Here is a 57671-nt window from a genome sequence, read left to right as displayed (position 1 = left end):
GGAAACGACGATGAAAGCCGTCCGAATTCACGAATATGGCGACGCCTCCGTCCTTCGCCTCGACGACGTCGAATCCCCCGCTCTCGGCCCTCGCGACGTGCGCATCCGCGTGTGCGCCACGTCGGTAAACCCTGTCGATTGGAAAATCCGCAGCGGCGGCCAGCGAAACATCATCCCGCTCGAGCTGCCTTGGATCCTCGGGCTCGACGTCTCCGGTGTCGTCGTCGAAGTCGGCCCGAAGGTGACCCGCTTCCAAAAAGGCGACGAAGTATGGTCGTCCCCGACGCACAGGCGGCCAGGAACGTACGCCGAAGAAGTTTGCATCGACGAATCCGAGGTGGCGCTCAAACCGAAAACAGCGAGCCACGACGAAGCTGCGTCCTTGCCCCTCGTCGCGCTCACCGCGTACCAATGCCTCGTCGAAGCGGGTCAGCTAAAACCCGGACAAACCGTGCTCATCCACGCCGGGGCCGGCGGCGTCGGCAGCGTCGCCATTCAAATTGCCAAGCATCTCGGCGCACGCGTCATCACCACGTGCAGCGCGCGCAATGCTGAATTCGTCAAGCAGCTCGGGGCCGACGAAGTCGTCGATTACACGAAGACCCGCGTGGAGGACGCCGTCTCCAATGTCGACCTCATCCTCGATTCGCTCGGCGAGCCTGCATTCGATTCCAATATGAAAATCGTGCGCCGAGGCGGGCGCATTGCGAACATCACCGTCAACGTCCCCGGGCACGTCGAACGTCACGGCCCGACGCTCGGTCTCTTCACGCTCGCAGGATCGTTTCTTTGGATGCACCTCGCGCCGCTATTCAAAAACTTCGTCATCTTGAAACACGTCATCAAACGTTGTGACGGACGAATGCTCCAGGAAATCGCCGATCTCGTCGACGAGGGTGCCATCAAACCGACCATCGACAAGGTTTTTCCGCTCGCAGACGTACAAGAAGCACACCGGTACAGCGAATCCAACCGCGCTCGAGGAAAGATCGTGTTGCACGTAGCGGATGCGTAACCTTCAATGACGCACGCGTCGCCGCCATTTCGTAAATAGCAGCCCTAGAGCTCCCATGATCGCAAAAGGCGCATCGCCCTGCGACGTTTCCGCAACCGCACATGCGCACCCACGCGCGCCCGGTAAAACCTTGCCCGTAGGTGGGGCATTCGCTGATTTGCTCGTGCCAAGGCTCGATGCGTCGCCAATCGCCCCCGAACTGCCGAACACGCCAAAGCTCGCCCAATAATATGGGTGTGCCATGGCAGGAACTTTCAGCATCGACATCTGCACGCTGCGTAGCGCGCCCGATCGCGCCTCACCGCGCAAAATGCGTGCATAATAGTGCACCATCATGTTTTGCGTTTCCTCGTCCGCGACTTTCCACAAGCTCGCCACGAGACTTTCCGCACCTGCAATGAACAGCGCCCGTCGCAATCCATAAATACCCTCGCCCTGCAAAACGTCCCCTATTCCCGTTTCACACGCAGACAAAACCACCAGCTTCGTTCCGTTCAAATCCAGCGAGCTTGCTTCGAGCGCCGTCAGAATGCCGTCTTCGCCCCCTCCACCGCTCTTCGAATTCGCTCCGGCAAGCGCAATGCCCGACCGCAAGAGGGGATCGTCTGGAAGCCAATCCGACGTGGCATCGAGCTCGAGTCCCCGTTCACCCTCGTCTGCCGTGCGCGTCGCATTTGCCCCGAGCGTCAGGAAAAACCCGTGCGTTGCCACGTGCAATATCTTCGGTGCACGCACCTTTTTGATTGCGCCTTCGGTTGCGTCGACATCCGTGAGCACGGTCGCATTCGGCATGAGCGTCGACAATTGCCGCGCCTCCGCCGCCGTCGCCGGGAGCGGCTCGAAATACGCCTTGTCCAGCCCACGTGCAGCGCCACCTTCCTCGAGCAGCGCCAGCGCACTTTCACCCTGCTTTCGCAAACCAAACGCGGGATTTGCCAAAACAACGGCGCTTCCACTTTGAACGTTCGTCTGCCTTGCCAATCGCACCAAATCCCGCCCGCTCGTGAGGTACGTGATCTCGAAGTTCTCCACGAGATATCGACCATGCTCGTCGATGAGCGCTGCAAAAGGGATCAATGACAATGCGCCGTCCGCAGAAATGAGCATCCGTGTTTTACCACCCAAGAGCGGACGAACCTTGCGCATCACCCTTTCGTCGAGATCCCGAGCAATCTTTCCATGACCTTGACTGTTCGGGTTCGACAGCTCCTTCCGAAACGCATATGCAGCTCGTTCGATGGGCCCACTTTCACCGAGATCGACAAAAGCAATTTTTCCTGCACCATCGAGCACATACGCGGCAATTCGCGGCGGGCCGAGTCGAGCCGCTCGTTCGCGTTCTGCCGCATTGCGCGGCACGTACACCGAAAGCTCGACGAGCGCCATTCCCTCGGGCAAGGCAGCTTGTACACGCTCGATCGTCACCGGAATTCGTTCCGTGCGAAAAACATCGCTTTGACCCCCAAGCTTTTCTTCGAGCGCCCGCGCCTTTTCTTCTCGCTTCGCCAATTCCCTGCGAAATTCGTCGACCGGCGCGCCCGCAGGCCCACGCATCGCCAGGCGCGCCGCGTCCGCACGGGCCGCTCGAACCGCGCCGAAGAGCGTTTCATCGGCCTGCGTAGGCCGCTTGCGAAACTCCGACCACGTCCCCGCCATCACATCGAGCACTCGGCCTTTGCGCCGAAGAATCGTCGTGAGTGCCAAACTTTTCGCTTTTTCATCGAGTGGCGCAACCGTGGCGTGAAGGCTCGTGACGAAATCCGTACCAACTCGAAGCGATTCGACGAACGCACGCTTTTGGGCGTCCGACCCACCGGCAATGATCAGCGCCGCTTGCCTTTCCCGAATGTCCGCCGCTCGTTCGGACAAACGCACCGCGAGCTCCACTTTGTCCGCCGCCGAATGAAGCGCCGCCATACCTTCGAGCACCACGGCAACCTTTTCGTGATCCGGGCCGAACGTTTTTTCAAAAATGGTGATGGCCCGCTTGTACGATGCCTCGGCCTGCTCGACTCGACCTTGACGCCGCGCCAAGTCCGCCAGGTCCACGAGCGACGCGCCCACGTGCGGATGTTCCGGGCCAAACGCTTGCTCACGCATGACGAGCGCCTCTTCATAAAGCTTTTTTGCGGCTGCTGCGTCCCCGCGTGCTTCCCGAATGCGCCCCAGAATCGCCCGCGATTCGGCCTTTACCGGATGCGTTGGAGCGAGCGCCTCGTCACGAATCGAAAGCGCCCGCTGAGCAAAAGCGTCGGCTCGTTCCAGGCGCCCCGCTTTGCGATGCAAATCGGCAAGCTCTGCCGCGGCATCCGCGAGCGTCTTGTCCTTGGGACCATACATTCTCTCGACGAGCTCCATCTCGGTCATCAAGAGTTTTTCCGCTCGAACCAGGTCGCCTTTTCGCAATGACAAACGCCCGCGCATTCCACCCACCGCGACCGACGCTGCGTCCGCTCCTTTTGCTCGCTTTGCCACGAGTTTGTCCAGGATGCTTTGCGAATGGTCGAGCATTGGTTCGGCGCGATCATACGCGCCCGTACGAACATCCAATGCCCCTCGCATCGCCAGCATCAGGGCATACCGCATGCTGTCCTCGCCCTCGATCTTCGCAGACGCCAAAAGTTCGTCGAGAAAAACCCTCGCGTCTTCGTATTCCTCGAGCGCGACGAGCGTCGACGCGACCTTCTGCATGTGCTCGGTTGCATGCTGCCGTCCCATCGCTTTCACGCGCACTTCGAGAGCCCGCATGAGCACAGGCGCGGCGCGCGTGTACAAGCCCTGCTCGTGATAAAGTTTTCCCAGCGCGAGCAGCGGTGCATCGAGCCCCCGTTGGCGCTCTTCGGCCTCGACAATCTTGATCGCGCGAAGCAGTGCCGATTCGGCGTCTTGGTAACGGTGAAGCGCCGCGTATGACGCTGCCATGAGCTGCAGCGAGCTCGTTGCATGATCGCCATCTTTGCCGCCATCGACTTCTCGAGCGATGCCGACAGCACGCTGAAACATGTTCACCGCACGTTCATGCATCCCCGCTTTGCTCAACGCGCGTGCCAGATATTCGACGCTGACCTGAAGCTCGAAGCCCTTGATGCCGCGTTTCTCATCATTGGCAAGCGCACGTTCGTAGGGAGGAACAGCGCGGGCGTGATTACCTGCTTCTTCGTGCACTTCTGCGATGAATCGCAACGACACGGTCACGTAAACGCTACCCGGCGCCGCTTTTTCGTGTATCGCAAGCGCTCGCTCTGCGAGCGACAACGCTTCGTCGAACTTCTTCTCGCGCAGCTTGGCCCTTGCCTCGACCGTCAGCTTGTGCGCTTCGGCAAGCGCCGTTTGATCCGGCGTCGCCACGACGTTCGGCTTTGGCTGCGCCGCCGCATCGGAAAGGGCCACGAGAGAACCGAGCGCAAAAACGAAGGCCGCCGTGATGAAGTTCAACCTGCGCATGTCACACCAACGCGACGCCGCACTTTTATCGCATCATCCGAAACGATACATTATACGGCATGCAACACATTTACCGCTCCTTCGCGATCGCATCCACAACGTTCGTCCTGACCATGGGTTGTTCGTCGAGCTCGGGGGACTCGTCTCAGAGCAGCAGCAGCGGCGGCGAAAATGTCGACGAGACACTCGACTTCGTCGTTGGCGGGGATCGTCCCGTCACCGTTCACGTTCCACCGGGACTCGACCCCGCCAAACCCGCGCCGCTCGTGATTTTGCTCCACGGATTTGGCGCGTCTGGGTTTGTCCAGGAGCTCGTTTTTCGCCTCGAACCCGAATCCGACGCTCGAGGTTTCTTGTATGCGCATCCCGACGGTACGGTGGATGCGGACGGCAAACGTTTTTGGAATGCCACGGATGCTTGCTGCGATTTCGGAAATACGATGGTCGACGATGCCGCGTATCTCGCGGGCCTCGTGAAAGAGATTGGCGAGCATCACGCGGTGGATCCGAAACGAGTATTTTTTACGGGACATTCGAATGGTGGATTCATGTCGCATCGCCTGGCGTGCGACAAACCCGACATCATCGCCGCAGTCGCGAGTTTGGCGGGGTCGACGTATCTCGATCCGGCGAAATGCACGGCGGCGGAGCCGGTCAGCGTGCTGCAGATTCACGGCACGAAAGATGATTCGGTTTTGTACGAAGGCGAAGCGCAGGGGGGCGTGGGTTATCCGAGCGCGATGGAGACGACTGCCATTTGGGCAGCAAAGAATGGTTGCGACGCGGTGCCACAAGAAGCGGCGCCCATTGACATCGACGCGGTGCTCGATGGTGCCGAAACGCTGGTCACGCGGCATGCCAATTGCAAACCGGGCGGGGCTGCCGAATTGTGGACGATGCAGAATGCCACGCACATCCCTGGTATGGGCCCGAATTTCGCTCCAACGCTCGTCGATTGGTTATTTGCACACGCGAAACCGTGACAAGCGCCCGTCAAGTCTCGACGACGGCCGCAAAGACCGCCTTCGTAAAGTCGGCGTATTTCATGCGGACGAGTCCGCCGCCTTCAGCGAGCGGTTCGCGGGGCGGATTGCCCTCCCCATCGTCGTTGCCCCAAGGATTGCGCAAAACGACATAGACCGCTCGCCCATCGGAACCCCGCTCGATCCATTCAATGGACAGCCAATGAAAGGATGAAAATTGAAGAATCACCGGGACCCGATCACCACGAATCGCCTCGGCCACGACGATCTCCGCCATTTCGTCGCGCGGGCGAGACATCGTCGAAACGCTCGTACGCTTTTCGCCAAGGACATCCTCGTACACGCTGGCAAAGCCCCAAATGGGCATCTGGCTGCTTCCTTGTAGCGCCGCCATGAAGGATTCGTCGTCTTTCGGGTTGTCGTAATCGAAGAGCCAGCTCATCAGCGTGGCATGGTTCATGATCGTCGATTGAAACAACCGATCGATGTCGATCCTCGCGGTGTCGTCGCGCGGAATCGCCGTGCGCGGCAGCGTGATCGTCCGACCCGAGCGAAGCTTCGCTTGTCCGGAAAAACTGGTAATGCCATCCACCACACGCACGAATTCGCTCGCATCGTGGCGCAAGAGCAGATACTCGATGACGCCCGCGCCGCACGTTCCGCGCCCATAACCTTGTTGGATTCGGAGCGGATTGTCGACGTGGCGCACGACCTGGCGCACGAGCAGATCCGAATCTATGCCGCCTTGCAATAACAATTCCGGATGACGCTTCGTCGTCGCGAAAGCATTCAAATTGGGTAGCAATTTGCCCGCATGTAGGCGCCCTGCAGCGAATAACCTTTCGAGCGCAAACGTAGCGGATGCGTCCTCGCCAATCACACGCCTTATTCTATCGAGCATCGCTTGGCGATCCGAAGCGAGCGGCGTACCTGGGGGAACCAAAGGCGTTCCGAGACCGAATGGGGGCGGCGAATCTGGATCGTCCGCTGCCGCGTGCCCGACGGAAGGTAAGGCCGCGCCATCGATGAAATAGGCTGCATCCGTAGGCAAATTTGGCCGAGGATTCGCGCGCGGTGCGGGTCGCGCTGCAGGCGTGCCAGGGTTCGCCCCGACGGCCCGCGCAATGGCATCGTGCAAATTGTTTTTTCGTGTTTCGACGAGGATCCGGTCCATCGCAGAAAGCGTCACCGCATCCAGTATTTCGGATTCCGGCAATCCTGTGGACTTTTGCCACGCGACGAGCGCAGATCGCGTTTTCGGCCCGAAATCGCCGTCCGGCTTGATCTTCACGCCGAGCGCCACGAGCGCCTTCTGCATGGCGAGCACGCTGCTACTTTTCGTTCCTTCTTGAATGGTGGTTTCGCCCCGCGCCACCGCGGCAAGCATCGCATCGTCCTCGAATTCCGGCGATAGTAGTTCGTTACTCATGCACGCTTTTCCTTGCAGGTTGGGGCTTTTTCACGACATCGGCTCCGGGCTCTCGCATTCGAGTGCAAGCGCGGCACCCATGCATACGTGCACGCGAGAGAGGGGTTCTCGTTCGACAAACCTGGCCAATGCCTCCATACCGAGGACGAACTGATTCAGCACTCGAAAGCGGAGCGCGCTCAGCGACCGATTCGCAATACGCTTCAGGTTTTCCTCGACATCGTATTCGGGGCCGTACACGAAACGTAGCGTGCTCGGCGTTCGACATTCGAGCGCCGGCAGGACCATTCCGACACGCGATGTTGGTGAATGCTCGAAAGGTTTGACCACGATGCCGTAGGTGCCCTTGGCCGCGCATGCCTCCCACATTGCGATGGCCGCTCGTTCACTCGCTGCGTCGCCAAGCGTCACATCGATGCTCGCTGCCTTTGCGAAGAGCGTATCGTCCGCTTCCACGAAACGCGCAATGAGCGCTGCGTGATGCGGGTACGCTCGCGATAGCCAAGGCGTTTCGTCGCTTGCAAGAATTTGGAGCGGGACGATCCGCAGGCCGCCCGAGCGATCGCTGCGCAGCTTTGCCGCTCTGTGATGCTCGGACAAACGCTCGTGTCGATTTTGCAATCGCTCTCGAAGCGATCCAACGTCGATCCCCCTCGCCTCGGCGCTGGAAAGAGCATGCATGGTAGCGTCGTAACCCGCAAGGTCGATGGGCGCGGCTGGACGTTCGTTTGCGTTCAAAACATCTGCTTCGAATACGACGAATGGGCCATGGTCATCGAAGATCCTTGCCCGCTCAAGAGCGCTGCGAATACGTTCGACGAATTGCTCTTCGGCATTTCGATTGTCAAAAAATGGTCGACCCGTCCGCGTATGAACGATTCCTGCTCGACCATCGCTGGTTACGAACACGGATCGGGCTGCATTCGAATCGCGACAAACCGCAATGACAACGCGCACGCTTTCGTGTTTTTCTTGACAGACGACATGGGAAAACCCCTTGTGCATATAATATGCAAACGCTTCTTCGGGGTGTTCGAGCGTCCCGGGCCGCGTGCTCGCATCGACCGGAGACGTGACGGGTGGCACGTAGACGAGCCATCGAGGGTCGACGCAATACCGACTGAACCATTCGACGACGGCGGCGACATGTTCCTCGGGAACGGCCACATTGTAACGAAAACGCGTCTTGATGACGCCCGAAGTGCGTAATGCATCGAGATCGGGCAAGTCAATCGGCGTGGTCTCACCTGCCTGGCCGGCTTGGCTCAGGCGCGCGACGAGCGGTTTGCGCGGTTCGAAATAACGTTTCGCCGCGTGCACGCTCACCAGCTCGCGTTCAGGATATCGCAGGGCTGTCAGAGCCCCACCAAAAACGCAACCCGTATCGATACAAATGGTGTTGTTGACCCATTCCGCCACGAGCGTTGGCGTATGGCCATACACGATACACGCCCGTCCGCGGTATCCCGTTGCCCAATCGTGACGTACGGGCAAACCATAATCATCCGTTTCACCGGTCGTATCGCCATAAAGACCAAATTCACGCGCGGCGCTCGAAGATCGCCCCTGCATTCCTTCTTTGATGCCCGCATGCACCACACAGAGCCGCCCATCATCGAGCACGTAATGCCCGACGAGCCTATCGATGAAACACGCGACGTCATCACGAAACGCAGGTGTCGTCCGCTCGAATTCCGCGAGCGTCTCGGCAAGACCATGCGTAATCGATACCGTACGACCACGAAGTTTTCTGAGGAGCTTGACCTCGTGATTGCCCGGCACGCAGAGTGCCGCCCCGTCGTCCACCATCGACATGCCAATGCGAAGACAATCGACGATGCGCGGACCTCGGTCGATGAGATCGCCCAAAAATATCACGCGCCGCCCCGCCGGGGGCGTCACGCGCACGCCCCAGTGCAATGCATCGTCCCACGTGATTCGATACCCGAGCATTTCGAGCAGCGCTTCGAGCTCGTCGGCGCAGCCATGCACGTCGCCAATGATGTCGAACGGCCCGCGATCGTCCCGTTTGTCAGTCCAAAGCCGATGGCGCGATACGACCGCCTCGTTTACGGCTTCGGGAGTCGAAAGGACGTGCACCTCGCGAATGCCCTCACGTGCGTACGTTTCGACGACCTTGCGCACCGCTTCCGTCGCTCGCTTCACTTCGTACGGGGAAACCAAACAATCGCTGCGAGCCGCATTTCGCTCGATGCATATTCGTTCGTCGATCTGGAGCGCAATGGCTACGGCAAACAAATGGTGTTTTCGCGCCAAGGAAACGAGCGATCTGCGCGTCTCGACATTCGTATTGTCCGCATCGACGACGACCAATTTGCCCGCGTCGAGGCGGCTCTCGATGATCGTATAAAAAAGCGTCATCGCCGCTGCATTGGGCGTATGCCCCGCAAGGTCGTCTCCGGCACGCTTGCGACATTCCTCGAGCGATACGACTTCGGAAGGATCGAAAAAGCGCCGCGCAAACGTCGACTTGCCTGACCCCCGCGCGCCGAGCAAAAAGACGAGGCTCGGGTCGGGTAAACCCATCGTCCGATCCGATACGTCGAGGTTCATCGGGAAAACACCGCCATTGCCGCACCCGAGTTTGCCGATCCGACCCGCGACAAACCCAATCGATAACCTCGACCGGAAGACACACTGCGTGCCCAAGCATCGAATTTGTCAACGCTCCAATCGTGCCGAGCTTCGCTCGAAGCATCACCTCCGGCGGCATTCATCATCACGACCACCGTCGACGGCTGCGCATCGTCGAATACCACTTTTTCGACGTCGGCCAAACGGTTCGGATATACAAACTGGATCATATCGACAAGCACGGCTGCATCAAAACCTCGAAGCCGACTGTCCTTGTAATAGAGCGATCCGTGAAGCAACTCGAGCCGCTCGGACTTCTTGCCGGCACGGCGATCGAGCTTCATTCGGGCCGCTGCCGCATCGAGCATACGAGACGAAACATCGAGCCCGACGATACGCGTGAGCGCCTTTTCGCGCACCAGGCGCAACAAAAGCTTGCCATCGCCACAGGCGAGATCGACGACCGAATGCACCGACGCCAACCGGAGCTGCGCGACAATCGCATCGATGCGAGCATCATCGAGGAGCGACGCCACGTCACTCGTGTCGACGTTCGTTGGAGCTCCATTCGAATCTGCTGCCCATAGCCGAGCGAGAGCAGCGTAGGGCCCCGAAAGACGGCGCGAGCCATACGCATGCATGATCCGCTCCGCTGCCGGATGCCCTCGCAGGGCCCCCTCGGCATGCATGAAGAGCGTTTGGATTTCACCATCGAGGACGCGATCACCGACGCTTGCATCGAGCACCGGCGCGAGCACGAAGAGGTGCGACAATACTTCGAACAGCGTACACCGTTTCGTCAGATGTGCGTCATGACGAACCGCGTCGGTCTCTTCGGATAGCGCATGTTCCGAACACGCGACATCGTAACCGAGCGGCGCGAAGAACGCGCGAACGTCGTCGGTCCCGCGGCGCACGGTGAATGACGACACGCGTGCGACGACCGGTAGAATCGATGTAACGAGGTCCGGTCGTTTCGGGCATCGCGCGGCAAGAGCATAACGGAAGACGTGAGCGATGGCGAGGCTCAGGGCTGCACCGTTTGCCATTGCAAACCCCGCGCGCGATCCGCCGGGCGACCCATCGACCGCGTCGACGTCGAGGACGAGCGCTGCTGTCACTGCATCCGGCGAAACCTCCGGAAAAAACACGTGTGCCATGCCGAATGGCAACTTCACCGTGTGGAGTTTGTCCGGACACTTGTCGAGCAAGACTTCGAGATCCGAAGCTTCTGGTCCGGTGACGCGAAGCGTGAGCAGCATGCAGGACGAGCGAGCCTATCAAACGCGAGCAGAGTGGTCACTCCGAACTCGATCACGCACGAGCTTCGCAACATCCCTTCGTTCGCAGGGCATATTCGCCGAAGGCGGATGTGAGAACGATCTTGGTGTAAGCAGCAACCATGTCTTCCGTTATGCTCGAACCATGAATCCACGAGCGCGTTCACTTTTGATCTTGTTCACGTTCGTACTTTTGCTCGCGAGCAACGCTGGGGGCTGCGGGGGATCGGCATACAAGTCGGCGGCTGAAGCGCCTGGTTCTGCTGAATCGGCGGGGATGTCGCCGATGATGGATCCCGCATCAGCCTACGAGGAATCGCGTGGGATGCCGGCCCCACCTCCAGGCGCAGCGCCCATCGAAGCCGCAAAAACCGAAGCGAAGGAAGACGCAGGCGACAAGGACGGCAAAGCAGCCGACGACAAACCCGCAGCGTCCAAACCTGCAACGACGTGGAAGCGATCGCAACTTGCGGCGCATTCGATCAAGGTCGAGGTAGGTGACAACGAATCGCTGCCCGTGCGTTCGATGCAGGCCAAGGTGATGCTCGATGGATTCATGGCGCGTGTCGTGCTGGACTTCGTCGTGAAAAACAATGGCCCTCGGCAATACGAAGGCACGTTGAAGCTGCGTTTGCCGACGGGTTCGTCCCCGTACTACTTCGCCTTTGGACAAGACGCCGTGGCCATCGCAGGCGATGCGGTGCCCGCGTTTTTCCCGACCGAACGGGTGCGCACGATGGGCGCCGATCCCATCCAGATCCGCAACGATCGGCAGGCGCTGTGGCAAGGCGTGAAAGAAGCGCGCATGGTGCCGAAAGAAAAAGCAGCTCTCGCCTATACGAGCACCGTTCGTCGCCAAGTGGATCCCGCGCTGCTCGAATGGTCCGGCCCGAGCATTTTCAATGCGCGCGTATTTCCGCTCGTCCCCAACAAGAACCACCGCATCGTGCTCGGTTACGACGTTCCGCTCACGCGAATCGGCGACGACCTCGAATACACGTTCGATTTACCGGACAACGTTGCAAGCAAAGCCATCGACATCGCGGTGACGACCCCGCAGGGCGCGTCGGTCGATGCGACGCCTGCGGCAAAACCTTTCCAGGACACGACGCGGAAGTATTACCGATTCGACGATCCGGCCGCGAAAACCATTGCGATTCGCGTGAAGAAGCCCGCACCAGCGTACGTCGTCGGAACGGATGCTCCCACGGGTTCCTATTTCGCAGCCGACGTGACGCCGCAGATTCCTGCGTCTACCGCCGCCAAAGGGCGCGACACGGCGCTTTTCCTCGTCGATACGTCATTGTCATCGAATCCAGACCGATTCAACGTCTGGCTCGAGCTGCTCGGTTCGGTGCTGGAAAACAACCAGGACACGATCAAACAATTCAACGTCCTGTTTTTCAACATCGAGCAAAGCTTTTACAAGCCGTCGTTCGTGCCAAACGATGCGACCAACCGCCAAGGAGTGCGCGCTTTTGCCAATACACTGGCCCTCGAAGGCGCAACCGACGTGGGCGCCGCGCTCGTGCGAGCCACGAAAGCGCCGACGAGCGCTTCGAGCTATGATGTGTTTTTGCTCAGCGATGGATCGGCGACGTGGGGCGAATCCGACGCATTTACAATGGTTCGGCGCCTCGAAAAAACGCCCGTGGGATCCATTTACGCGTACAATACGGGGCTCGCCGGAACCGATACCGACGCGCTTTCGCTGCTCACACGAGAAACCGGCGGCGCTCTGTTCTCCGTCACTGGCAGCTCCGAAGTCAAGCAGGCATCGACGGCGCATCGCAATCGACCGCTACGCCTGGTCTCGGCCACCGTCACCGACGGGTCGGATGTTCTCTTCGCCGGGCGTCCGCGGTTCATCTATCCCGGACAAACGCTACGTGTCGTAGGTCGCGGCGCTCCGGCCAAGGACGCAGCGCTCGAATTGAAGCTCGACGCCGGGGCCGGAGAACAGACCGTCAAGGTTCCACTTGGACAACCCATTTCGTCGCCGCTCGCGATCCGCGCGTACGGACAAGTCGCGACGGCGCAGATCGAAGAGCTCGCGCCGGTGACGGAAGCGATGTCGAAGGCGTATTCGATTCACTTCCGCGTGCCCGGAAAAACCGCCTCGCTGCTCATGCTCGAAAGCGAAGCCGACTATCAACGTTTCGGCATCGTCCCCGAAGACTTTGCCAAGACAATCAAATCGGCATTCGCTTCACGTGTCGTCGAAGATTCGCTCTCCCTCGCGGCCGCATCGATTGGCAACCCCAAAGCCTCGTTTCTGCGATGGTTCGATGCTTTGCCGACGATGACGAACGTGAGTTTTTCCCCGCCACCGGCTTTCCGCCAAGCGCTCGAACGAATGCCCGAGCAAAGCTTCCGCGTGGATGCCGCGCCGCTCGAGATCAAGCAGCGGGACAAAAAATCGCTGCCCAAAGCCATTCTCGACGAGCTCGCGAGCCACAAGCTCGATTACGATCGCATTTCGGCCGAAGCCGACCGGCGGCGAGCCAATGCGAGTGCTGCCGATGCCTTGAAAGCATTGAGCTCGCTCGTCGAGGAAAACCCGGGAGACACCGTGCTCGCTCGTGACGTGGGCATCAGCGCGATGAGTTATGGGCTTTCGGCGGATGCGTTTCACCTGTTCCGGCGCGTAGCCACTTCGCGGCCCTACGAACCGCAAACGTATCGAGCGATGGGTCAAGCGCTCACGCGGCTCGGCCAAGCCGACCTGGCGATTGCGTACTTCGAGGTGGCGCTGGCGGGCCGCTGGGATGCCCGATTCGGCGATTTCCGCAAAATCGTGGCCGTCGAATACTTCGACCTGCTCCAGCGCGTCATTTCGGGAAGTCTCAAATCGAGCATTGCCGATTTCGCCAAACAGCGCTTGCCGCAAATCGCGCGGGAAGTGCAAATCGATACCGCGGACATCGTGGTGATGATCACGTGGAATACCGACGGCACGGACGTCGACCTTCACGTGACCGAACCCGGAGGCGAGACGTGTTTTTACGGCCATCGCAATACGCGCATGGGCGGGCGCCTGACGCAGGACGTGACGCAAGGATATGGCCCGGAGATGTACGTCTTGAAGAATGCGCAAAGCGGCCAATACCTCGTGCAAGCCAAATACTTCGCGTCGGATCGCAATCGAGCTTCGACGCGCACGAAGGTCAGTGTCATCGTCATCGAAGATTACGGCACGCAGGCCCAGCGCATGAGCGAACGCGTCGTCACATTGGCGTACGACAAGGACATGCACGACTTGTTCAAGATCGGGCGCAAAGCTTCGACCGGCCCCAAGCCGAAACCCGTCCTGCAAATGGCCGTGCCTTGACGCTCGATTGACGCTTGTACAATCCGCTCAATCCGGCAACACTGCTAGGATGAGCTCGACCACCACGACACTCGCAATCCTCACCACGACACTCTTCAGCGCATGCATGGCCTGTTCGTCGAATCCGACGAACAATGGTCAAACCACATCATCGGGCAGCTCGAGCTCGGGTGGTGGCGGAGGTGCTGGCGGCGACGCGGGCGCCGGAGGTAATGGAGGCTCGGGAGGCAGCGCTGGGCAAGGAGGCGCGGGCGGTCAAGGTGGAGGGGCGAGCTTGTATCAGCCCAAGCCGGGGACGTCGTGGCAATGGCAACTTTCGGGACTACCGATCGATACCTCGTTCGACGTCGAAGTTTACGACGTGGATCTCGTCGAGACGAAGCCTGCGGAAATGGATGCATTGCATGCGGCAGGGCGCAAGGTGATTTGTTACTTCAGCGCGGGAAGCTGGGAATCGTATCGGCCCGACGCGGGCGACTTTCCCGAGGCCGTCAAGGGGAGCCCACTGGATCCGCCTTTTGCCGACGAATTGTGGCTCGACATTCGCTCGACCGCCGTACGCGACATCATGAAAAAGCGCCTCGACTTGGCCGTGACCAAGAAGTGCGATGCCGTCGAGCCGGACAACGTCGATGGTTTTTCCAACGACAATGGGTTTGGCCTCACGGCCGCCGACCAACTCGACTTCAACAAATTCATTGCGAACGAGGCGCACGCGCGTGGTTTGTCCGTGGGGCTCAAGAACGACGTCGAACAACTCGCAGACTTGGTTGATTTTTTCGATTGGGCGCTCAACGAGGAATGTTTTACGTACAAGGAGTGTGACGCGTATGGCCCCACGTTCATCCAAGCGGGCAAAGCCGTGTTTCACGCCGAATACGTCAATCCAAGCAAATTGTCCGAGGTTTGTGCCGTCACGAAGCCTCTGATGATCAGCACGATCATCAAGAACATCGATCTCGATGCATTCCGACTTCCATGCCCGTAATGATCGGGATCACGGGGGAAGTTTGGCGAGGAACGCGTCGTCGCTACCATTGCTGGACATCGAACCCGATCCAAAGTTGATGGATCCCGAGAATTCTCCCGCGACGAAGACGTTGTTCATGCCGTCGGTCGTGATGGCGCGGCTGTCCTGATCCGCTGAGTTGCCGAATCTGCGGCTCCAAACGTGAGCACCATTCGAACCTGACAACTTGAAGACGACCACGTCGCTCGATCCAAACATACCCACATTGCTGATCGGCCCACCACCGAAGTCAACGACACCTTCCGTTGCACACGTGATGGCCAAATCTCCGTTTTTGTCCCGGACCATACCGCCGGCCGAATCCTCTTCGGGACCGCCGAACGTCTTGGTGTACAGGTGCGCTCCGGTGGCGTCGAGCTTGGCCACGAAAATATCGTAGTCACCGGCGGACGCTTGTTGTCCACCGCCGAAATTGACGAATTCATCGAAATCGCCAAAGAGGTAATAGTTGCCCGCGGCGTCCACCGCTACCGAATATGGGAACTGATCGCCCAAAGCGGGGAAACCTTTGCTGAACAAATGGTTGCCCATCGGATCCAGTTTGGCAAGGAACGTATCCAAGCTCCCTCCGTCTGTAATGACTCCACCGCCAAAATCCACAGTTTCGTCAAAATATCCAGTAAAAACAATATTGGTCGCGCCGTCCGTCGCGATTGCGGTGCCTTCGTCGTCGCCAAGACCCCCGAACGTCATGGCTCCAATGGGCGTTCCACCCTCATCCATTTTCAGCACGTATCCATCGAGCATGTCGACCGCCATGAACTGGGAACCACCAGCATCGATCTCCGTCGCAAATCCACCGGTAACCACGACGTTTCCGTCGACATCCACGGCAATCGCATTACCGTGTTGATTACCCATTCCACCTTGCGTCCCGACCCATACGACAGCGCCCGTCGCATCGAGCTTGAGCACGAATGCATCTTCGACGTCGACCGCGGTCACCATCATCGCATCGAACGATACGGTGCCGCTGAAAGAGCCGGTCACGTAAATATTGCCCGCGGGGTCGGTGGCAACTGCATTGCCAGAATCGTACATGGATCCGCCAAACCGCTTGCTCCATAGCGTATTTCCATCGCCATCGAATTTTGCGACGAACATGTCGTACCCGCCGGCGCTCGTGAGCACACCATTGCCAAAGTCAGCCACATTCACCATGCGACCGGTGGCAATCACGTTACCCATGGCATCGGTGGCCAGCGACAGAATGCGCTGATCGCCGCTTCCACCAGCTCGGCGGCTCCATACGCTGCAATGATCGTTCAATGCGCCGTTGCAATCGTCGTCCGTGGCATTGCTGCATTCTTCGACGATGGGCACGACTTCACCGAGACACGGGCCGTAACTCATCCCGTCGGCCTGACAGAGCGTCGCGCCGATTTTGCAAACGCCAACATTCTCGGTCCCCGGAGCCCCCGTATAACAAGCCTTTGCCGTATCCGGCACGCAAAGTGGGCCACCTCCGCCGCCGCCCATTCCTCCAGCTCCGCCCATTCCTCCAGCCATTCCGCTCGAGCTCGATGCTTCCCCGCCCGCGCCGCTGCTGCTCGAACTCGACGAGCTGGTCGCGCTGGACGAACCATCCACCAATCTCGGGTCGTACGATTCCCAATCGTGGCTACATGACGCCACGGCTCCGATCCCGACGAGGGCGAGCGGGATCGCGATGCTCGGCACGTAACGTTTGAAGAAGGAACCGGTGCAAGTCTCTTGGTTGCGCAGCATGGGCAGCGTTAGACTATCATCCTACCCCTTTCTACGTGCAATCATCCTCGTGGCTGCTGTACCTTTGCATCAACGTTGGCACCAATGACGCTACGCGCTGGGCGCTATGAACTGCTCGATACGATTGCCTCCGGTGGCATGGCCACCGTGCACCTCGGTCGCGCCGTAGGTGCGGGAGGTTTCGAGCGTCTGGTCGCGATCAAGACGATGCATCCGCATCTGTCGAACGAGCCGGAGTTCGTCTCGATGTTCCTGGACGAAGCGCGTCTGGCCGCGCGCATTCGGCATCCGAACGTCGTTGGAACGATCGACATTCAACAGGACGAGCTCGGTCTGCTCCTCGTGATGGAGTACATCGAGGGGCCGAGCATGGGCCAAGTCGTCAAGTCGCTTGGCAAGCAGAAAAAGACGCTGCCGCAAGACATCGCGGTGCGCATCATGCTCGATGTGCTCGCGGGGTTGCACGCTGCGCACGAGCTTTGCGGCCCCGCCGGCGAGCCGCTCAACGTCGTGCATCGTGACGTTTCACCTCAAAATATTCTCGTCGGCGTCGACGGCATCGCGCGCATCATGGACTTCGGCGTCGCTCGCGCGGAGGCGCGTATCGCCACGACGCGTGGAGGCGATGCGAAGGGCAAAGTCTCCTATATGGCGCCCGAGCAAGCGCGCATGGCGGACTTGGATCGGCGTGCCGACGTGTTCGCTGCGGGCATCGTGTTCTGGGAATTTTTGACGGGGCGCCGGTTGTTTCGAGGTGACAACGACTTGGCGATCATGAATCAGCTCTTCAACAGCGACTACAAGCGTCCGCGCGACGTGGTCGAATCCATTCCGCAAGAGCTGTCCGATGTCGTCATGCGCGCGCTCGCGCGCGAGCGTGACGAGCGATTCCCGACGACGGCTGCATTTGCAGATGCCGTCGACAGCGCGGCTCGAGCGGCTGGCGTCGTCGTTGCCACCCCGCGCGCCGTCGGCGCGTTCGTGCGCGAGCTGCAGATCCACAAAGCCCCGACGGATTTGCCTTCGGGTTTGCGATCTCTGCCAGCAGCCCCGTCGATTCAATCCAGCCCCAACGTCGCCGCAGCGAGCACGTCTTCAGGCAACACCCCGGCCACCAAAGTGGTCCAAGAAAGCACCGTCACCGCGTCTGGCAGCGGGTTTGCCGCAACGCCTCCGACGTCTCAACGACCAGCCCCGACAAACCGCAAGCTACTCTATGCAGGGGCAGCCGCCACGCTCGTGCTCAGCGCGATCGGAGGGTTTGTCGTTGCGGCAATGTCGTCGAATGACAAACCATCCGCTCCCGTGGTGAGCGCATCGGCCGAAACTCGCGAGCCAGCCGCAACGAGTGCTTCAGCGCAGCCTCCGCACGATGCAGCGCCCGTGGCAAGCGCCGCGGCGGCCCCTTCCGCGGCGCCTTCGGCTGCGACTTCGGCGGCGCAGACGGCGACTTCGACGCCTCGTACCCCGACGGTCAAAACGGGTATTACCAAGCCCCCCTCCCCCGCTCCATCCCCCAAGACGTTCATTCCGAAAGAACTTTGAGTTTGCATGATGATCGGCTCTCGGTTCGCCCATTCACGCAAGGTTCTCGTGGCGCTCGTTTTTTCGGGCGCGTCGCTGGGGCTCGTGCCTTCGGCCTTTGCGGGACCAACTGCAAAGCCAACCGCAGCGGCCAAGGATCCCGTCGTGGAGCTTTTCCAGACGGCGCACAAATTGTTCAGTGAAAAGAAGTATGACGCGGCATTGCTTTTGTTTCGCAAAGCCTACGAGGACACGCAGAGCCCCAATGCGCACTTGATGATTGGCAAGTGTTTTCTCGCGCAGGGCAAGTTGCCGGAGGCGTACGACGAATTTGCAACGACGCTTCGTGAAGCGGCGGCTCGCGCCGAAACCGAGCCCAAGTATGCCGAGACGCGCGATGCAGCGGCGTCCGAAGTCGCGCAGCTCGAGCCGAAGATTGGCAAGGTCGTGGTGACCTTGGTGGATGCTCCGGCCGGCGCACGAGTGCTTCTCGGCGGCGTGGAGGTTCCCGCGGACAAATTGGGGGCTCCGATTGCCGTATTACCGGGCACGGTGGACGTCGTGGCGGAGGGTTTGTCGCAGGGAGCGGACAAGCGGCAGGAGCAAATCAAAGCTGGCGAGACGAAGGTCGTGGTATTCGGGGCCAAACCTCAAAGCGCCACGGGCACGCCGCCATCCGGAACGGAAAAACCCGTCTCAGGTGCCGATGCTATGACCGGCGGTGGATTGCGCAAAGCGGGATTTGCCGTCCTGGGGCTGGGCGTCGTTGGAATGGGCATGTTTGCCATTGGCGGCATTCAAGGTAACGCCAAGTTCGCGCAGCTCGAACAGGAATGCGGCGGCACGCGCTGTACGGACCCCAAATACGCCGACATCGTCGAGAGCGGTAAAACGATGGATCTCGTCGCCAACATCGGGCTCGGCGTGGGAATTGCCGGAATCGTTGCCGGCACGGTGATGGTTTTGGTTGGCGGGCCGAAAGCAAAGCCGAAGACGACGGATGCGTCGTTATTCGTTTCGCCGGGCCAAACGGTGCTGCAAGTGCGGCATGTGTTTTGATTGAGCTCGGGTTCGCCGACAATGAATGTCGATGCGCGTCCCGCTGGCGGGCGCTCGACGGGCAAACGAGCGTCGACCGGTGGGGAATTGGTGCAAATTGAGCGGGCATTCGAGTGAACCGTCCATGGCCGGAACTTCGCGTGGGTGGAGAAACCCGTGGTAGGTTATGGCGGGCAGACGCTGCCGTCGTCACTGGCGGTGGACATGTTACCGGGGAAAAAACATGATTGAGATCCAAGTCGTTGCGAAATTCGCCATCAAGGACGGCAACCTCGACGAATTCAAACGTGTCGCCAACGAAGCGATGGCCATCGTACGGGAAAAAGAAGCGGGGACACTGGCATATGATTGGTACTTCGACGACGAAAACACGACGTGCGTCGTCATCCAGCGATATTCGAGTCCCGCGGCATTGCTTCATCACATCCGTCATGTGAGTGGACATCTTGCCGAGCTCTCGAAGCTCGCCAGCAGATCCATCGAAGTTTACGGCATCATACCGCCCGAGCTCGCCGAGATCATTGCTCCATTTGGAGCCAAAATCTTCGTGCCGCAGCTTTGGTTGGAGAGACAAGCGGTTTGATGAGAGGTAAAAATCGCGGGGTCTGGGGACAGGACAGTCGGCCCGTGTTTTGGCCCAATGCCAAAGCACTCCGAACGTGACGAAACCCACATCGACCCTCGGCAAATCAGACCCACCACAGGGTCCGCCCAGGGTCGAGGCTCGGCCAGTGGGATGCATGGTGTGCCTTGCTGGGGGTCGAGGCTCAGCCCATGGGATGCTGGGTCACTCGTCGGCGGGGTCGACCCTCGCACAAAGACATGGATCATCTGCCGACATGCGCATCGAGGGGGACGCGAGCGGATGGAGGATCCGGTTCACTGGGGGTTGAGGCCGACGGAAGGTGGGGCAAGATGTGATTTCGTGGGGGTCGAGGGTCAGGGCGATGTGGTGTCGGGCGTCACAGGCAATTCTTCGCCGGTGTCGGGATTGACGTCCGTGGGTGTGCGGCGACCTTTGAAGGACGCGCCAATGGCGGCGTTTTGCTGAAGAATGGGCCCGAGCCATTGCAGGCGGGCAGCGATGGCGTCGGCCGAACGACCGTGACGCTTTCCCAGGATGATGGCGACGGTTTCGAGCAATAGGCCCTGGCCTTCGGCGCGGGCAGCGCGAATACGTCCCCAATCGAGCAGCGATGGCGGCGGCGCTTCGAGTGCTTTTCGGTAATCCGCAGCGAGATTCGCCAGACGTGTGGCATGCCGTTGCAGGCTCAATTCTTGAACCGCCGGCGCAAGCTCATCCGAGAACGAGCGGACGATGGCGCCCACGGCTTCGAGCTCTTCGACATAGGGCAATGTCGTAATGGCATGGACACCGGTGGGGAAAACCTTTTTCAGAAAATCGGCAACTGCCGTATGAATGGGGTCGCTCTCGGGGGCGCCGGCGGCTTGGGCGACGACGTGGTCACGAATGGCGCCAAGGGTGCGGTCGACGAGGACGTCGATGCGTTGGGCTTCGGGATTGGAATCGCTCGACGTGGATTCGCCGGCCCAGCGTCGTTCGAGGGCTTGGGCGGCGACGTCGTGGGCAATGGCCTGGTCGCAATGTTTGACGAGCTTGTCGTAACCATCCTGTTCGGCGCGAGCGCGCACCAATCGATGGGCAAACAAGCGTCGACCGGTGGGGAATTGGTACAGATTGAGCAGACTTTCGAGTGAGCCGTCCATGGCCGGAACCTCGCAAAGGTGGAGTTGATGGGAGTAGAGGCGTTCTTGGGGTGGAAGGCAAGAGGAAAGTGGGGGAAGGACGTAAAAAAGCACGCTTGCGGTGCACAAGCAGATGGCGGTATCGGCGGTCGTCGAAGTGCGTGTTTGCTGGCGCAAATGCATGTCCGGGTTTAAGAATCAAGGAAAAACGCACGGCGAGCTCGCGGTCTGCAGAGCGGCGATCCGACGGGTGCGGAGGAGTTGGGACACACGCCGCGCACAGGCGTGGCTTGGCACCGCTGGGCAGCTCGTGGACTCGACTGCCCGAGCCAACCCTGTCCGACCCAATGCCCCAACAACCAACCTGCCTCAGTCCTAATAAATCCTATTGTCTCCAAGCTGCACAGGCTGTTACCGTGTTCAGGCAGTAGTCAGCCGGGCACGGCACAAGGACGCACATGGACGACAGATGGCTCTCAGTTGACGAAATCGCCGAGTACCTCGGAGTGAGCAAGGACACCGTCTACACGTGGGTCACCTCGAAGGGCATGCCGGGCCACAAGGTCGGTCGCTTCTGGAAGTTCAAGCGCGAGGACGTCGACGCTTGGGTCCGGGACGGCGGCGCTGCCTCATCTTCCGACGAGCTTGGTGTGAAGGATCGAAATGGCTAGGCCCAAGAAATCAGTAGCAGCAAAGACCGAGGCGGTGACGGAGACCGAAATGAACGGCACGTCGACCGATGAGGCGAGTGCCATCGAGGATGGCAAGATCCTCGACTACATCACGGGCAAGCCGGTCGCCGAGAACGACAAGGAGCGCGTTCGCCAGCGCATCGCTCGTGCGCTCTTCCACGAGTACGGCATCAACGTCGACGACATGGAGCCCGACTTCAAAGTGCGGGTCGAGGAGTCCGGCAAGGCGTCGAACAAGAAGATCGACATCGCCATCTTCGAGCCGAGCGCCGAGCACACGGCCGCCAACGTGCGTCGCCTCGTCGTTTGCCAGAAGGAGCTGAAGCTCGGCGACAAGGGCGCGTATAAGATGCGCGACCACAACCAGGCCGCGAAGGACCTCGAGCTGCTCAAGGACGCGATGGCCGCTTGCGAGAACTGCAAGTACGGCCTGTGGACCAACGGCCTCGAGTTCTTCTTCTTCCAGGTCAAGCGCACCAAGTTCGACGTCAAGTTCATCCCCATCGGCGACTGGCCGCTGGCCGACGACTCGATCGGCACGCGGGACGTCGCCTCGCACGCCAAGCTCCGTCGCGCCGACCCGGAGATGCTGCGCACCGCCTTCCGACGCTGCCACAACTTCATTCACGGCAACGAGGGCATGCCGAAGGACGCCGCGTTCTGGCAGTTCCTCTACCTCATCTTCGCCAAGATGCATGACGAGCGGCAGCCGAACGACGCGCGCCGCTTCTGGGCTGGTCGCTTCGAGAAGAACGGCCAACTCATCGACGAACAGTTCGACGCCGAGGGCCAGAAGGCCATCCGTAAGCGCATCCTCCCGCTCTTCGACGAGGTGAAGAAGAAGTACTCGACGGTCTTCCGGGGCAACGAGGAGATCACGCTCTCGGATCGCGCGCTGGCCTTCATGGTCTCGGAGCTGGCGAAGTACGACTTCGGGCGCACCGACGTCGACGCCAAGGGCGCCGCTTACCAGGAGATCGTCGGCACCAACCTGCGCGGCGATCGCGGCCAGTACTTCACGCCGCGCGGCCCAATCAAGCTCGTCGTGTCGATGCTCGACCCGAAGCCAAACGAGCGCGTACTCGACCCCGCATGCGGCACTGGAGGCTTCCTCACGGCGACGCTCGCGCACCTCGCGCAAGTTCCAGGCCGAGAAAGGCATCGAGCCCGGCGCGGAGTCGACGCAGGAGTTCATCTCCATCCAGGAGCGTCTCGCCGAGTTCGTGAAGAAGAACCTGTTCGGTGCCGACTTCGATCCGTTCCTCGTGCGCGCAGCGCAGATGAACGCGGTGATGGCGAGCAACGCCGAAGCGCACCTCTTCAACATCAACTCGCTCGAATTCCCGAAGGGGCACCTGCCCGGGCTCGCCGAGGCCGAGAAGGTCGCGAAGCTCGGCACGATGGACGTGGTGATGACGAACCCGCCCTTCGGCTCGGAGATCCCCATCACCGATCCGAACATCCTGCGGAACTTCGACCTCGCGCATATCTGGGAGCGCACCGAGGACGGCGGCTTTAGAAACACCGGGCGGCTGCAAGGAAGCGTCGCACCTGAGGTCTTGTTCATCGAGCGCTGCGTCGATTGGCTCAAGCCCGGTGGCCGCATGGGCATCGTTCTGCCCGACGGAATCCTGGGCAACCCGGGCGACGAGTACATCCGTTGGTGGATCCTCCGGCACACGTGGGTGCTAGCAAGCATCGATCTGCCCGTCGAGGTCTTCATCGTAGAGGCCAACGTCAACATCCTCACGAGCCTCCTGTTCTTGAAGAAGAAGACGGAGCAGGAGCTGAAGGCGTCGGACCTCGGCAGCACCAAGGACTACCCGGTGTTCATGGCCGTCGCCGAGAAGGTCGGCTTCGATCGGCGTGGCAACACGCTCTACAAGCGCAGCCCAGATGGTGAGGAAATCCTCGAAGACGTCAAAGAGGTCGAGCGCATCCGCGTGAACGGTTCGTTCAAGGAGCGCGTGCTCCACCGCAAGAAGAAGGTCGTGGACAGCGATCTTCCCATCACTCTCGAAAATGGTCGCGTCATCGAGGGGCCGATTGCGGACGCATACAGAGAGTTCCGCAAGAAGAGCAAGGAGCCGGGCGCGTGATCACGCATATCGACGCCACCAACTATCGATGCTTCGAGAAGCTCTCGATCCCTACGCGCGAGCTCGTCGTCGTCGCCGGCGCGAACGGCTCGGGCAAGACCACGCTCCTCGACATCCCGGTTCTGCTCGGCGACCTCTTGCGGAGTCGGAGCATTTCGAGCGCGTTCATGGACCCGATCCTGAGCCGTGGCCCTCGCGCCTCCACGCTCAGCGAGCTGTGCTTCCGGCACAACGGCCAGAGCTTCTCGCTGGGCATCGAGGCGCGGCTGCCCGACGCGGTGCGCGAGGCGGTGCGCAAGCGCTCGACGCCGGCGGTGCAGAAGGACGCCTCGAAGCACCCGACGCACATCCGCTACGAACTGCGGCTCCGGGTGAACGAGCACCAGATGGCGGTGCAGAACGAGTACCTGTTCCTGTTCACGCACTCCGACGAGTACGAGGCGGATCGACTGCCGTTGCAGGGCGAGAATGCTCGGCAGAAAGGTTGGCATTTCGTCATCAAGCGTGAGGATGGTCGGGACACTAGGTTCCGTCCCGAGAGGTTCGACCTGCGCCACGTCGACGGTCGCAGTCGCCGGAAGAGGCCGAACTGGAAGAAGAGCGCTCGGCACGAATCGACGAGTCGCTGCCCGCGCTCCTGCGCATCCAAGTCGAGAATAGAGACGAGTTCCCCGCGAGCACCTGGCTGCTCAACCTTTTGCTCGACGGAGTCGTGTTCTTCGACCCGACGTGGAGCAAGCTGCGCGCGCCAAGCCAGCCCGGCCTCAAGCGGAAGCCGCTTCTCAGCTCCGGCGAGAACCTGCCGTGGCTCGCGCTGCGCTTGCAGGAAGAAGATCCCGAGCGCTTCGCGCTGTGGGTCTCCCACGTCCGCACCGCCCTCCCGCAGATCACCGCCATCGCCGTGCGCGAGCGCGAAGAAGACCACCATGCCTACTTCCGCGTGACCTATGAGGCGGGCTTCGAGGTCACGTCGTCGGGGCTCTCGGAGGGCACGCTGCGCATCCTCGCGCTCACGTTGCTCGCGTACATCGAAGACGCGCCGCGCCTGCTCGTGGTGGAGGAGCCCGAGAACAGTATCCACCCGCAGGCGATCGCGACGGTGCTCGACTCGCTGCGCTCGCTCTACGACAGCCAGGTCTGGGTCTCGACGCACTCTCCGGTGGTGCTCGCGTCGACCAAGCTGCCCGAGCTGCTCATCACGCGCCTCGCGCGGAGCGGCGCGGCCTCGGTCGTGCCTGGCGACCAGCACCCGCGCCTCGTCGATTGGAAGGGCGCGATCGACCTCGGCACCTTGTTCGCAACGGGGGTGTTCGAGTGAACGACCTCCTCTTCTTCGTCGCCGACAAGAACATGCGAGAGGCCGTCGGCGGGCTGCTGGAGCGCGACCAGATCCACCGCATCGTCGGCTGCCGCGCGTTTGCCTTCGACGCGCGTCGAGACATCAAGGTCGCCGAGGGCCAGAACGATCCCGGACTCTTCACACGCGCCAATGAGCTGCTGCGCCCGCTCGCAGCCGAGTACGCACACGCAGTTGTCATCGTCGACGAAGAGTGGAACGGCAGCCCTGGCGCCGACGAGATCGAGCAGAAGCTGCGCGCGCATCTCGACGACGCGGGTTGGACGGCGGAGACCAGCCTCGGGCTTGTCGTGCGCCCCGAAGCCGACGTGTGGCTCTGGTCGGACTCGCCGCATTCTGCGCAGGCGCTCGGCTGGACGTCGTGGGACGTGCTGCGGCCGAGGCTCGAGCGGGAGGGCCTGCTCGCTGCGGGCAAGACGAAGCCCGCGCGCCCGAAGGAAGCAGCGGAGTGGGCGCTGCACAACAGCCCAGGCAAGAAGGTCCCGCGCTCGTCGGCGCTCTACCGGCAGATCTCGTCGCAGGTGTCGGTGCAGCGCTGCGAGGACGACGCCCTCATCCGGCTCTTGAACGCGCTCCGCTCGTGGTTCCCCGTGGAGGGCGCATGAAGACGAAGTCTGTCCCCAGTTCGTGGCTGGAGCGCGATGGCCGTCGCCTCGACTGCAACCCGTACATGTCGGGCGCGCTGGAAGCGCGTGTTGCGATCGACTCAGCTTAACAAGGAAGTGCCACTCCAAGACGTTTGCCTCGATGGCCGCAAGGGACTCGTCAACGCGGGCCGCATTAAGCGGCAGTGGGTCGAAAGATCCCAACGTGGGCTCCGATTTCTCGTCGAGTACCGATATTCTCAGGTCTGACCTCTCGGGCCTTCCCCTCATCAGTAAGCAAGCCGCACGTGCAAACCCGAAGCTGCGGATCAAATCCGGGTGGACCCTCATTACGCGCGCCGGAACAATCGGGCGTATGGCCTTCTCGCGGCCCGACATGGACGGACTCGCATGCTCGGAAGATGTGCTTCGGGTCATCCCCGACGCCGAGAAGATCCCGCCCGGCTACCTGTACGCCTACCTGAGCAGCAAGTTCGGCGTGCCCCTCGTCGTCGGCGGAACCTACGGCGCGATCATCCAGCACATCGAGCCGGGCCACATTGCCGATCTTCCGATTCCGCGGTTTGGAAAGAACGTTGAGCTGCGGGCGCATGACCTCGTCACGAAGGCTGCATGTGCACGGAGCGAGGCGGCGACTTTGTTCGCTAAAGCCGACGATCTGCTTATTGAACTGCTCTGTGCCGTCCAAGCCCCAGAACGAGTAAGGCCCCAGTACATTGCTAGCGCCAGCTCGTCGCAGTTCCTGCAGCGAGGCGACGGGTATTACTACGCACCTTTGAACACGGACGCGCGAAAGGCGTTCGACTCGACCAGAGACACGATGACCGTGGGAGATGTCGCAGACGTCTTCATCCCCGTCTTCCAGCGACCAAGTTTGCGAGCTCTCGATTGCCCCCCGTTTGGTATTCCTTTCCTCTCGGGCGCCGATGTCTTCCAGTTGGCGCCCGAAGGCAGAGACACAGTTCATGCGGAAGCAGGGGTTGCGAGCGACGTTGGTCCGTTTTGCGCAAGGCATGATTGATCATTCCGGGCGCCGGGCAGCTCAGGGGCCTCCATCGGTCGGTCTGTGTTGGTCCGAGGCCATCTCGCTCGAAGCCGGTCGTGTCCGATCACTGTCGATTCCGTGGCCAGATGACAAAGTGCGAACTCGCATCGGCAAGCTCGTAATGGAAGCGCAGCGTCTGCGGGACGATGCCGTGTCGGCCGACCGCGATGCTCGCACTATCGTTGAAGCCGCCATCGAGAAGGGAGCCACGAACTGATGGCCACGGTGATCCCCATCGGCGAACCGGTGAACGAGGCCGAGCGCCAGGCCATCGCGTACCTGCGCGATCACCTGCCGGCGAGCTACCTCGTCCTGCACAACTTCGAGATCTTGCGCGACGGCGAGACCTTTGAAGTCGACGTTGCGGTCATCGCGCCGCACGCCGTCTTCCTCGTCGACGTGAAGGGCACGCGCGGGCTCATCGACGTCTACGGCTCCAAGTGGTACCCGGAAGGGCGCCAGGCCTTCAGCTCGCCGCTCGCCAAGCTGCGCGGGCACGCCAAGGCGGTGAAGGGCATCATCACCAGCAGCCAGCCCGGTCGCCGCGACCTCGACGACATCTACGTCGACGCCGCCGTCGTGCTCACCGCACCCGACGCCACACTGGCCGATCCAGGCGGGCGCGACGCGCCGAACGTCACCACGCTCAAGAAGGCAGCGGCCTTCTTCCAGAACGCGGCGCGCATCCCCGCCGGCAAGTCGAAGAACATCGGCGCGCACCACAACATCATCCTGAAGGCACTCCAAGGCGTGGCCAAGCCCCGCTCGGGCCCGCTGCGCTTCGGGAGCTGGGTGGTCTCCGAGCGGCTCGGCGGCACCGACAGCTACACCGAGTACCGCGCGCACAACGCGTTCGTGGGGCCGAAGTCGACGGCGCTCATCCGCGCCTACCAGGCCGACCCGTACAAGCCGCCGGACGAGCGCGAGAAGCAGAAGCTCCTCATCTCGACGGCGTTCCGCACACTCAGCACCACGCCCGGCCACCCGGGCGTTGTCGGCGTGCGCGACTTCTTTCCGAGCGAGGCCCAGGACAAGTACTTCCTGGTCACAGAGGACGTCGCCGGGCAGGCGCTGCGCGTCCACATCGCGAAGCCCACGCTGGCGCTCACGCTCGACCAGAAGAACACCGTCGCCGTCGACCTCCTCAACGCGCTCGCCCACCTTGCGCAGCACAAAGTCGTACACCGCAACATCTCGCCCGCGAACATCCTCGTCGGCACCGACGGCCGTATGCGGCTGACAGGCTTCGACTTCGCGCGCCCAGGCACCGATCACAGTCACACCATCGCGCAGGAGATCGTCGACGACCTTGATCCCAAGTACATGGCGCCCGAGATCCACGGCGCGCCCGCCGCCGCGACGCCTGCCTCGGATCTATTCAGCGTGGGCCTCGTGCTCTACGAGCTGTTCACGGGTGAGCGGCCGTTCAACACGCCGACCGAGCTGTTCGAGCAGAAGGCCGTCTTCGCGGTGAAGCCCAGCTCCGCGCGCCCCGAGCTGCCCAAGGGATTTGACGCCTGGCTGCAGAAGCTCTGCACTTTCGAGCCGGACGATCGGCCCTCAGCGGCGTGGGCGCTCACCGAGCTGAAGATCCTCCTCGACCCGAGCGCCGCGTCTGCGCCTGTGGCTGGCGCGCCTCCGGCGGCGCCGTCACTGGAGCCCACCGCGCCTCAGCTCGACTACTCGAACCTGCTTCCGAACACGCAGCTCACGCCGAAATACGTCATCGAGAAGCGCCTCGGCAAGCCGGGCTCGTTCGCGGTCGCGTACAAGGTCATCGACACGCTGGGCGACGTCTCGCGTGCGGTGAAGCTGGTGTTGCGCGACCGCGTGTCGACGGTCGACCGCCTCAAGAAGGAGTACAAGACGCTCCTTCAGGTCCCCGACCACCAGAACGTGGTGAAGGTGATCGACGCCGATCTCATCCCCGGCGGCCCTCCCTTCATCGTGTTCGAGTTCATCGAGGGCTTCGACGTCGGCGAGATGATCGAGACGAACGCGCTCACCCGTGAAGACGCGCTCGAGTTGGGGCGGCACGTCGCGGCGGGCCTCGTACACCTGCACGAGCACGGCGTCTACCACTGCGACATCAAGCCCCGGAACCTGTTATGGACCGGGCGTGGCACGAAAATCATCGACTTCAACGTCTCGGTCGCGGCGAAGGACGAGGAGCGCCGTGGCGGTGGCTCGCGTCGCTACCTGCCGCCCGACCTCGTGCTCGAGGACGTTCTTTCAGCGAGCGATCTCGTCGACCGTGATCTCTACGCCCTCGGGCTCACGCTCTACGAGGCGCTGACGAACCGCTACCCGTGGGACAACGCGCAGGTCCCGCCGCCTGGCAAGCCCGCCGCCGATCCGCGCGAGCTGTCGGGCCTCGCCGACATCGCGCCCGAGCTGGTCGACGTGATGCTCAAGGCCATCGCGCCCAAGCGCGCCGACCGCTATGCCACCGCCGCCGACCTGCGGAACGCGCTGACCAGCATTCCGGCCGCGCGGCGTGCGCCGCAGCCCCTCACACCGGTGCCGATCGCGTGGGGCGTGCCGGGGGACGGCGGCAACGGCAAGCGCAATGGCAACGGGCACGGCGGCTCGGGCGGGCCCATCCCGCCGAACACGAACCCATACATTCGACACCTGCTCACGGTCTACAGCCAGAGCAAGCACAGCAACGCCGGCACGCGCGGACTCGACGTCATCAGCGAGCAGACCTACGTGGAAACGGCGCTCGACCGCGAGCTGCTCCCGTCGGTGCTCTCGGGCGAGTTCGCGCTCGTCATCATCTCGGGCAACGCGGGCGACGGGAAGACGGCCTTCCTGCAGAAGCTCGAACGCAAGGCGGCCGATGAGCAGGGCATCGTCGACCACTCGCTGCCGAACGGCGCGCGCATCGAGCTGCGCGGGCGCACGTTCCTCTCGAACTACGACGGCAGCCAGGACGAAGGCGACCAGAAGAACGACGACGTGCTGCGCGCCTTCCTCGCGGCCTTCAAGGGCAACGACTCGAAGGAATGGGCAGCGTGGAAAGAGACGCGCCTCATCGCCATCAACGAGGGCCGCCTGGTCGACTTCCTCGAAGCGAACCGCGCCGACTTCCCCGCGCTCGCCACGCTGGTGAAGGAGGGCCTCCGTACGGGCGAGCCCACCGATGGCGTAGCCGTCGTGAACTTGAACTTGCGCAGCGTGGTCGTCGATCCGCAGGGCTTCGACAATTCGATCCTCGAGCGCCTCGTGAACCGCATGACGCATGAAAAGTTCTGGGAGCCGTGCCACGGCTGCGACCTGAAGGACCGCTGCTACGCCTTCCATAACGCGCAGACCATCCAGGACGAGACGGCGGGCAAGCACGTCGTCGAGCGGCTCAAGAACCTCTACGCCATCACGCACCTGCGCGGGCGGCTGCACATCACGCTGCGCGATCTCCGCTCGGCGCTCGCGTTCATGCTGGTGGGCACGCGCGACTGCGACGAGATCCACGCGCTGTACAAGAACGGCCAGCGCGACGAAATCGTGCAGGGCTTCTACTTCAACAGTTGGAAGGGCGGTGACAGCTCCAACGCCGATCGCCTGCTCATGTTGCTCTCCGAGGTGGATGTCGCCGAGGCCGACGATCCACGCCTCGACCGCGCTCTCGACTTCGTCTCGCCCACCGAGGACCGCACGCTGTTCCGCTTCGAGCAGCGTGGCGGCTATGACCGCGAAGTCCTCCGCAGCCTCTACGACGAGCTGCCTCGCGACGTGTCGGGCAAGGCGAGCGAGCACCGCGCCGAGGCCCACCGGCGCTTCATCGCGATGGCGCGCAGGCGAGCGTTCTTCGAGCGGCGCGACGCAGGCTGGCGTTCGATGCTCCCGTACAAGACCGCCGACGAGCTGCTCGCTGTGGTGCGTGGGGACAAGGGGGCCGAGGGACTGCTGGAGCCGCTACTGGTCGCCATCAATCGCGGCGAGGGGCTAACGCGGCCCGAGCGCATCGGCAACAATCTCGCGCTCGAAGTGCGCCGCGTCGAGGGTGGCAGCGTGCGCTCCTACCGGCTCTACCCGCGCGAGCGCTTCTCGCTGTCGCTGGCCGACCAGGCTTCGCGTTCGCGCTTCGTCGAGCACATGCCCACGGGCCTCTTGCTTCGCTACCACGATCCTGCGGGGCTCAATGCAGAGCTGCTCGTCTCGCTCGACGTCTACGAGATGCTCCGGCGCCTGAACGAGGGCTACCGGCCTAGCGTCGAGGAGGAGCAGGGCTACTATCTGAGCCTCACGGTCTTCAAGAACTTGCTTGGCTCCGCGCCCTACCAGGAGGTGCTCCTCAGCACGTCGAGCCATGACTTCTACCGCGTCGCTCGCCAGGTCGATGGCCGCCTCGAGATGACGCGCGCCCGGGAGGGAGCGGTCTGATGTCACTGTCCAAGCGCGATCGAGAGTTCCGTCTCCCGAAGATCAGTTACCTCGACTTCAAGCACCTCGAGATGGATCGTGTGCTCACCGCGTTCTTCGCGCGGCTCGCGCACAACGGCTACCCGAGCCGCCTCTCGCGCAAGTTCGAGCTCAGCGTCGACGCGTTCGTCGAGTTCATGCTCGAACACCCCGAGTGGTTCACGAAGTTTCAGGACAACCCTGACGTCGTGCGCCGCTGGGTCGAGACGCATCTGCTCGACCTCGTGAATCGAGGCAAGGCGAACGAGGCGCTCGCCGCGCCGCGCCCACTGCATGGGTTCACGTATCGCTTCCGCAACCCGAAGCATTCGCGCGACTACGGGGCGGCACAGCACCTCTACGAAATGCTCTACATGGCGCGCAAAGGCGCCGGCCAGAAGGCGCTCGAGCATCTCCACCACTTCTTCTTCCAGGGCCATGACAAGGTCACGGGCAAGGCCGACACAGGCGCGGTGATCGACGTCGAGACGCAGGCGCTGCTTCGTCTCCTCGACGAAGTGAAGGGCGACGCGCCGGACACGAAGTCGGGGCGCGAGTCTTTCCCTCCGCTCTGCGTGGGCGCGGCCGACCTCCTCGCCGAGGACATCCAGCGCCTCCTTTTTTATCAGCGCTTCATCCCCCGCTCCGTGATGGTTGAGTACCTGAAGGTGCTGATCGCCTTCCACCTTGGGCTCTATCACCTGCGGCTCTTGAAGCTCCTGCCGGCGCTGGTGCGAAGGAAGGGCGCGGACCCGACTTGTGCAACGGGTGCGTGCCCTATGAACCCGAAGAGCCTGGACAACCCGTTTGGCGACTGCCCGTACCGCGTGGGCCTCCTGGTCGACGTCGCCGGCCAGCCCGGCACCCCGACGGCAACGCTCGCCGAGCGCAGCGCCGACACGCACTACCGGCGCATCCCCGGCTTCTTGCGGGCGTACTTCGCGACCAAGAAGCTCGACGAGTTTGCGACCGACCTCGTTCGCCGGGGCAAGCGCACCAAACCGACCAACGGCGACTTCTCGGTGGGCGAGGTGCTCCAGCTCCTTGATGCGCCGCTGAAGGCCGAGCGCGAGAAGTTCTTTGGGCAGCGCGTGTCGAGCCTCGTTGAGGAGGCGTCGGGCGCTAAGGACGCCGAACTCGATCCCGAGGTGAAGGCCGTCACCGAGATGGGCCTCTCGGAGTTCGATGCATACATCGAGATGATCGTCGCGCTGCGCGGCCCCTTCCACCGGAAGTACGTCACGCAGTGCCTCGACTCGCTTCTACTCAAGAACCGCGCGGGCGCGCTCATCGCGCAGGGCCGCACGAAGGAAGCGCCCCGCCGCTTCGTCCTCGACAGCCGCTTGCTCGAAGTGCTGCTCCAGATCGCCGTGCTCAAGCAGGGGAAAGACGGCGGCTTCCACACGGGCGAGATGCGCGTCGACGAGCTGCTCGTGTTTCTGCGTGAACGCTATGGCATCCACATCGACCAGTTGCCGCGGGGCGACGGCTTTTCGACGACGAGCATCGAGGACCGCCGCGCGCTCCGCGACAACGTTCGCGCATTCACTGGACGACTCCGCGAGGTCGGCTTCTACCGCGACCTTTCCGATGCGTACGTCACGCAGACCATCACGCCGAGATACCGCATCGCCGAGGGCGACACGGCTAGAGGAGGAACGCCGTGAGTGCTGTGTTCCAGGAGCTCTCGCAGACGCAGCTCACGATCGAGCTGGAGAACGTCGCCGTCCCGCTGCTCGTCGATCAGCTCGGTACGCGCGTCGCCGGACACTGCATGCGCGTGAGCGACCTCGACGCCGAGCTGATGGTGCGGCTCTGCGCGCGGCTCCGGGCCGAACTGCCCAATACGACGGTGGTCGTTCTAACCGATGGCAAGCTGAGCATCCCAGCCGAGCTCGCGGTGTCGAGCACGAAGCTCGTCGAGCTGCGCAATCCGCACGCCGACGGTACGCAGCGCCCGCCGCTCCTCGTGTTCGTGCCCACCGACGTGCGTGCCTCGGCCGAGGACTCCTTCGGCGTGGCGACGTTCGAGGAGGTCTCGGTCAACGGCCTCTACGAATCGCTCATCGAGAAGCTGCTTGGCGAACTCCCCCCGGCACTACGTGGTGGGGTTCATGAGGCGCTCCGACGGCTGCGTGGTGGCGATCGTTTGTGGAGCTTCGCCGACGCGCTCTCGACAGTGCGCTTTCTCCTGACGGCCAAGGTGAACGGCAATGACGGCGAGGCGCTCGGTGCGTCGCTCTACGAGGTGGGGCTGGTGCCAGACTTCGCGTGGCTCACGCAGCCGGAGAAGGCCCCGACACGCCTCGTGCGCAACCGGGAGAGCGTCGAGAAGCTGACCTGGTCGCCGCGCTCGGAGCGCGGTCGCGTCGGCGAACTGGGTCTCGCCAAGCGCGCCTTTAAGAACCTGCTCGGCAACTTCCTCGCCGAGGCAGGAATGGACGACCCGCGCCAGTGGGCGCGCCGCATCGTCATCGACAAGTCGCTCTGGCAGCTCGCTTTCAACAAGTGGGAGTTCGAAGACGGCGGCGTCCAGCCCGATGCCATCTTCATCGGCGAGGTGAAGACGGATCTTCCGAAGGTCGCCGACGACGAGACGAAGGAGCCGCTCGCGCAGCTCATGGGGCAGTGCATTCTGCCGGTCAGCAGCCTCAAGAAGTTCAACGTCACGTTCCGCACGGAGCCGCACCCAAGCAAGGTGCAGGGCCTCGCGAAGTTCGTCGCGCAGGTCATCTCCAAGGAACATGGTCCCATCGGTCTCGCGCGCAGCAAGGCCGTGTGGAAGACGGCAACCGACAAGGCGACGATCTCGTTCTCGGCGCTCGGCAAGATCGACTGGGAGGAGGGTTGGCACTTCGTTCGGCTCCTCGCGCAGACCGAGAGCGGAGACCTGATCCCGCTCGTCGACGCGAACGGCGATGCCGTCGCGTGGAGCGCGGACACAGACGAGACAGCGCCCCGACCGAATGAGAGCGACCTATTCTACGTCCTGCCCGACACCGAGGTGGAGATCGAGCCCGCGCAGCGCGCCGTGCAGCGAGAACCCAGCGCGTTACACGCCCTCTTCCGAGCGCAGTTCAAGGCGATTCTGGACGACCGCGATCCAGCGAGCGTGGTCTTTGGACACGCCGCGTGGGCCGAGAAAACCAAAGGGCACGTCTCTGGCGCCGACATGCTCGAGGTGAAGCTCGGGCGCGAGGGCGCCGTGCATGTGCCGGTCTCTCGCGCGCTCAAGAACATCGAGCAGAAGATCCTCGCCGCACCCGACGGGCCGATTAGCTGGCGCATCCCCGTGAACCACGGCGTACCGGGGACGAGCACCGGCGAGGTGAACGGCTGGCCTCAGGGCGCCGCTGGAGATCGCTTCCTTGAAGCGCGGACGCGCTACTTCGAGGCGGTACGAAGCGGCACCTCGGAGTTGGTCACCCAAGGCGTCGACGCCGGCGCTAACGCCGATCTCGCGAGCGACTATGCGGGTGCCTACCTCGCGCTGCTGGCAGACCTTTCTCAGCGCGCGGAGGCGACAGCTAAGAGCGACTCGCAGCGTGCCTTCGCCGACCTGCGCAAGGTCCTCGCGCTCGACTCCGTGCTCCTCGCCATCGTCGATCACCGTGGCCGTCGCCGCGACGCCGTCCTCGTAGCGCCCACGCACCCGCTGCGGGCGCTGTGGTTCGCCACGTGGGCGAAGCTCGGCGCCCAGTGGGTGGCGGCCGCGACGAGCGCGCGGCACGAGTACGTCGTCCCGACGCGCGAGGCGCTGCTGAAGCTCCTGTCGCCCACGAGCTTCCCGCCGGTCCTGCCGACGGAGGCGGGCCACGTGCTGACCGCCGTCGACAGCATCAACCCGTTCTGGACGCTCTTCGCGCCGTCGAACGAGGAGGATCCTCGCGGCCTCGTCGGCGAGGTATGCAGCGCGCTCGGACTGCCAGAGCCCGCCATCGGCGGCGCGCTCATCGATGGCAAGTACCTCGCGTCGCGCGTGCGGCGCTACCTCGTGCAGCACCCCTACGTTCGCACACTGACCATCAACGCGTTCAACCCGGGCCGCGCCGGCGTCCTCGGCGACATGCTGCTCGAGTTGCAGAAGGAGTCGGCATTCGCCCACCTGCGCTATGACCTCCGGCTCTTCGTGCCCGATCCCGACGCGCCAGGTGTCGGCGACGAGATCGCTGCGCTGCTCACGCCGGACGGCGGCACGAACACGCATGAAGCGGACGCGTTCTCCATCCCGGCCGAGACGCACCTTCACCCGAAGCTACGCTTCGCGGTGCGCTCGACGAAGGACTTCCGCACGAGCCCCGACACCCACGCGGCGCACCTGTCTCTGCTCTTCGACGTCTTTCCGGCAGAGGAAGTCGGCGCGCGCAAGTCCGACCCGCGCCACGCGACCGCCTTGGTTCACGGCCTCGTGCAGGAGTTCTCTACCGAGTACGTCGAGGACGACCAGACCGTGGCGTGGCGACGACTGCCTCGTCACGGCGTCGCCCAGCCCATCGAGAACGCCGAGGAACTGTCGGATCTACTCGGTAAGCTTGCCGCTGCGATGTCGAGCGCAACGGCCACCATCGCCACGGGCCAGAGCGGCATCGACCTGCGGCCCGTCGTGAGCCTCGCGCTCGGCCCCGACGACCGCGCGCTCCTCCATCAGGTTCACGAGGTGAGCGACTGGGTGTTCACGCTCGATCGCAATCTCGGAATCGAGTTCTTCGACCACGGTGGGCATGCGACGCGGCCCGACTACCTCATTGATCACTCGCCGGACATGGCGAGCACGCTGGGGCACCGACTCGTAATCACCTCGCGCTCGGTAACCGAGCTCGAAGCCCTCCTGCGTCCGGTGCTCGAGCAGTACGGGCTCCAAGCCGACAGCCGCCATGCCGTGGTGCTGCTCGACCAGCTTCGGTCGCTATCCGGCCGGCTCGCGCTGAAGCTCATCTCGTCGCCGACGCAGCGGGCGGAAGCCCTGGGCCTAGCGCTCTCGCGCCTCTACCTGGAGCACCAGGGCGTCTTCGAGAGCCAGATCGTCGTCCCGCTCGACGCGCACCTCGAGCTGTACCGCGTGTTAAAGCAGGGGGCCGACGAGCTGGGCGACGAGGTCAGCTTCAAGCGCACGGACCTCGGGCTCTTCGACCTCGACATGATCCGGCGCGTCATCACGTGCCGCCTGGTCGAAGTGAAGTGCTACTCGGGCGTCGGCGATCTCGCGGCGTACAACGCGCTCAAGTCGAGCATCGCCGAGCAGATCGGCCAGAGCGAACAGGTGCTCGCGCACCACTTCGACCCGCAGCGCACGCCCCAAGACCGCCCCGACCGCGCGTTCAAAACGCGTGAGCTCGCTCTGCTCCTCGAGTTCTACTTGGAGCGCGCCGAGCGCTATGGGGCCATCAGCCGCGAGGCCGCCGACGAGGCGCGCTACTTCGTTCACACGCTCGACGACGGCTACCAGATCTCGTTCACCCGCAGCGCGCTCATCTTCGACTTCGCCAAGCCCGGCACGGAGCCGCCAGAGAGCGAGAGTGGCATCGAGTACCACCGCGTCGGCGTCGATCTGATTCGGCAGCTCGTCGATGCTGCTGCGCCTAGCGCCGAATCGTCGGCGAGCATCAGCGCCAGCTCGTCGGGGAGCGGTGGACCGGGCGGCCGTGGCCCGCGCCCGCGCGGCATCACCGAGGTTCGACGTCGTCGCGAGCGCGCGCCGTCGGTACCGACACTCGACACGGCCGCCTTCCTCGGCTCTCCTCGCGATCGGTCGGTGTCCTGGGAGGAGCTGCGCGAGCGCCAGTCCAGCGTCCCGCCGCCGTCGCACATGCCCGTCGCCCCGCAGGAGGCGCCGTACGTGCGGACTGCGGCCACGGCGCTGCCGGAGGTCGCGCCTGTGACCAATGTGGTGCTCGCGATCGAAATGAAGCCAAAGCGCTTCGTCGAGGTCGAAGACGCCGCTGCGCCACAGGGCGAAGCACGGGCCACGGGCACGGAAGCGATCACGCCTCCACACACTGAGCCGTCGCTGCCGTACGATATCATGCTAGGCATCACCGGCGACTCACCCCAGTATGGGCTTCTCGGCGATGTCTCAGGCCGACGTGTCGCGATCGACCTAAACCAAACGCACACCATCAGCCTCTTCGGCGTCCAGGGCGGTGGCAAGAGCTACACGCTCGGCACGATCGCCGAGATGGCTTCGCTGCCCATCCCAAACATCAACGTCCTCCCGCAGCCGCTAGCCACGGTCATTTTCCACTACAGCCCGACAATGGACTATCGGCCGGAGTTCACATCGATGGTCGCGCCGAATAGCGAGGCTGCGCAGGTGAAGGCACTGAAGGAAACGTTCGGCGCGGTACCACAAGCGCTTTCCGACGTGCTTCTCCTCGCTCCCGCCGACAAGCTCGAAGAACGCAAGAAAGAGTACCCGGGCATCGAAGTGCGACCGCTGAAGTTCGGGGCCGCCGAGTTGCAGACTGGCCACTGGCGTTTCCTCATGGGCGCCGTCGGCAATCAGGCCACATACATCCGACAGCTCAACCGTGTGATGAAATCGCTCCGCGAGGACCTGACCCTCGAAGGGCTGAAGCAGGGCATCGAGGCGTCGTCGCTGCCGGACCACCTCAAGGGCATGGCGAAGATGCGCCTCGAGCTTGCGAGTGAGTACATCGACGACTCGGTGCGGCTGAAGGACGAGGTCCGCCCGGGGCGCCTCATTATCGTCGATCTTCGCGATGAGTTCATCGCGAAGGACGAGGCCCTTGGCCTCTTCGTGGTGCTTCTCCAGCTCTTCGCCGACGTGAAGTGCCGCGATCAGAAGGGCACGGAGCACTCGTTCAACAAGCTCGTCGTGTTCGACGAAGCACACAAATACATCGAGAGCCCCGACCTGGTTGCCGGCCTCATTGAGGTCGTTCGCGAGATGCGTCACAAGGGCACGAGCATCATGGTCGCGAGCCAGGATCCGCCCTCGGTGCCCGTCTCGCTCATCGAGCTCTCGAGCCAGATCATCCTCCACAAGTTCAACTCGCCCGCGTGGCTCAAGCACATCCAGAAGGCGAACGCGGCGCTCGGCTCCCTTTCGCCCGAGAAGATGGCGAACCTGCGGCCCGGCGAGGCCTTCGTCTGGTCGAGCAAGGCCACCGACGAGGCCTTTACGAAGAGCGCCGTGAAAATCCGCTGCCGCCCGCGCGTGACCCATCACGGCGGCGCTACGAAGACGGCGGTGGGGTCATGAGTGCACATCTGCTCGAAGCTGACTTCAGGGAGTGCCAAGCCATCATGACGACAGAAAAGCAACCTTTGCTCGAATGTCGAGAGCGTTCGACACTTCAAATCCGCGCCTTTGCGGCCCAGATGGTACTCCCGTCTACATGGCCTTTGCCGATGATCACCGTGCCGAGCCCCCACATCGACCCTCGGCAAATCAGACCCACCACAGGGTCCGCCCAGGATCGAGGCTCGGCCAGTGGGGTGCATGGTGTGCCTTGCTGGGGGTCGAGGCTCAGCCCATGGGATGCTGGGTCACTCGTCGTCGGGGTCGACCCTCGCACAAAGACATGGATCATCCGCCGGCATGCGCATCGAGGGGGACGCGAGCGGATGGAGGATCCGGTTCGCTGGGGGTCGAGGCTGGCGGAAGGTGGGGCGGGATGTGATTTCGTGGGGGTCGAGGGTCAGGGCGATGTGGTGTCGGGCGTCACAGGCAATTCTTCGCCGGTGTCGGGATTGACGTCCGTGGGTGTGCGGCGACCTTTGAAGGACGCGCCAATGGCGGCGTTTTGCTGAAGAATGGGCCCGAGCCATTGCAGGCGGGCAGCGGTGGCGTCGGCCGAGCGACCGTGACGTTTTCCGAGGATGATGGCGACGGTTTCGAGCAATAGGCCCTGGCCTTCGGCGCGGGCAGCGCGAATACGTCCCCAATCGAGCAGCGATGGCGGCGGCGCTTCGAGTGCTTTTCGGTAATCCGCAGCGAGATTCGCCAGACGCGTGGCATGTCGTTGCAGGCTCAGTTCTTGAACCGCTGGCGCAAGCTCATCTGCAAACGAGCGGACGATGGCACCCACGGCTTCGAGCTCTTCGACATAGGGCAATGTCGTAATGGCATGGACGCCAATAGGGAAAACCTTTTTGAGGAATGCGGCAACTGCCGTATGAATGGGGTCGCTCTCGGGGGCCCCTGCGGCTTGGGCGACGACGTGGTCACGAATGAAATCCAAGCTCGTTACTCAGCATATGCAGTTCATGTTGCTAGGCCATTTCGTGTAAGCTCGAATCATGACACTCCGCAGCAACGAGTCTCCGCTCGACCTCCACTTTCGCGCACGCCCGATGCCACCACTCGACCAGGTCGACGAATTGCTTCGCGCACAACTCGACGTGCTCCTCCACCAAGCTGAGAACGACGGTCCGAATGGTGCCGAGCTACTCGAACTATTCGACGTGCTCGACGCCCAAGGGCAACACGTCTACGATTTGCACCTGTTTTGCGGCGACGATGGGCGCGTGCATCGAAAAGGCACCCTCGAATACGTGGCGAGTTTTTCCCAAGGCGGCGCGACGGGTAGCAACGACAAGGCACTCCTCGCAGCACTCGACCGCGCCTACACTGCTTGGTTGCAACAGTCATCGAAGAGTGCACCCTCGCCAATCGTGAAGGCCACGAAAACACGCGCCAAGAAATCGAAACGATGACAGCCGACCGCGGTTTCGGCCGTCCTACTTCTTCCGCTCTTTTTTCCGCGTGACGATCTTCAAGGCGCGCGCTTCCGCATTCCGAAATTCAATGACTTCGGACCACCTCCATGCTTCGCCCATCGGGCCCGTCGTCGTCACGGCTTCGTACGCTACCGTGATCAGCTCGCCTTGGTGCTGCATGGAAAGCGACGAAAGCGCCGTCTGAGCAAACGCAGTCATGGGCACCTTCGCGCATTGCGCCGGCATTTCATTTCCCCAAAACTCGCTCACCAATCCCTTGTGCTTTTCTTCGCATTGCGGCCCAAGTCCAAGCGCCGTCGTCAATTTGCAATTCATGTGTCTGGGATCGGCTAGATCGGTGCCCGATTCCCATTCACAATCGCTGCCGAGCGTTGCCGATACATACGCTACGGCCGCGCGCTCGGCATCCGACAAACACTGTAATGCCGCCTCATCGAAAATCAGTCGATAGGTCGATGGATCCGTCGAGACGAGTTTTGTCGCGACGTCGAGCTTGGGGCAATCTTTGGTCGGTGTTGCGGAACGTGCAGGTTCGGGCTCTGCATTCGCTGCCGACGCACTGGTTTGGGGAATTGCGGGAGCCACGGAAGGCGCCGTCGGCAATGGCTCGGGCTGGTTTCGTTCACAAGCGACGAGCGATGCCCATACCATGAGAGAAGCTGCCGCTCGTACCGAATGAGCCGTTTGCATCGCTGCGCCCCGACGAATATCAATCCCGAAAGGTGGTTTGGAGGATGTCACGGTTCCATGCCGCGAAGCAAGCGTGGTTGAAGACCATCGCATCGGATGCTCGCGGGTAAGATCGCGCCGAGGACGCTTAAGACCGAGTAAGACGCGCGTATGGGCAACATGCATTAGCTTCCAACGTGTCGATGGCGAGCGCGTATCGCTCGCAAGCGTCGTTACACGAAACCTTGGCCATATTGAGGTCCCATGCACTTTCGCCCCTCCTTCTTCCTTGCTCTTTCACTCCTCGCAACCGCCTGCCAAGAAGCAGCCATGTGTGAAGACGGCGGCGTCGAGCACGATGGACAGTGCGTTTCTGCCGCCATCCGGCAGGTGCGCCTCACCCACCTCGATGTCAAATACGACCTGACGAAGCCGGTTTATGTCAACAATCGAGTCCCCATCACGTTCGGCATCACCGCAGATAGCGTCGACCCCGCAAAACCCGGCACTCGAAACGTCGCCGTCACGTTTTCGTTCGTCGAAGCCAATCCGAGCGACCCGGCAAACCCCGTCGGCTGCGCATCGAGCGCCGTCAACGTGGAGGTGATCGGCAATGGGACCGAACAAATCGTCGATACCTTCATTTGGCCCACCACGCTGTGCGCCGCGCTCGCCGAAAAAAATGGCGAAGTGAACCTGCAAGTGGACTTCGATGGCGGCCCAGAGCTCGCCGCCGAGCTCGCATCCAACCTCGATGCGCCGAGCGTCGTGTTTTCAGAGGCGCACAAAGGCGATGCGCTGAACCAGCTTTGCCGCGCTTCGCTGGACAACGCAGACCCCAAGCGCGGCTGTGTGCACGCCATCAATATCGAGCCGACCCCCACGGGTGCCGCGGGAGCGCTCATCGACGTGCGTTATGCGCTGAGCTCGACGTCTTCCGTGGCTGTCTTGCCGTTCCAGTCGAGCGAGCACGTCGGCCCCGACGGACCCGCCGACGCCGACCCCACGCTGGTGGTCCAGTCGCGGTTCGTCGTCAATGGGCGAGACCCGTACGTTTCGGCCGCGGATCCTGCGCTGATTCCGCCAGAGCTCGCCAATGCGGTCCCGACCATCGAAGAAGACCTGAAGTTCGGGCTCGATGCCGCAGCCCTGGCGGCCACCACGGCTCTGCCGGGCAAGGCTGTGGTGTCGTACACCATCAGATCGGCGGCCGACAGCATGACGCAACTGCCCCTGACGATCAGGGATCCCGCCAATCCGGCGAACAAGGTGGCCGAGGTGGTCGTCGACAGGGTCGTGCCCGGCACGGCCAACGACGTGGTGCACGAGCTTTTCCTCGAAGGTGCGACCCTCACCGCCGTGTCGCCCGGAGGCATGTGGGCAAACCAGAACGATTTTGTCATCCGCGGCTGCTTCAATGCGGAGTTCCCTCAGGGCGGCAACGCAGGTGACGGCAACCTGGACGATTGCCGTGAGCTCGAGGTGGTGCTCGTGCGCGAGGCGTCGGCCGCTTCGGCCGCGTCCTCTCGGAGCTTCGACAAGGAGTTCGAGCGCAAGCTGGGCGGAGATCGGATTCGGATCGAGAGCAACATGTCGACCCAGAACCGCCTCGACCTGAGCGGCTCGTTCAGCCGGACCGAGGGCAAGGTGGAGCTGAACGGCAAGCTCGGGAAAAGCTTCGAGCTGACGCTGGCGCGCGCGTTCGCCGATGCGAGCGTCGGCGTCAACCCTGCCGCGGCGTCGTTCGAGCTGGGAGTCGATGCGTTCGGCGTGCGGATCTTCGGCGTCTCGAAACAGCAAGAGGCGAAGATCGTCCACACCGAAGACTTCAGTGCTGCGAAGTCCTTCACGATCGGGAGCCTCGGCTTCGGCTTTGGGCCCGTGAGCGTTGGCTTCAAGATTGGCGTCGGCGGCGCCATCGGCATCGAAGTGGAGGACACGCTGGAGGTGCTGGCGGACAACGCGGCTTGTCAGGCGCTGCTGAAGTCGAGCGACTCCATCACCGCGTGCGGCCGGATGACACGCGTCACGTCGCCGAACTTCGGCCTGACCGGCAACATCGAGGGCGGCATCGACTTGAAAATCGTGAAAGCAGCGGTGGTCGCTGATCTCCGCTTCATCACCACGAGCTTCCCGCTCGACACGACCCTGGGCTGGGGGCTCACGAGCGATGAAAAGCTGCTCGTCCGCGGCGACGTGACCTGGGACATGTCGTTCGAGCCGATTTCGGGCGACGTGTACATCATCGGCAAGGTTGGCTTCCGTCGCTTTGCGAAGAGCCTGAAGGTGAACCTGTTCAGCTTCTCGTCGCCCAGCATCGAGACGCGGCTTCTGAGCCATTCGATGGCTTCGTTCGAGGAGCTGCAATGAGCGCCATGGCAAACGTCATTCGCACGAAAAAGGTCGCTCTCGCCGCGACGCTCGGTGCGGTCGCCGTAATCGTGGCCACGTTCGGCCTGCGTGGCGGGGAGCCGCAGGCGCTTGCTCGAGCGGCCACGCCAGCAGCGCCGGTGGCGCCGCAATGCCGGTTCGATGTTGGCGAGACAGCGGCGTTTTCGCTCGAGTCCACGGTTCGCGACGTGCGCGGCGACGAAGAGGACCACCTGCGAGCAGCGCTGAGCTGGGAGGTCACGGAGCAGCTTTCGGCGACGCGCTGGCGTGTCCGCGCCGGGCTGAGCGGGGTTTCGCATGGCCAATCGCTGACGCTGCCGGAGGAGCAAGTGAAGGGGCCGCTCACGGACCCGTTCTTCGTCGACGTGGACGCGTCGTGCCGGTTCGTGGGCTTCGGCTTTGCTCGCGGCTGGGACGCTCGTCGGCGCCAGTTCGTGCAAACGATGCTGCTGACGCACGAGTTCGTGCTGCCCGCCACGGGTGAGACGAAGCGCTGGAGCGCGTCCCAGTCGGACGGGATGGGCCCGTTCGAGGCGCGCTACGAAATGGCGTCCGGCGTGCAAGGCTCGGCATTGCGCGTCCAGCGGCGCAAGGCCGCATACGACGGGAAGGCGAGTGCCGAGGCGATGGGGCTGTCGGTGGTGGTGGTCAGCTCGGAGGCCACTGCGAGCTTCGAGCGCGACGATCCGCGGTGGGTGACGCTGACGTCGGGCGTCGAGCGGGTCCAGATCCGCGTGCAGGGCCAGGTGCAAGCGGACCTGCTGCAGCGCTTTCGGCTGGTGCGCGACGACGCGCGGTTCGTCGCGGTACGCGCGATGACGCCGGGTGAGGCCGACTTTCGCGATGCGTTCGCTCTCGAGGTGGAACGCGGGCAACACGTCGATGCGCAGGTGGCGCGGATGTCCTACGAAGAAGCGCTGCGGGCGTTCCTCGGGCACTTCGGCGGCACCACCGGGGACCCGAGCTACGCGGCGGCGCGCGAGCTTGCCGCATGGTTGAAGGCGCATCCCGAGGCGGCCCGTCGGCTGGTCGCCGCGTTGAAGGCGGGGACCATCGACGACGCGGCTCGGCCCGCGCTCTTCCTGGCGCTCGAGCTGTCGGGCACGGAGGCCGCGCGCGACGCCCTTTCGGGCGTGCTCGCGGATTCGGCCTTCCGCGCCGTCGACCGCGCCCGGGCTGCATCGGCGCTGTCGGACATCGGCGAGCCCACGCGGGGCACGGCCGAGCTGCTGCTTGCGCGAGCGCAGAACGACCGCGACGACATGGTCGCCAACGTCAGCTTGCTCGGCCTGGGCAGCATGGCGCGGCGAAGCGGCCACGACGACGAGGTCAAGGCGTACGTCCGCGCCTCGCTCGACAAGGAGCTCGCTGCCGCCGTGGACGACAGCGCGACCAACGTCGTCCTGGATGCGATGGGCAACAGCGGTGATGCAGCCTTCGCCGACGAGCTCGAAACGCACCTCGCCGCGGAGAGCGCTTCGACGCGGCAGCACGCGGCCGAAGCGCTGGGACGCTTGGATCCCGTCGACGCGGCCCCGCGCCTGCTCGACCGGCTCCGCGAGGAGACCGATCCAGCCGTCAGCGCTGCCATCGTCGGGGCTTTGCGCGGCGAGCCCACGGCCGACGCGGTCGCGCTCATGTCGGACAAGCTCGCGGCCAGCACATCCATCCCGGAGCGAGCTGCGATCATCGCGTGGCTCGGAGCTGCGTCGCGCACGCGTCCCGAAGCGCGCAGCGTGCTCGTAGCGCACTTCCACCGCGAAACGAGCGCTCGGTTGATGCAGCAAATCGGCACCTTCGTGCCTGCGGCGGCGCTGCGATGATCCCGCGTGCGGCGTTCGCCAGCGTCGCGCTGACGGCGCTGCTCACCGGGTGTTCGCCGCATTTTCAGGGTGACCCGGCCGACGTGAACGGCGAGAGCGGCCCGTTCACGTCGGCCTGGGTCGACGTCGGCGCAACGCAGTTCGCCAGCGACGGCGAGACTGGCAGCGTGGAGCTCCCCGTGCGGGAGCCCTGCGCTGCCCTCGCCGTACGCGCCACCACAGCGCCCGGCGTGTGCTTCCAGCTCAGTTCGGTCGTCGACGGCGAAGGGCGCGCCGTGGTCCAAGCGCGCAGCGCAGGTGCGGTTTGCCGCGACTGCGAGCTGCGTACGTCGGTCGCCGTCGAGGCAGGCGTGTTCATCCTTCCAACGGTCCTTTCGCGTTTCGAGCCGGAAACGGGCCTCTCGCTCCGCTTCGGCCAGGTCGACTGCATGACCTTGACGCCGCTCACCGCGCCAGAAGACCGCCCGACGCTTCACGTTGCGGTGCAGCCCATCGAGACGGTCCCCGAGCATGCCTCGATCGATCTGCGCTTCCTCATTGCAGAGAGCTCGATCCTGTTGGGCGACGAGGACCGCCAGCAGGAGCTGGTCACGCACCTTGGGCAGGAGCTCGCTTCGGGAGGCATCACGCCGCGGCTCGTCGGAACACGCGCACTCGGCGCGCTGTCCACGGAGACCCATTTTCACGCGGGCGACCACGCAGCCCTGGCTACGATTCTCGCAGACGCGCCGCCCAATGCAGAGACCACCATTGATGTCGTTTTTGGTGGATGCTTGCTTTACGACGACCCGATCTTTGGCCCGCCCAGCGCGGTCAACGGATTCACGCCGAGGACTCCGGGCGGCGCCGGGCCCGCCAATGCGGTATTTTTACCTGGCATCGATTGTTTCGCGCAAGGCGCGGGCCCCATTGACATCCCCGTCCGTGCACAGGCGCGCGTCCTTGCGCACGAGGTCGGCCACTATCTCGGCCTGTATCACGCAATCGAAGAAGACGGCCTCACCGATCAGCTCGACGACACCGGCCCCGACAACGTCATGCATTTCAATCCAGCGCAGGCCATAGCGGTCGGATTCACCCCGTCGCAAGGACGCGTAATGCGAATGCATCCTGCCGCTCGCGCCGATTGATGAGGTTACGCGACGCCGCCAAGCACCGCGTTGTTCGAGGCGCGGTTGCTGGGACAAACAATGTCCGATAACCGTGCGTTTTTTCGTCGACGCCTCATGTCCGTTTGACGTAACCTGCCCGCCGGAGGGCTTTGGTCATGGGCACCATTTCTCGTGCGGGCTTCATTTTGCTCGGCGCGCTTGCATCCTTTTCATGTGGTAGCGACGAAGGTCCTCCCGGCATAGGTGGCGCAGGCATTCCGCTGCCCATTGACGAAGCGCTCACGCCATCGCTCGTTTGCCCATCGTATGCAGGCGACCATGCATTCCCCGACATGGCGCCACTCGACATGGCGAATGCGTCGAACATTGGAGCGATCGATGGCGCATTTTCGGTATCGTCTACAGGCAGCGCGCAGGTTTCGATTCGTTTGACGCTCCCGCCGTCTCGATGGGCTCCAGCGCTCGGTATCGCTTACGATAGTCACGCGTCGAGCGGCATTCTTGGCAAGGGATTTGTCTTGTCGGGGCTGTCTTCCGTTCATCGCTGCGGATCCAATCTTGCGCAGGATGGATCGATTCGAGGCGTCCAGCTAAATGCAGGCGATCACTTCTGTATCAATGGCGCAAGGCTTGTTCAAATCAACGAAGGCAAGGATTCCGTTGGCATTTTTGCCGAATACCGAACGGCCATTGATTCGCACACCAAAATTATCGGTTATGGTGCACCATCTGCAAGCGCCTTCGACCCGACGTATTTCGTTGCGTATTTGCCGAATGGAAACATCGTGCATTATGGCAAGAGCACCAATACTCGCGTGCGCTGGCGTCAGGGCGTCACACGCGCGTGGAGCAAAGAGCTGGAAATGGACCGGCGGGGCAATACGATTCGGTATGCGTATTTCGCGGACCATGGCAACACGAACCATGCGGCGACGCGCGAGCAGGTCATTCAAGAAATCCGCTACACCGGTTTCATCGATGCAAATGGCACGGAGACGCTCGGCAATGCGAGCGTCGAGTTTCATTACGATGACGACGATCGATACGGAAAACTCTTTTACGAGGGCGAAGAGGTTTCTCGAAGGATGCGCCTCGTGCGGATCGACATGCGGAAAAATGGCGAGCTCGTTCGGTCCAACCAATTCACGTACGACGAGGACCAAGCGACGAACGAAGCGTTGCTCGTAAAGGTCGACGAATGCGCAAAGGGGGACCTTGCGCAATGCAAACCGGCCACGCGATTTGATTGGAAGAAGGCAAATACAAAAGGATTCGCGTCGCACGCGACGCCGGCGCACGTGCCGTTGAAAAGCGAAGACGAGCAATTTTCGTATACGGTCGCCGACGTGACAGGGGATGGCGCGGTCGACATCGTGACATCCACGACGGATCCCGATTCCGGAATGAATCGGTGGTTCGTGCACGAGAACGACGGTCATGGAAATTTTGGTGTGCCCGTGGAATGGGCCAGCATCGCATATCCAAAAGGTTTTACCAAGACATGGCGAATCGTTCCCGTTGATGAAAATGGCGATGGAAGAGTCGACGTGCTCATCGATCAGCCTGACGGTGCCGCGTGGAACACGTTCCGCGTGCTTCGTTCCGTGGCGAATCCGTCACCGCATTTCGAGCTGGTCGCGACGGGCATCCCGCGCACGAGCCAACATCGAGCATCCGAGTTCACGATCGACAGCCATTCAGGATTGGCTGTCGCCGATTTGAATGCTGACGGAATGAACGACCTCATTACCTGCCACGATTTGCGCACGTGGTACGGCAAATCGGAATACGTGCCTGACAACCGTGCAATCCGTTTGAAGATTGCAAACCGTCGCTTGCTCGGTGGAGCGCTCATTTGTGGCGACCGAATGGCGGACCTGGTGGAGCTGCCGGCTTCGAGAAAACCGAACGGCACATCGAATCGCTCGACGGGGTTTCGTGCTGGACCATGAATCGGTTCTTTGGCACCGTCGATTGGAATGCCGACGGACAAACCGAATTGGTCACGGTCGGCAAGGATGGGCATTTCTGGACGCATCAATTGAATGTGCCGACGCTCCATTGGGAAAGCCAAAGCCTTTCCGCTATGGTGCCAAACGTGCTGGGGCTCGACATCGCCGACGATCCTGTCGCAAACATGATCACGTTTCCGCTCACGCATGTTCACGCGGAGCAAATGGATGGTGAATGGCATGCATTGCGGGTTTTGTTTCCGGATCTGAACGGCGACGGCTATCCAGATGTGCTCTTCGCGGGTCCACGCGGCACGACCGTAAAGCCTTTCGTGGCGATCAACGAAGGGCGCGACGAATACCTGGATTTCATGTGGCCGTACGACCCCATCGACGGCGATGTCAACACATTTGACTATTCGCCGTTCGCACGCGTTTTCGATTATTCCGGCGACCATCGCGATGATCTCGTGATACCCGTCGTAGGCGCATGCACGACGACCGATGCATATGCGTGTTACGTGGTCTTCGAGAGCGGGCGCGTCGGCGAACAGGCCAAAGTCTCATTTACGGACGTTCCTTTCGAGCATCCGGACGAATACGACGTCGCGCCGCAATACCTCATCCGAACGGCAGACGTCAATGGCGACGCGTTGACGGACATCGTGCATCCAATGGTGTCCGATCAAATGTTCGTTTTCGCGAACCAAAGCGAGCACAACGTGCTGACGTCCGTGACGACGGGTCACAATCCGCTGGACCCAGGCGATCCGGGCTTCTTGCCGGATGTCACATTCGAATACGGCAACCTCGTGGATGGGGCGGCGCATGCGTTTCCTTGGCAGCTCGATTCGCTCACGTACATCGCGCACGCTGATGCGGCGAATACCTGTGTTTATCCGCGAACGTGTGTCATGGGTGGTTTGCCGGTCGTTTCCGCGTACACGCTGAACAATGGACAAAACAAGGCACGACGTTTCTCGATGCATTACCGCGACGGACGCGCGCATCGGCACGGACGCGGCTTCTTGGGTTTTGCCGAAGTTGAGACGCGTGACGTCGATACCGGCATCGCAACGCGTCGGCGTTTTGATAACGTGACGTTTGATCCGACGTTCAAGACATTCCCCTTTGCGGGGATTCCTTCGGAAACACGCTCGACGACACCGCTTCCAACGACGACGCTCGAAACGAGGACGAGCGCCAAGTATGAAGTCGTGTCCACGAATGCGGGGAAAACGTATTTCGTTGCGACGCGCAGCACGGAGAAGCTGCGCAAGGAAGGCGCTGACGTCTTGGAGCGCTCGTGGACCATCGTCGATGATGTCGATGACTATGGCAATGTGCTTCAATGGCGATCGGGCAGCGATGGTGTCGATGTGCTGAATGCGTCGACTCGCATCGTGAAGAACGACCCAGCAACATGGCTCATTGGACTCGTCGAGCAGGACTCCACGTGCAGCACGGCGCTTGGTGAAACACGATGCCGCACGACGACCATGAAACACAATGCCCTCGGCGAGGTGTTTCGCATCGACCGAGCGCCCAACGACACGACCGCGCACCTCGTCACGTATTTGATTCGCGATCAATACGGCAACGTGATCAATGCGATTGCCGAAGACGATTTTGGCAACCATCGCGAAGAATGCGTCACCTACGAGCCCACGGGCACGTTTCCGTGGGCCGTGCGTAATGCCGCCGGGCACACGTCGTACATGCATTACCACCACGGGCTTGGTGTTCCGTTTTCGATGCGTGATGCCAATGGGCTCGTCACAAAATGGCGGCTCGATGGCTTCGGACGCACGGTTGAGGAGCATGCGCCCGATGGACTCGTCACGACGTTTTCAGCCGAGCGCGTCAAGAAGGGCGTGTGGACGACGCATACCAAAAGATCGACGCCGGGGCACGGTGCGCGTGAAACTGTATTCGATTCGTTCGAGCGGCCCATGCAAATGCGTGTTCGCGGGCCGGATGTGGATACCGTGGGCATCTCCGCATTCGGCAAAAGCGTGTGGATTGTTCAGGACAAGCGATACGACTTTCTCGGACGGCTCGAATGGCAAAGCATTCCGCGCATTGACGGTGACGCCATTGCGGAGCTGAAAGGCTCGACCTTCGAATACGACAACGCAGGGCGCTTGACGAAAACGATGACACCCTGGGGCGCACCGATAACGCGCACGTACGACCATGACAAGGTGACCACGATTGAACCTGGTCCCGCGGGGATACCAACGATTGCAAAATCGATGAAAGCCGATCCGCTCGGCAGGCCCATCGAGGTCACGGACGCCAAGCAGGGCATCACGCGACACGTACACGGTCCCTTCAATGAATTGCGCCGCGTCGAATTGCCCGATGGCACGAAACGCGAAACGAAGCAGGACGATTACGGGCGCACCATTTTCGAAGACGATCCCGACCGGGGCAAAACGATTCTCGAGCACAATGGGTTTGACGAGGTCGTCAAGCTGCACGATGCGGCAGGGCGGCATTACGCATTCGAGCGCGATGCGCTGGGTCGCGTGGTGAAGCGATCCGAGGGGCTCAACGTGTCGGCGTACGAATACGACACGGCGCTGCACGGCGTGGGATTGTTTGCGCGCACGACGGGCGCGGATGGGCATATCGAGGAATACGCGTACGACACGCTGTCGCGACCGATAGCGACGATGTTACGCCTTGCCGACGGGCGCACCTTCGAGCAATCGCGGACGTACGACGCATATGGCCGCATTGCGCAGATCGCGTATCCCAATGGATTCAGCGTGCTGCGGCAATACGACTCGACAGGGACGCTCGTGCGCATTCACAATGGCGCCGACCGCACCCAGGTCGTCTGGTCGCTCGATGTGGTCAACGCGGCCGGGCAAACGATGTTCGAAACGTTCGGCAATGGCGCAGCGACCGAGCGAGTGTATTCGGACGAGGCGCAGGTATTGGAGACCATCTTTACGATGGCGGATGGCAAGACGCTACAAAGCTTGCGTTACGAATACGACGCGCAGCTCAACGTGAAAAACCGGCTCGATGCTCGCCAAGGCAAGATCGAGCGATTCGGCCACGATGCCTTGAACCGCGTCACAGGCTCGCGCGTGGATACGTGTCCGAATGCAGGCATGTGTTTCGATGCGGATTTGCCGTGCGACGTCGATGTCCATTACGGGCCCACGGGAAACGTCACGTACAAGTCCGACGTGGGCATGTATGCAGCCGATCCATTGCATCCGCATGCCGTCAAGAGCGCGGGGTCGCTTCAATTCGGGTACGATGCCGTCGGCAATCAAATCGAGCGACCCAACGAGACGATCACGTACACCGACTTTGATTTGCCGCGGCAATACATCCCCAAGGCGGGCGGCGCACCGACGACGTTCGAATACAACGCATCAGGCGAGCGTGTGCGGCGCATTCGTGGCGAATTGGAAACGGTTTACCTGGGCGATGTGTACGAGCGTGAAACGAATGGCAACGTCGTTACCGACCGCTTCTACGTGCACAACGACGAGCGCGTGATCGCTGTCGTCGAGCGCTTGCAATCGGGCCATGCGTGGCGCTATGTCCATGTGGAGCACTTGGGCTCGGTCGACGTCATTACGGATGCGGGCGGCCAAGAAATCGACCGGCGCAGCTTTGATGTATGGGGCGCGCCGCGCGATCCGAAATGGGGAGGTAGTGGCTCGCCGTCGCAGAACGTGTCCACACGCCGAGGTTTTACGTGGCACGAATGGGATGACGACGTCGGCCTCGTCAATGCCAAAGGACGCATTTACGATCCGCACATTGCGCGTTTTTTGCAGACGGATCCCATCATTGCGGACTTGCTCGACGCGCAAACGCAGAATCCGTACTCGTACACGTTCAACCGGCCGCTCGTGTTTACGGATCCGAGTGGCTACGATGCAGAAGCGCATAGCGTATTGCTGCAAGGTGCGGGCACGCCGGGGTATGTCACGCCCGAACAGGCGCAATTGGTCCAGGACCATCAAAAGACGTGGCTCATGCAATGGTCACGGGAGCGCCCGGCGACAGCGCCGCCTCAGCAATGGGTCGTGGAGTATGGGCCGGCCGGGGCGGATCCTGCGCCATCGTCGCCCGAAAAGCTTGTCATGAGCCATTTCTCGCCGGCCGAGCAGGTCATGGTTGGCGTGGGCGAACGCGCGATCGAGCTTGGGCCGGAATTGGCCGTGGGACTTTTCTTCAATTTCGTCGGGGCGGGCGCGTCGGGGGGTGCAACGGCCAAACCAGGAAGCGGGAGCTTCGATGGAGCGGGCGTTCGCGTCATTGACGACCTGAACCAAGCAAATCCGCTTTACGGCGCAAGTATTGGCGTGATACAGCTTGGCGAGGCACACGAGAAAGGAGATTACGTCGGCATCGGGCGAGCGGGATTGGATGTCGTAACCGTGGTGGTCATGACGGCGATTACGCTGAAGGCCTCACGGGGCGTAGTCGATCAGGCCAAGTTCCGCTATCTCTTTGGCGAGGCAGGTGGGAACACGCACAATGTTGCGCGGACCGCACAGAATGCAGGGCAGATGGCGCGGATCGGCGTTTATAATACCGCAGAGGGACAGGCCCTCCTTAAATCGCACTTCGAAAGCGCGGTAAAAGATTCCTCGAACATCGTCAGGACCTTCAAGAATCAATATGGGGCTTTTCAGGTGCGCGAGTCGCTCTTTGCAGGGCCCGGTGGCTTCGTGAAGTTTGAGTCGACGTGGCAGGTGCTCGAGGGCGGCGGGCTCAGATTTACCACAGCAATTCCGTTCGGAGGACCCTGATGGTCGGTGAAGCGTTTTCAGTTCCAGACGAGATCGAGCTCTTGGAGCTCTTCGGCACGGAGCCTATCGAGCGATCGGTCGACGACGGGTACTGGTGCTACGAGGTCGTCGATGCTCGCAACGTCAGGCTGCGTTTCTCCTTCAACATTTTCGAGCAGTCGGTCCAGACGACGCTCCAAGTAGCGGACTTGCCGCTCATCACCGTTGTCCACGAGGGGGCTCGAGCGATGAAAATTGCGGACAAATCGCTGACCTGTACCTTCTCATACGCTGGCAGCGCGGCGACGCTCGTGCTTCGCGTAGCAGAATCCATTCGCTTGGAATGGACGAGCCTTCGAAAGGAATAGCTGCCCCTCCCAAACTCCTCCTCCCTCCTCGTCAGCCCTCTCCGCCCCCCGTCACCCCAACCCCCAGCGACCCCTCTCCGCCCACAACCCCGCACCGCTTTTCTTGTGCCCACCCCTCCGCGCCCACGAACCCGCGCCGATTTTCTTGTGCCCACCCCTCCGCGGCAAGGGCGAATGACGTAACATCACCGCTGGATATCGCGCGCTCACGACTCGGTTGCATCAGCGGGGATGGTTGATCGAATAAGATCGATACGAACCACTCACTGCTTTTTCTGCGCCTTGCGACGAGCTTCACGCCCCCGCTTTTTCACTTCCGCCTCCATGTACCTCTCCAATTTCCTTTGGAACCTGATCCCGTACGCGACGGGTGCGGCCATCGGGAAACCGATATCATTTGTCTTGGTTAGCTCCCGGCGAAGAGGAATCTTGCTCCGCAAGAGGACAAGCCTAATAATACGCAATGCATTCTGAAGTGCGCTGATCGAATCAAGGCCATGACCGTAGTGAATGGAATTGTCGCCTAGCCCCTCAATAGCGAAGGAGCATCTCCAATCTCTACCATGCGGGGACTCCGGGTCAGGTTCAGGACAACCGAGACGAACGATGACGCGCCCCCCAACAACGTCACGTCGCACCAATTCCCGCTCGGCGATCCAACGCATTTCTCTGGTTTCCGATGTGGATTTTGCGAATTTCATTACCACGTCCCGAACCCCTCGTTGCACCAGTTTCGCTTTTCTTCTTCGCTCTCCCCGCTCATCGCCCAGCATCGCTCGGCCTTACGTTCTCTTTTTCGCCGTCTTCATGCACCTGAACCTTCGACTCGAATCTGTGATACCCCGGCTCCAACTGACGCCCATATTGTGCCACGCACTCGCTGCCTAGTTCGACCGTGATATCCAGGCGAATGACGTAACATCACCGCTGGATAGCGCTCACCCCTCGGTTTCCGTCGAGCTCGTGTTCGCTCCAGGCATTGCACCATCGAAGCGCTGCACCTCGAGGCTCGGCTCCAAAGCGTAGCCGTCGTCCTGCCTCAGCAAAACGTCCCGCAACCCGCGACGCCGTAGCTTGGAAACCGCCACATAAATTCGATTGGCCGCAGCGTCGACGCGAATGCGCTCGCCCGGCCAAGCCGCTCGCTGAATCGCATCCAATGACAACCCCACGCCAGGCTGCGCGCGGTGCTGCTCGACGAGCGCGAATAGAATGCGGCGCAAGACCGGATGCTGGCGCAAATCCTCCCAATCACCCCGAGGAGGTCGATAACAACCCGCATTGGGCGCAATCACGAGCGCGTCGGCCGATAGCTCCACGGCAGCCTCGGCCGACAAACGACCCAGCGCGGCACTCAAAATGCGGAGACCAATACGCACGTCGTCGGACAATTCAGCGGGCGACGGCCCACCCGTCGACGATGCGCGATGCGCTCGCTCCATCCGCTGTCTCACGCGCTGATGCAATGCCTTGGCCCCTTGCGCATCTTGCGCCTCCAATGCCTCGGCATCCGAAAGCTCCGCCGCACCCCACGCAAGATCCACGAACGCGGCTGCAAGCGCGTCTCCACCGCTTCCAACCGCAAGCTCCGCCTCCGCGAGCAACCCTCGCGATGCAGCGTTATGCCCGAGCGCTGCGAGTACCATCGCCAGCCTGCCTCGGGCCAGCGATTCAGAGCGAACATCCCCAATGGTGCGAAGTGCCAAAAGAGCCCGCTCGTGATAACTTCGCGCCGACTCCAATTGGCCGCGCTCATGCTGCAACGTACCCAGGTTGCCAAGGGCAATCGCCTCCAAGCGTCGATCGCCCGCCCGCTCGAGCAAGCGTAGACCAATCTCGTAATGCGCGAGCGCCGCGTCCAGGTCGCCCTGCTCCTGTTCGAGTACGCCCAGGTTGACCTGCACGATGCCCTGAAGCCGCACCACGCCGGCATCGTTGAGCACGCGGAGCGCGTCCTGGTAGCGCTCCCTCGCAACATCATACCTGCGGAGGTCGTGCAGCAGGGCACCGAGGTTCGCCAGCAGCCGGCCCTCCGCGCGCCGATCCCGCTGACCGGCGAGGCGCGACATGGCAAGGTCATAACATTCGCGCGCCCGTGAAAGCTCGCGCTGCTCGTGCTCGAGCACGCCCAAGTCCGTAACGATCGCAGCTTGAATGGCGAACAAGCCAGATGCCTCCGCCAACTGGATTCCCTGGTCGAACCGCGCACGCGCCTCGTCCGCTCGACCTCGCGCCTGAGCGACGCGACCCCCTGCCGCGAAGAGCGGCGCGCCGAGTCGTGGCGGAAGACCCGGCGCAATGTGCATCGTTCGCTCCAAAAGCTCGAGGAGCAGGTCCGCCGGTCCTCGACGAGCCAGCGCCGGTTCAATGGCAAGCAGCGCCCGGATAGCGCGTTCCGTCGCGAGGGTGTCGCTCGACGTGCGCTCTCCGCTCGGCACTCGTTCCAATCGGTCGAGCTCGCGTTTCAGCGCGGCCACCACGTTGTCCCGCAGCTCGGGATCGAGTGGGTCGTCCGGGCTCTGCTCGTGCCTTGCGCTCGAAAGAGCCAGGAAATGCGTCGTGTGGCGCGCCTCCGCGCTGCGCTCGGGATCGAGCTCCGCATAACGTTCACTCGCGAGTTCGCGAACACACTCGAAAAGCCCCAGCTTTCCCGTACCGAGCACCCGAAGCAACGACTTGTCCCGCAGGGAATCGAGCCGGCGGAGCACGTCTTTGGCGCTCAGCACCGCTTCCGCAGACGACAGCGAGAAAGCGCCCGGAAAGACCGAGCACTCGACGAGCGCGCGCTGGTCCTCCTCCGTCAAAAGGTCCCAGGACCATTCGAGCGCCGCGCGGAGCGTGGCCTGGCGCGGCTCGGAATCTCGAAAGCCGCCGACGAGGACATCGAGGCGCTTGCCCAGTCGAGAAATCAGCTCGTCCACGCCAAGCAAGGGCAGCCGCACCGCCGCGAGCTCGATCGCCAGCGGGATGCCCTCGAGCTTCTGGACGAGCGCCGCGATGCGAGGGGCGTTGTCGTCGGTCAATTCGAAGGTATCGTCCTCGGCGCGAGCCTTGAGCAGAAAGAGCTGCACCGCTTCGGACGCTGCGAACTCGGCGTCCGCGGGCAGGCTGAGCGGGCCGAGCTCCAGGATCCCCTCGCCGCGCAGCCGAAGTCGCTCGCGAGAGCACACCAGAATGCGCACATCTGGCGCTTCGATCAGCCAGCGACCGACGGTCTCGACGGCCAGGTGCGCGATTCGCTCGAAGTTGTCGAGCACCAGAAGCAGCGGTCCTCGCGCGGCAAGCGCCCGCCCGAGTCGAATCGGGGCTTGTTCGGATTCGAGCCCGCCTGGCAACACGACATCGAGCGCGCTCGCGACGGTCTCGCACACCGTCCCCAGGCTACGCGCGCTGGAAAGGTCGACGAACAAGCACTCGCTGGCTCCGCGGCTCGCGTATTCGACCGCCAGGCGCGTCTTGCCAATGCCGGCTGGCCCCCAGAGCGTGACCAGGCGCTTGGAATTGAAGAGCAGGCGGATACGCTCGAGGTCCCCGTCGCGTCCGACGAACGACGTGAGCAGCTCCAGCAGGGGCATGTCGAAGCCGCGCACGGCAGCGCGCGGTTGCCTCATGGCTGCGCTCGGCTCACGGATGAGCTCACGGGACCGCGGGGCTGGCACTGGCCCGACGAACTTCGAACTGCTCTTCGCCGGCCGGAGTGTTCACCAGCACGGGCAAAATCGCTTTTGAAAAATCGATCGGACGGACTGGGGTCACCTGAGCGAAGACTTTCGTCGACTCGACGAGGCCACACCAGGTGCCGAAGACCTCCGGCTCTACCCCGCCGTCGTCAATCATCACCACGCCCCAAGGGCAATCGGCATTGGGCGACGATTCGTACAGCGCCGAGCGATTCCCGGGCCCGGCGAGCTTGGCCGCCGTCGAGTGCATGGTCCCGTCTGGCGTCTCGAGGGTGATGTCCATCGTGTCGCTTTGCTGCGTCACCTCGAGCTGATAGCCTTCGTTTTCGAGCGACGCCGAGTTTGGCGAGAGCGCGCCGGCAAACCAGCGAGAATGGGTGGCGAAGGTCGTGTCGCCGCCGCAAACGTAGGCGTACACGTCGCCCTTGGCCGACATGGTCAGGCCGACGACCGAGTCTGCGGTTTCCATTCGGCCGGTGAACACGGAGAGTTGCTCTGCGCTGGACGCTTCGGGATCCTCGCCGCTGCAAGCAACGAGGCCCAGGACCAGCGAAACGAGCAGCTTCAAATGGGTTTTCAAGGCAAGGATCACGGCGAAAAAGTAGCACTGGCAACTATGTTTTCAAAGCGCGTTTTTCAAAAACGACCCTTTTATGTATCGCTGCATCGCCTCGTGATGCCCGTATCTCCACGCACGTTCCAACGCTTCGCTGCGTGTGGAGCTTCAGTGCTCACGCCTGCCGCTTCTTTCTTGACCTCGCTCGCCTGTACGGAGTACCGTCGCCCACATGCGTAACCTCGGTCTGGGTGACATCCTGCTCGGCTTGCGAAACCTCGCGACCGAGCGAAAAGCGGATCTATTGTTATCTACAACCGGCAA

Annotated in this window: 35 protein-coding genes and 1 pseudogene (1 of these 36 running past the window's edge); 24 read left to right on the top strand and 12 right to left on the bottom strand. The window is 62.3% G+C overall.

Translation table 11 applies throughout. The features are described from left to right. Positions 1-10 precede the first annotated feature (10 nt). Entirely contained in the window at positions 11-1015 is a 1005-nt protein-coding gene (locus tag IPM54_19180) for an NADP-dependent oxidoreductase (protein ID MBK9261913.1), read from the top strand. Between the two features lie 3 nt (positions 1016-1018). Here IPM54_19180 and IPM54_19175 read toward each other — a convergent pair whose 3' ends face one another. After that, positions 1019-4459, bottom strand: coding sequence for a CHAT domain-containing protein (locus IPM54_19175; GenBank protein ID MBK9261912.1), 3441 nt, complete (start codon positions 4457-4459; stop codon positions 1019-1021). 59 nt (positions 4460-4518) lie between these two features. Here IPM54_19175 and IPM54_19170 point away from each other — a divergent pair, with 59 nt between their 5' ends. Continuing rightward, a complete protein-coding gene (locus IPM54_19170; GenBank protein MBK9261911.1) occupies positions 4519-5442 on the top strand; it encodes a prolyl oligopeptidase family serine peptidase in 924 nt (307 codons plus the stop codon). Between the two features lie 10 nt (positions 5443-5452). Here IPM54_19170 and IPM54_19165 read toward each other — a convergent pair whose 3' ends face one another. The 3 genes from IPM54_19165 to IPM54_19155 are packed head-to-tail and all read right to left on the bottom strand — an operon-like array spanning position 5453 to position 10728. Then, positions 5453-6871 carry a peptidoglycan-binding protein gene (locus tag IPM54_19165; protein MBK9261910.1) on the bottom strand — a complete coding sequence of 473 codons (1419 nt, stop codon included), beginning with the start codon at positions 6869-6871 and terminating at the stop codon, positions 5453-5455. 30 nt (positions 6872-6901) lie between these two features. Beyond that, a complete protein-coding gene (locus IPM54_19160; protein MBK9261909.1) occupies positions 6902-9541 on the bottom strand; it encodes a polynucleotide kinase-phosphatase in 2640 nt (879 codons plus the stop codon). Beyond that, positions 9442-10728 carry a methyltransferase domain-containing protein gene (locus tag IPM54_19155; GenBank protein ID MBK9261908.1) on the bottom strand — a complete coding sequence of 429 codons (1287 nt, stop codon included), beginning with the start codon at positions 10726-10728 and terminating at the stop codon, positions 9442-9444. The genes IPM54_19160 and IPM54_19155 overlap by 100 nt, the downstream gene beginning before the upstream one ends. Before the next feature lie 163 nt (positions 10729-10891). Here IPM54_19155 and IPM54_19150 point away from each other — a divergent pair, with 163 nt between their 5' ends. After that, entirely contained in the window at positions 10892-14077 is a 3186-nt protein-coding gene (locus IPM54_19150) for a hypothetical protein (protein MBK9261907.1), read from the top strand. 106 nt (positions 14078-14183) lie between these two features. Next, a complete protein-coding gene (locus tag IPM54_19145) occupies positions 14184-15065 on the top strand; it encodes an endo alpha-1,4 polygalactosaminidase (protein ID MBK9261906.1) in 882 nt (293 codons plus the stop codon). Positions 15066-15074: 9 nt separating this feature from the next. Here the strand turns inward: IPM54_19145 and IPM54_19140 are convergent, their stop codons facing one another. Beyond that, positions 15075-16835: an SBBP repeat-containing protein gene (locus IPM54_19140; GenBank protein ID MBK9261905.1), complete on the bottom strand. Its 1761-nt coding sequence runs from the start codon at positions 16833-16835 to the stop codon at positions 15075-15077. 84 nt (positions 16836-16919) lie between these two features. Between IPM54_19140 and IPM54_19135 the strand changes: the two genes are divergently transcribed. The 3 genes from IPM54_19135 (at position 16920) to IPM54_19125 (ending at position 20001) form a co-directional block, all read left to right on the top strand. Beyond that, a complete protein-coding gene (locus IPM54_19135) occupies positions 16920-18380 on the top strand; it encodes a protein kinase (GenBank protein ID MBK9261904.1) in 1461 nt (486 codons plus the stop codon). Positions 18381-18386: 6 nt separating this feature from the next. Beyond that, positions 18387-19418 carry a hypothetical protein gene (locus tag IPM54_19130; GenBank protein ID MBK9261903.1) on the top strand — a complete coding sequence of 344 codons (1032 nt, stop codon included), beginning with the start codon at positions 18387-18389 and terminating at the stop codon, positions 19416-19418. Positions 19419-19641: 223 nt separating this feature from the next. After that, a complete protein-coding gene (locus tag IPM54_19125; protein ID MBK9261902.1) occupies positions 19642-20001 on the top strand; it encodes an antibiotic biosynthesis monooxygenase in 360 nt (119 codons plus the stop codon). Positions 20002-20357: 356 nt separating this feature from the next. On the opposite strand, the gene IPM54_19120 is transcribed toward IPM54_19125, so the two are convergent. Then, a complete protein-coding gene (locus IPM54_19120; GenBank protein MBK9261901.1) occupies positions 20358-21146 on the bottom strand; it encodes a hypothetical protein in 789 nt (262 codons plus the stop codon). A 437-nt stretch (positions 21147-21583) separates the two neighbouring features. Here IPM54_19120 and IPM54_19115 point away from each other — a divergent pair, with 437 nt between their 5' ends. The 9 genes and pseudogenes from IPM54_19115 to IPM54_19075 all read left to right on the top strand — a co-directional run bounded on the left by IPM54_19115 (position 21584) and on the right by IPM54_19075 (position 38549). Continuing rightward, complete coding sequence (locus IPM54_19115; GenBank protein MBK9261900.1) at positions 21584-21796, top strand: helix-turn-helix domain-containing protein; 213 nt, start codon at positions 21584-21586, stop codon at positions 21794-21796. 49 nt (positions 21797-21845) lie between these two features. After that, a pseudogene (locus tag IPM54_19110) lies at positions 21846-23916 on the top strand (N-6 DNA methylase). 712 nt (positions 23917-24628) lie between these two features. Then, entirely contained in the window at positions 24629-25234 is a 606-nt protein-coding gene (locus tag IPM54_19105) for an ATP-binding protein (protein ID MBK9261899.1), read from the top strand. Continuing rightward, positions 25231-25878, top strand: a complete 648-nt coding sequence (locus IPM54_19100; protein MBK9261898.1) for a hypothetical protein — start codon at positions 25231-25233, stop codon at positions 25876-25878. The genes IPM54_19105 and IPM54_19100 overlap by 4 nt, the downstream gene beginning before the upstream one ends. 355 nt (positions 25879-26233) lie before the next feature. Further along, positions 26234-26899, top strand: a complete 666-nt coding sequence (locus tag IPM54_19095; protein ID MBK9261897.1) for a hypothetical protein — start codon at positions 26234-26236, stop codon at positions 26897-26899. Continuing rightward, positions 26892-27140, top strand: coding sequence for a hypothetical protein (locus tag IPM54_19090; protein MBK9261896.1), 249 nt, complete (start codon positions 26892-26894; stop codon positions 27138-27140). The genes IPM54_19095 and IPM54_19090 overlap by 8 nt, the downstream gene beginning before the upstream one ends. Beyond that, on the top strand, positions 27140-31309 hold the full coding sequence (locus IPM54_19085; protein MBK9261895.1) for a protein kinase: 4170 nt from the start codon (positions 27140-27142) through the stop codon (positions 31307-31309). Before IPM54_19090 ends, IPM54_19085 begins: the two co-directional genes overlap by 1 nt. After that, positions 31309-32994, top strand: a complete 1686-nt coding sequence (locus tag IPM54_19080) for a hypothetical protein (GenBank protein MBK9261894.1) — start codon at positions 31309-31311, stop codon at positions 32992-32994. The genes IPM54_19085 and IPM54_19080 overlap by 1 nt, the downstream gene beginning before the upstream one ends. After that, positions 32991-38549: an ATP-binding protein gene (locus IPM54_19075; protein ID MBK9261893.1), complete on the top strand. Its 5559-nt coding sequence runs from the start codon at positions 32991-32993 to the stop codon at positions 38547-38549. Before IPM54_19080 ends, IPM54_19075 begins: the two co-directional genes overlap by 4 nt. A gap of 439 nt (positions 38550-38988) precedes the next feature. Here IPM54_19075 and IPM54_19070 read toward each other — a convergent pair whose 3' ends face one another. Further along, a complete protein-coding gene (locus IPM54_19070) occupies positions 38989-39531 on the bottom strand; it encodes a hypothetical protein (protein MBK9261892.1) in 543 nt (180 codons plus the stop codon). A gap of 58 nt (positions 39532-39589) precedes the next feature. Between IPM54_19070 and IPM54_19065 the strand changes: the two genes are divergently transcribed. Continuing rightward, complete coding sequence (locus IPM54_19065; GenBank protein ID MBK9261891.1) at positions 39590-40006, top strand: hypothetical protein; 417 nt, start codon at positions 39590-39592, stop codon at positions 40004-40006. A gap of 24 nt (positions 40007-40030) precedes the next feature. Here IPM54_19065 and IPM54_19060 read toward each other — a convergent pair whose 3' ends face one another. Continuing rightward, positions 40031-40771, bottom strand: coding sequence for a hypothetical protein (locus IPM54_19060; GenBank protein ID MBK9261890.1), 741 nt, complete (start codon positions 40769-40771; stop codon positions 40031-40033). Between the two features lie 365 nt (positions 40772-41136). Then, positions 41137-41313, bottom strand: a complete 177-nt coding sequence (locus IPM54_19055) for a hypothetical protein (GenBank protein ID MBK9261889.1) — start codon at positions 41311-41313, stop codon at positions 41137-41139. Between IPM54_19055 and IPM54_19050 the strand changes: the two genes are divergently transcribed. The 6 genes from IPM54_19050 to IPM54_19025 all read left to right on the top strand — a co-directional run bounded on the left by IPM54_19050 (position 41297) and on the right by IPM54_19025 (position 53111). Further along, positions 41297-43069 (top strand): hypothetical protein, encoded by a 1773-nt coding sequence (locus tag IPM54_19050; GenBank protein ID MBK9261888.1) that lies wholly within the window; start codon positions 41297-41299, stop codon positions 43067-43069. The two genes, IPM54_19055 and IPM54_19050, sit on opposite strands and share 17 nt — an antisense overlap. After that, positions 43066-44913 (top strand): hypothetical protein, encoded by a 1848-nt coding sequence (locus tag IPM54_19045; protein MBK9261887.1) that lies wholly within the window; start codon positions 43066-43068, stop codon positions 44911-44913. Before IPM54_19050 ends, IPM54_19045 begins: the two co-directional genes overlap by 4 nt. Continuing rightward, on the top strand, positions 44910-46043 hold the full coding sequence (locus IPM54_19040) for a hypothetical protein (protein MBK9261886.1): 1134 nt from the start codon (positions 44910-44912) through the stop codon (positions 46041-46043). Before IPM54_19045 ends, IPM54_19040 begins: the two co-directional genes overlap by 4 nt. 137 nt (positions 46044-46180) lie before the next feature. After that, positions 46181-47977, top strand: a complete 1797-nt coding sequence (locus tag IPM54_19035) for a VCBS repeat-containing protein (protein MBK9261885.1) — start codon at positions 46181-46183, stop codon at positions 47975-47977. Further along, the gene (locus tag IPM54_19030; protein ID MBK9261884.1) at positions 47881-52764 is read left to right on the top strand and encodes an RHS repeat-associated core domain-containing protein; all 4884 of its coding nucleotides are present in this window, start codon (positions 47881-47883) and stop codon (positions 52762-52764) included. Before IPM54_19035 ends, IPM54_19030 begins: the two co-directional genes overlap by 97 nt. Further along, complete coding sequence (locus IPM54_19025; protein MBK9261883.1) at positions 52764-53111, top strand: hypothetical protein; 348 nt, start codon at positions 52764-52766, stop codon at positions 53109-53111. Before IPM54_19030 ends, IPM54_19025 begins: the two co-directional genes overlap by 1 nt. A gap of 263 nt (positions 53112-53374) precedes the next feature. Here IPM54_19025 and IPM54_19020 read toward each other — a convergent pair whose 3' ends face one another. The 3 genes from IPM54_19020 to IPM54_19010 form a co-directional block, all read right to left on the bottom strand. Further along, complete coding sequence (locus tag IPM54_19020) at positions 53375-53884, bottom strand: hypothetical protein (GenBank protein MBK9261882.1); 510 nt, start codon at positions 53882-53884, stop codon at positions 53375-53377. A gap of 165 nt (positions 53885-54049) precedes the next feature. Beyond that, positions 54050-56722, bottom strand: a complete 2673-nt coding sequence (locus IPM54_19015) for a tetratricopeptide repeat protein (protein MBK9261881.1) — start codon at positions 56720-56722, stop codon at positions 54050-54052. Positions 56723-56747: 25 nt separating this feature from the next. Continuing rightward, positions 56748-57359, bottom strand: a complete 612-nt coding sequence (locus IPM54_19010) for a hypothetical protein (protein ID MBK9261880.1) — start codon at positions 57357-57359, stop codon at positions 56748-56750. A gap of 220 nt (positions 57360-57579) precedes the next feature. Here IPM54_19010 and IPM54_19005 point away from each other — a divergent pair, with 220 nt between their 5' ends. Beyond that, positions 57580-57671, top strand: partial view of a hypothetical protein gene (locus tag IPM54_19005; protein MBK9261879.1) — the start only. Its footprint extends 658 nt past the window's final position; the window shows 92 of its 750 coding nt (coding positions 1-92); its start codon is at positions 57580-57582; the stop codon falls past the right edge of the window.

It is taken from the genome of Polyangiaceae bacterium (assembly GCA_016715885.1).
Classification (GTDB): domain Bacteria; phylum Myxococcota_A; class Polyangia; order Polyangiales; family Polyangiaceae; genus Polyangium.
Note: the sequence above shows the minus strand (reverse complement) of the source record. Positions and strands in the feature narration are given on the sequence as shown.

Coding starts and splice junctions, on each gene's coding strand:
- IPM54_19145 (MBK9261906.1), top strand. CDS start 14,184: ATGGCCTGTTCGTCGAATCCGACGAACAATGGTCAAACCACATCATCG.
- IPM54_19170 (MBK9261911.1), top strand. CDS start 4,519: ATGCAACACATTTACCGCTCCTTCGCGATCGCATCCACAACGTTCGTC.
- IPM54_19015 (MBK9261881.1), bottom strand. CDS start 56,722: ATGAGGCAACCGCGCGCTGCCGTGCGCGGCTTCGACATGCCCCTGCTG.
- IPM54_19120 (MBK9261901.1), bottom strand. CDS start 21,146: ATGGACGGCTCACTCGAAAGTCTGCTCAATCTGTACCAATTCCCCACC.
- IPM54_19090 (MBK9261896.1), top strand. CDS start 26,892: ATGATTGATCATTCCGGGCGCCGGGCAGCTCAGGGGCCTCCATCGGTC.
- IPM54_19180 (MBK9261913.1), top strand. CDS start 11: ATGAAAGCCGTCCGAATTCACGAATATGGCGACGCCTCCGTCCTTCGC.
- IPM54_19085 (MBK9261895.1), top strand. CDS start 27,140: ATGGCCACGGTGATCCCCATCGGCGAACCGGTGAACGAGGCCGAGCGC.
- IPM54_19135 (MBK9261904.1), top strand. CDS start 16,920: ATGACGCTACGCGCTGGGCGCTATGAACTGCTCGATACGATTGCCTCC.
- IPM54_19130 (MBK9261903.1), top strand. CDS start 18,387: ATGATGATCGGCTCTCGGTTCGCCCATTCACGCAAGGTTCTCGTGGCG.
- IPM54_19025 (MBK9261883.1), top strand. CDS start 52,764: ATGGTCGGTGAAGCGTTTTCAGTTCCAGACGAGATCGAGCTCTTGGAG.
- IPM54_19045 (MBK9261887.1), top strand. CDS start 43,066: ATGAGCGCCATGGCAAACGTCATTCGCACGAAAAAGGTCGCTCTCGCC.
- IPM54_19125 (MBK9261902.1), top strand. CDS start 19,642: ATGATTGAGATCCAAGTCGTTGCGAAATTCGCCATCAAGGACGGCAAC.
- IPM54_19095 (MBK9261897.1), top strand. CDS start 26,234: ATGGCCTTCTCGCGGCCCGACATGGACGGACTCGCATGCTCGGAAGAT.
- IPM54_19140 (MBK9261905.1), bottom strand. CDS start 16,835: ATGCTGCGCAACCAAGAGACTTGCACCGGTTCCTTCTTCAAACGTTAC.
- IPM54_19115 (MBK9261900.1), top strand. CDS start 21,584: ATGGACGACAGATGGCTCTCAGTTGACGAAATCGCCGAGTACCTCGGA.
- IPM54_19035 (MBK9261885.1), top strand. CDS start 46,181: ATGGGCACCATTTCTCGTGCGGGCTTCATTTTGCTCGGCGCGCTTGCA.
- IPM54_19165 (MBK9261910.1), bottom strand. CDS start 6,871: ATGAGTAACGAACTACTATCGCCGGAATTCGAGGACGATGCGATGCTT.
- IPM54_19175 (MBK9261912.1), bottom strand. CDS start 4,459: ATGCGCAGGTTGAACTTCATCACGGCGGCCTTCGTTTTTGCGCTCGGT.
- IPM54_19150 (MBK9261907.1), top strand. CDS start 10,892: ATGAATCCACGAGCGCGTTCACTTTTGATCTTGTTCACGTTCGTACTT.
- IPM54_19065 (MBK9261891.1), top strand. CDS start 39,590: ATGACACTCCGCAGCAACGAGTCTCCGCTCGACCTCCACTTTCGCGCA.
- IPM54_19020 (MBK9261882.1), bottom strand. CDS start 53,884: ATGCTGGGCGATGAGCGGGGAGAGCGAAGAAGAAAAGCGAAACTGGTG.
- IPM54_19080 (MBK9261894.1), top strand. CDS start 31,309: ATGTCACTGTCCAAGCGCGATCGAGAGTTCCGTCTCCCGAAGATCAGT.
- IPM54_19040 (MBK9261886.1), top strand. CDS start 44,910: ATGATCCCGCGTGCGGCGTTCGCCAGCGTCGCGCTGACGGCGCTGCTC.
- IPM54_19155 (MBK9261908.1), bottom strand. CDS start 10,728: ATGCTGCTCACGCTTCGCGTCACCGGACCAGAAGCTTCGGATCTCGAA.